Origin of the sequence: Micromonospora sp. SL1-18 (assembly GCF_047921505.1) — a bacterium.
Lineage (GTDB): Bacteria > Actinomycetota > Actinomycetes > Mycobacteriales > Micromonosporaceae > Micromonospora.
Genome location: NZ_JBLROA010000010.1, coordinates 1 through 57,671, shown reverse-complemented (window position 1 = coordinate 57,671; position 57,671 = coordinate 1). Strand labels below are relative to the sequence as shown.

The window sequence follows — 57,671 nt, the reverse complement described above, 5'->3', positions numbered from 1 at the left end:
GTGGTATCTGCTGCCGGACGCCGAGCGGCGCGAGATGCTCGCCGAGCACGGGAAGATGGCCCGCGGCTACCCGGACGTGCGAGCCAACACGGTGGCCTCCTTCGCCCTTGGCGACTACGAGTGGATGCTCGCCTTCGAGGCCGACGAGCTGCACCGGATCGTCGACCTGATGCGCGATCTGCGGGCCTCCCGGGCCCGCCGGCACGTCCGCGAGGAGGTCCCCTTCTACACCGGCCGCCGCCGCTCGATCGCCGACATCGTCACCTGCCTGGCGTGACGGTCGCCTGGCTGGTGTGACCGTCGCCTGCGTCGCCTGTCTGGTGTGACCGGCCGCGGACGGTAACGGGCCCTTGGGACGTCGTCCCGAGGGCCCGTCGCGTCGGTGGGTCAGCGCACGTAGACCAGGCCGTCGGTGATCACACGGGGCCGACCCGAGGTGCCGACCACCACGATCTTCACCGTGTGCCGGCCGCTGCCGGTCCAGCTCTTCGCCCAGACCCCCCGGCGGTACTGGGTGGTGCTGGACTTCAGGTCCAGCGTGGTGTTCTTGACGCCGTCGACCCAGATCTCCACCCGTCCGGACGCCGAGGTCTTCGTGGCCACGAAGGAGACCGAGCGGCCGGTGAAGGTCCAGCTGAGCGAGGCCTTTGCCGCTTTGGCGGTGAGTGCCGAGCCGCCCAGGTAGTTGCTGCTGGCGGTGGTCGACCAGGTGCCCTTGCGGGTGGCCTTGGTTTCCGGGAGGAAGACCGGGGTCCAGGACGCCGAGGAGGTCGCGGTGTTACCGGACCAGTCGGCCGCCCGCATCGACCAGGTGGTGGTGACACCCGGCCGGGTGGTGGTGGACCAGGCGCTGCTTCCGGCGAAGGTGCCGGTGGTCGGTGCGGTCAGCGCCACCGACCGCACCGCCACGTTGTCCGTCGCGCGCCAGCTCAGCGACACCGGCACGACCGTGCTGCTCACCCCACCGGTACGCAGGGAGAGGGTGGGCCGCAACGCGAAGGCCGGGGCGGTGGTGTCCGCCACCACGGTCTGCGCCGGGGTCGTCGCGGTCTGGCCCAGTTGGTGCACGCCGCGCACCTGTACGGTGTGCGTCCCGGGGGCGAGGGTGAGTCCGGCCGAGCGGGCGGTGCCGGCGGTGGTGGCGACGACCGCGCCGTCCACCAGCACCTGGAAGCGGTCGATAAGGTTGCTCGGGGTGCTCACGGACCAGGACACGGTGGTCAAGCTCTTCGTGTAGATGGTGGTGCCGTTGCGGGTGCCGGCCACCCCGGAAAGGGCCAGCCCGTAGACGTTGGCGGTCTTGCTGCGGATGATCCCGAGCTGGCCGTAGAGCGTAGCGCCGGGGCACTCGGTCGCCACCGCGTCGCGGTGCCCACCGATCCGGTTGAATACCACCTGCTGGCCGAGGTGGTACTTGCCCTCCACACCGGAGGTCAGGGTGACCTTGCCGAGGGGGTCGTTGCCGTACTGGCCGAGCTTGTACGCGGCGACGTGCGCGATGGCGTCGAGCGCCACAGTGGGCACGCTTGAGGTGCGGTAGTCCCCGAGCACCGCGATGGCGGCGGTGTCGGTGTTGAAACCGTAGGTGTGGGCGCCGGTCACCGGCTTGTCGATGCCGCCCTTGCGGCCCTCGAAGACCACGCCGCACTTGTCCACGAGGAAGTTGTAGCCGATGTCGCTCCAGCCGTTGCTCTTGATGTGGTAGACCTCGATGCTCCGGACAATGGCGGCCGAGTCGGCGCAGCTGTAGTTGTTGGCGCCGGCGGTGTGGTGCACCCAGAACGCCTTCACCGTTTTCCCGTACGTGGGTGCGTCGCGGACGATCGACTCGTCGGCGTTCCACCCGGCGCGGGTCACGACCTTCGGCACGGGCACCGGGTTGGCCGGAGTGCTGCTGGGCGCCGGGGAACCGGTCGTGGGTGCCGACGCGGTGCTGCTGGGCGCCGGGGAACTGGTCGTGGGTGCCGGCGCGCTGGTGGTCGGCACGGGTGCGGTGGTCTCGGTGGGTGGGGTGGCCTCGGTGGGCGCCGGGTCGGTGGTCGTGGCGTCGGTCGGCTCGGGCTCGGTGGTGGTGCCGCCGCTGGGGTCCGGCTCGGTGGTGGTGCCGTCGGTGGGGGTGGGCTCCAGCGCGCGTACCTCGGCGACCGGCTGGAGGCGCTGCGGCCGGACCCGTCCGTCGCCCGCGGCCCTGACCTTGCGGCGCTTCGGCTGGCCGGGATCAACCAGCTCCAGCCGCAGCCCCTCGGGAAGCCGCCCGACCGTGCGGCCGTCGGCCGCCGTCGCGCGTACCTCGACTCCATCGGACGGGCCGACCCAGAGCGGGTCGGTGGCACCGCGTGCCGGTCCGGTGGAACCCGGCTCCGGTTCGCCGTGGCCGTCCAGCTCGAGCTGCTGCCAGTCCGACCAGTCGCCGCCCACCGCGTGGGTCCGTACGGCGATGGTTCCCCGGAGGTCGGCCTTCGGGTTCGCCCAGGTCACGCCGAGCAGTGCGAAGCGGTCGGTGTCCCGCCGTGGGATGGTGATCTCCCGGCCGGTCGCGGCCGGGAAGTCCACTGTGTGCAGGGCGGTGGTGACCGGCGCGTCCGCCCACTCGGCACCCTCGTCGCCGAGGCTTAACGCGACCATGCCGACGGTGCCGGCCAGAGTGGTGGCGGCGATCGCGGCCACGATGCCGACGGTCCGGCGGTTCCAGTGGATCCCCGTTGGTCTCACGTTGTCGTTTCCCTCCCATGTCTCACCGGAGGGCAAAGCGTATCGATCTCCTCTGGCGTTACATCGCCCGGAGCATGGGGGTGTGCGGAATGCCGTCGTCGAGGTACCCGGGCCCGCTGACCGTGAAGCCGTGGCGGGCGTAGAAGTCGACCAGGTGGGTCTGCGCCTCCAGCGCGCACGGGCCCCCGCCGACCAGGGCCAGCGCGTCGGTCATCAGCCGGCCGGCCAGGCCCGCGCCGCGGGCCGCCGGCGCCACCACCACCCGGCCGATCCGCGCCACGCCATCCGGGTCGGCCAGGATCCGCAGGTACGCCACCAGCGCGCCGTCCCGGGTCAGCCAGAGGTGTCGGGTGCCGGGTTCGACGTCCCGGCCGTCCAGCTCCGGGTACGGGCAGGACTGCTCCACCACGAACACGTCGATACGCAGCCGGAGCAGGTCGTGGAAGGTGCGGGCGTCCAGCTCCGCGAAGCTCGCGACGTGCGACTCGATGGGCATCCCGCGATGTTAGGTCGCGTCCGGTCCGCCGCCCCGGGCGACCCGGGCGGCGACGGCCGCCGCACCGACCAGCACGGCGACGATCCCGGCGACGGCCCACGGGCCCAGCGCCGCCAGCCATCCGCTCACCGCGCTCTGCATCCGGCCGGCGGCGGTGATCACCGGGTCGTCGGCGTCGCCGCCGGCGAAGAGCCGGACCTCGTACCAGCCGTACCAGGCGACGTAGCCGCCGGTGAGCACCAGCAGCAGGCCGGCCAGCCGGCCGAGCAGCGGCGCGGCCCGCCGGGTGCGCCGGACCAGGGACTCCCGGGCCAGCGCCACCGCGAGTGCCGCCGCGCCGACCGCCAGCCCCATGCCGAGGGCGTACGCGACGAAGAGGCCGACCCCGGCGGCCGGGCTGCCGGCCCGGAAGCCTGCCACCACCACGGCGAGGAACGGCCCGACGGTGCAGCCGAGCGAGGCCACCGCGTACGCCACGCCGAAGAGCGCCATCGAGCCGAACCGGGCCCGGACCGCCGGGCCGGTCGCCGGTCGCGGGGTGACGGCCGGCAGTTGCCGGCCGGCGAGCAGCCACCCGCCGGCCGCCACCAGCGCCGCGCCGATGAGCACCGACACCCACGGCAGCCGGCGCGCGACGGCGTCCGCGACCGGCCCGGCGAGCAGGCCGAACGCGCCGAAGACCGCGACGAAGCCGGTGGTCATCGCGCCGGTCAGGGCCAGCGCCCGGCCCACCGGGGCGAGCGGTCCCCGGGCGGCTGCCGGGCCGTCGCCCAGCACCAGCACCGACAGGTACGCGGGCAGCAGTGCGAACCCGCACGGGTTCACCGCGGCGAGCAGGCCGGCGGCGATGGCCAGACCATAGGGGGCATCGGACATGTCAGGACAGCTCGGCGATGCGCCGGCGTAGTTCCGCCTGGGACAGCGCCCCGGAGTGCACCACGGTGCCGGTGGAGTCGAGCAGCACGTACCACTCCTGGCTGGTGACGCCGAACCTGCGCCACACCGCGCCCTCGTCGTCGGCCAGGTTGGGGAAGGCGGCGATGCCGGTGTCCCGGGCGAAGCGCCGCATGGCGTCGGCGCCGCTGCCCAGTCCGGCCACGCCGATCAGGTTCACCCGGTCGGCGTTGTCCCGCCGCACCGCGGCCACGTCGTCGGCGACGCCCCGGCAGCGGCTGCACCAGGCCGCCCAGAACCACAGCACGGCCGGCTTGCCGGCGAGGCTGCTGCCGGCGAACGACCCGCCGTCGATGGTGGGCGCGGTGAAGTCCAGCGTGGCGGGCACCGACGCGGCGGGGCCGCGCGCCGTGGCGGCGGACGCCGATGCTGAGGTCGTCGGTGTCGAGGCTGCCGGGGCCGCGCCGTCGGTCGGCTGGTCGGAGCCTGCGCAACCGGCGAGGGCAAGAACGGCAGTCAGCGTGAGCGGCAGCAGCGTCGATCTGGTGGCGGGCATGGCCGGATGCTATCCGTGACCGAGCGGTCCCGACCCTTACCGCCCGGTTACGGCCCCTGTCCGCTCATGGCGTCGGTGCTGTGACCCGCGAGGGTGCGTCAGACCGGCCGGGCGCCGACCGCGTCGCGGATCTCGGCGCCCTGGGCGCCCTCCACCGCGCGGGCGCAGTGGGCGCAGCAGAAGAAGCGGCCGGACACTTCCACGCCGTGGCCGACGATCTTGGTCTGGCAGTGCTCGCAGATCGGCGCCATGCGATGGATGGCGCACTCGAAGCAGTCGAAGGTGTGCGTGGCACCGCTGGCGGTGCGCACCTCGAACGCCCCCCAGTAGTCGTTGCCGCAGACCTCACAGGTAGCCATACGAAACCCCCCGAAAACGGACGTGTGGTCCTAGGTTAACGAGGTTCCAGGCGGATCGAGACCGAGTTCACGCAGTGCCGGGTGTCCTTAGGGGTGAAACGCTCACCCTCGAAGACGTGCCCCAGGTGGCTGTCGCACCGGGCGCAGCGGATCTCCGTACGCCGCATGCCGAGGGTGTTGTCGGGAATTTCCTTCACCGCGTCCGGGATCGCGTCGTCGAAGCTCGGCCAGCCGCAGTGCGAGTCGAACTTGTCCTCGCTGCGGAACAGTTCCGCCCCGCAGGCCCGGCAGTGGTAGACGCCGGAGGTCTTGGTGTCGACGTACTCGCCGGTCCACGGCCGCTCGGTGCCGGCCTCGCGGAGCACCCGGAACTCCTCGGGGCTCAGCCGGACCCGCCACTCTTCCTCGGTGGTGGGCAGTTCGCTCTCGGAAAGACTCACCGGTCAACGGTACGCCGAGCGTCGGTGGCATCGCATATTGTCGCCCAATGGCTGGCAGCAAGGCCGCGGCCGAGGAGATCGAGGTCGCCGGGCACACCGTTCGGCTCAGCAGCCCGGACCGGGTGATCTTCCCGCAGCGCGGTTTCACCAAGGCGGACGTCTTCCACTACTACCTGTCGGTGGGCGAGGGGATCATGCGCGCCCTGCGTGACCGGCCCACCACGTTGCAGCGCTTCCCCGAGGGCATCGAGGGGGAGATGTTCTTCCAGAAGCGGGTGCCGGCCCGGGGCGTACCCCCGTGGATCCAGACCGCGGAGATCAGCTTCCCCAGTGGCCGGAAGGCGGCGGAGCTCTGCCCGGCCGACCTGGCGCACGTGGCCTGGGCGGCGCAGATGGGCACGGTGGTGTTCCACCCGTGGCCGGTGCGCGCCGCCGACGTCGACCGCCCCGACGAGCTGCGGATCGACCTGGACCCGCAGCCCGGCACCGACTTCACCGACGCGGTCACCGCCGCCGGCGAGCTGCGGGCGCTGCTGGACGAGCTGGGCGCGACCGGTTGGCCGAAGACCTCCGGCGGTCGGGGCGTGCACGTCTACCTGCGCATCCAGCCGCGCTGGACGTTCGTCGAGGTACGCCGGGCCACCATCGCGCTGGCCCGGGAGCTGGAACGGCGTCGCCCCGAGCTGGTCACCACGGCTTGGTGGAAGGAAGAGCGGGGCAGCCGGGTCTTCGTCGACTTCAACCAGATGGCCCGGGACCGGACCATCGCCTGCGCGTACTCGCTGCGGGCCAACGCGCGGGCCACCGCCTCCACCCCGGTCGACTGGGACGAGCTGACCGAGGTGGACCCGGACGACTTCGACCTGCGTAGCGTGCCGGCCCGGTTCGCCGAGCGGGGCGACCCGCACGCCGGCATCGACGACACCCCGTGGGACATCAGCCCGCTGCTGGAGTGGGCCTTGCGGGACGCCGCCGCCGGGCAGGGTGACCTGCCGTACCCGCCGGAATACCCGAAGATGCCGGGCGAGCCGAAGAGGGTCCAACCGAGCCGGGCGAAGCGCGCTACCAGCTAAAACACCGATCCGTCGATCGCGGACAGGGGTAGCATGACGCTGACTCGCCCGATCATCACCCGCATGATGTCCTCGCCACTCTCCGACCTTGCGCGTCGTTCCGGCGGTCTCTATGCGCCGCAGGCGGCCGCCATGCTCCGCATCGACCACCCGCAGCCGCTGGGCCGGATCATTGAGATGATCCCGGGCACCCTGCCCGGCACGGCCGCGGTGCTGGCCCGGCACCTGGCCGACGAGGACGCCCTGCTGCGCCGCCCGGACTGGCTGAACCTGCCCCCCGGCCGGCAGCCGCTCGTTGGCATGCCGTGTCCGGCGTGCGCGGAGCGCGGCCTCTACGTGCAGACCGCCGGACCGGAGAGCGTGTGGACGGCGGTTGTGTGCGACTGCCCCTGCAAGGGAGTCAGCGACACCGGCGGCAACGGCTGCCCCTGCGGGATGCCCGGCGCAGTCGAGGGGGTGACGCCCATCTGGCCCCGGCACGTCGTGCTCGGTGCGGTCAACACCTCGCCCTGCTGCGCCCTCCACAACGGGCACTGCGATCCGCCGGCGGATCTGTGCTGCACCCAGTGCAGCGAGGCTGCCCACCCGGACCACCGGCCGGGCGAGCGATGCGTCCTCGGTGCGGTCGCGGGGGCCGCACCAACCACACCGGCCACCTAAACCGCCGTGGCCGCCACCGGCTGAGGTGCCGCCGCCTTGCCCTCGCCCGGCCACCCCGCCCCGTCGCCACCAGCCGAAGCACCGGCTCCAGAGGCCCGGCGACCACGGCCGGTGAGCAGCCGCATCATCGGCAGCTCCACGGCGTGGTGCAGCACCATCGCCGCAACCAGCGCAAAGCAGAACGTAGCCAGAACCAGCACCCCGGCAGCCGCCGTCGGCCGATGCGGGTGGTCGTCGCCGAACGTGTGCCGCACCGCGTACAAGCAGATCTCGTGGACCATGTAGAACGCGAAAGACACCTCACCCAGGTACACCAGAAGCGGCGCCCGCCAAATCGACCGTGACCGCCGCACGTCCGCCAGAGCGCACGCCGGCAGCAAAAGCGAGTAGCCCAGCACCGTACAGGCGGCGTCACGGGCTAGCCCGTACTCCTCAGACAGGAAGGCCGCCACCGCCATACCAGCCAGGACCACCGCGATGCTGACTGTCATGCCAGGCCCGCGCCACCAGCCGCCCCGTACCAGCAGCGCAAGGCACATGCCGAGCAGGAACTCGACCATCCGCACCGGCGGCAGGTGGTACACGATGAAGTGTTCGGACCAGCCGAACGGCTCGTGGAACACCTTGATGCCGATCGGAAGAACCGCAATAAAGACGACCGACGCCGCTGCGATCGCCCACCAGGCGGCCGGCCGGAGCCGCCGCAACCAGGCATACAGGAGGGGGAAGGACAGGTAGAAGAACGCTTCGCAGCTCAGCGACCACGACGGAGCGTTGAACGAGTACCACACGTCGCCCTGTTCGGGCGGCCAGGAGTGCAGCAGCGTTAGGTTGTAGAACATCCGCTCGAAGTCGATGACCTCCATGCCCCGCCAGGACAGCAGGAGACAGGCGATCAGGAACGTCACAAAGTGGTTCGGGTAGATCTTGGAGAAGCGGCGCCACCAGAAGCGGCTGGCGGTGTCGGTCGGCCGCACCGACCAGGCCAGCACGAAGCCTGAGAGGATGAAGAAGAACGACACGCCGGAGCGACCTGCGGCCAGGACCCCGTTCAACGTCTGCTGGGCGCGGCTGTCGGCGATGAAGTAGTTGCTTTCGCTCTGGATGTGCAAGAAGAAGATCATGAGTGCTGCGATCCATCGCAGCCCGGTCAGGGAGTCCAGGCGCGCGGCCGTGGACGGTGTGTTGCGGATCGTGGTGGGGGCGCTCGTCATCATCGTCCTCGCGGCGGCGGTCGACGGGGTCCGGCATTACGACGCCGGCGCGGCGATGCGCATCATAGCGGGGCGTGACGCCGTCACAGGCGCCGTCACCCGTGACGCGTGACGGCCGCATGGCGACACCAGCCGCGTTGGGCACTAGGGGCCGCCAACTGTGGCAGCAAATCACCGATGAGGGGGAGCTGAGGTCGGCGGATCGGGTGCTGCTGGAAGAGGCGTGCCGGGCGGCGGACCGTCTGGACGTGTTCGACCGGATCCTCTGCGGCGACGAGGACGCGTGGATGCGGCTACACTCGGTCAACGGGGCCTGCGTGGGCATGATGCTCTTGCAGCTTCCCGGCACCGGGAAGCTCGACGAGGCAGATCGATGCCACCACGGCCAGGCCGTCAACGGACAGCGGGAGCAGGTACTGCGACCCGCCCGTCTCCCCGTATCGGGACGCGACCGCGGCCAGGTGCCAGTACGACACCCACGCGGCGATGCCGGCGATGACCGCCGTGGCGATCCACCGACCGACCGCGAGCATCCGCCGGTGCACCGGCCGGGAGATGAGCTCGACCGCCAGCAGCAGCGCCAGCGGCGACCACGCCGAGATGATCTGCGAGATCAGCTCGTCCCGGGCGTGGAGCACGTTCCCCGCGATCGACGCGGCCACGCCGAGCGCGAGCACGGCGCGGACGGCCCACCGGACCCGCTTCAACTGGCTGAGCGTGCTCGGGTGATTGACCGGCTCTACCTGCGGGGGCGGCTTCCCGTTCCGCTTGCGGCGGAACCACTCCCGGATCCGGCCGCGACGGCGGGTGCGCTTGGCCGGTGCCGGGTCCGGGTCCGGGTCCGGCTCGACCTCGCCCGGCTCGGAGCCGATCGTGTCCACGACGCGTACGCAGCCGGGACTCCTGCTGGGCGGTCCACGGACCCGCCAGCTCGGCGATCAGCGTGGCCAGCCTGCGCCGAGAGATCCCGGTGAAGATACGATGCGACAAGGCCGTGCGGGCCCATCCTGACGACACGTCAAGATCGTCCCGCACGGCCGTTTCCACGATCGAGCCAGAGCCGCTCAGCTATCGCGCACCAAGTCGCAAGACCACGAAAGTCGAGGCTCCCGCGTGACTCGTATTACTTCACTGATACCGCCTGTCGGGCGTCGCGGACGGCTAATAGCGGCGGTCGCCGCCTTGGCGATCGTGATGGTGGCGACGATGATGCTGACGTCCGCCGCATCGACGAACTCCCCCTACACGTGCGCACCCACTACCCGAGACACGATCGAGGGTGCGAACGGGGACGCCTCGGTCATCGGCTGGGAGGCGAACCGCCAGGGGGTGGTGGCCTGTCTCGGTGGCAGCTTCTACGTGCAGAACGGCGTGAACACCACCTACGGGTACGGTATCTACAACAACTCCCCCACCAAGTGGTACAACGCCGAAGGCTACCTGCCGGCGCTCGTCACCAGCTTCAAGGCCGATGGCGCCGACGTGTCGATCACCAACTTCGGTGACAAGGTGGTGATCGACGGCAACGCCTACGTCGCCATCTACAGCCGGGTGAAGGTGCACAACCCGACCAAAAAGCCGGTGGACGTTTCGCCTGCCCCTTCCGCCGGTCTTCTTCCGCTCAACGACGCCCTCGAAACGGTGGCACCGGGAGCCACGGTCAACCATGACTACGTCGTCGTGGCCGACCGGTTCGGCGGGACTTACGCGTGGCCCTCGGACACGGCGCTCCAGGGGGCCGGCGGTTTCGACAAGCACTACGCGCACATGCGGTCGTACTGGAACGGCAGGCTCGCCCAGGTCGCCCAGATCGCTGATCTGCCTAACAGGGATCTCGTCGACGCCTACAAGAGCGGATTCATCTACACCCATATCATCCGTCGCGGGGATCAGCTCAACACCGGTGCGAACGGCGGCTACTCCAAGGAGTACAGCCACGATGCCATCGGCATCCTGGTCAACCTCTTCACGCAGGGTGACTTCAGTAACGCCCGCGCCCTGCTGGAGCGGGCGAACACCGTGGTCGGCACCCAGCCCAGGTTTCCCGACGCCAAGTGGACCTACGCTTGGCCATGGGCCATATACCTGCAGAAGACAGGCGACCTGGCCTTTGTGAAGGAGCACTTCGACAAGGCGGGCCCGCTCGGCGACAGCCAGGAGCCGAGCATCAAGACCACCGCCCACATGATCGCCGCGGACAGAACCGGGCCGGGCGGCATCATGAAGATGACGGCTGACATCGACTCCGACGGCTACTGGGCCATCGACAACTACACCGCGTTGACGGGGCTCGCCGCCTACCGGTATCTGGCGGAGCGGGTCGGCGACAGCGCGGAAGCCGTCTGGGCCCGCGACGAGTACGACAGCCTGCTCGCCGCGGTCAACAAGAGCCTCGAAACGACCATCAGTACCTACAACCTCGATTACCTGCCGTGCTCGATGGTGCAGCCGAATACTTACAACGACTGCAGAAGGGCAGAGGACGCCAACTGGGCCGCCCCGTTCCTGTTCGGACGGTGGGCATGGGACGGCTACCTTTTCGGCGCTCCCATCAGCGGCCCGGGGTCCACCATGATCGACGCCACGTACGACCATGGCTTCTTTCGGCTTCAGGGCAAGGTGCCCGCCGGCACCTTCGGGGGTTACGGGGGCAGGACCTACTCCAGCGCGTACAACGCCGGCTATGGCGAGTGGGGGCTGGCGAGCGGCAACCATCGCGACCAGGGGATCCTGTCCTACGAGTTCATGATCGACAACGCGCAGAGCGGGCCTTACTCCTGGTGGGAGAACCAGGAGGCTCCCGGCACCACGTCGCCGTGGGTCGGCGTGCACCCTGAGGGCGGATGGGGCTCGGCTCCTCATGCGTGGGGTATGGCCAACGCCAACAAGGTGCTGCTGGACTCCCTCGTCGCCCAGCGTGCCGACGGCAAGCTCATCGTCGGCCGGGGAATCCCCGGCAAGTGGCTGACGGGCGGCAAGCCGTTCGCGGTGACCAACTTCCCCACGACCGACGGCCGGCGTGTGGACGTCACGATCAAAACCCGGCACAAGGCCGTCACGTTGCTCCTCAGCGGAGATAAGCCCTCCTCGGACGTGCTGTTCCAGCTCCCGGCGTTCGTCAACAACATCGCCGGCGCCTCTGTCGGAACCATCGACCAGGCAACGGGTACCGTGACCCTCTCGCCCGATACAAAGATGGTCACCGTGGACCTACGACGCGCGCCGCTGGCGGCAACTCGGCTGACATTGAACCCCGCGACGAGCATCGTGGCCACTCCTGGGCAGAAGACGACGGTCAGCAGCACCCTGACCAACAGCGGCCCAGGCGCGGTCTCCGACGTCCGCCTCGCCCTCACCGTCCCGTCGGGCTGGCAAGTGACACCGGCCGGTCGCAATTCGACCGGCCGTCTCGCAGCCGGATCCTCTTTCACCGCGCGCTGGACGGTGACCGCCCCGAGCACCGCAAGCGGGACGCAGGTCGCGAACCTGGCGGCCACCGCGCGCTACACCGACACCTCGACCGGCGAACCCGTCGACGTCGCCAACAAGTCGGTACCCACCCCCGTGATCACTTCCGTGTCACCGGCCACAGCCTCCGAGGGAGACGTGGTGACAGTGAGAGGAGCGAACTTCGGGGCGAGCAAGGGCAGCAGCTACCTCGCCTTCGACAATGCGGGGACGACCTGGGGGCAGTTCAATTCCAATGCGACGTTCACGCTGAACAGCTGGAGCGACGACGCGATTACCTTCACGATTCCGTCGCCGTCGGGATCTGGCGGGGAGTGGCACGTAGTACCGGGCACCACCGCCACCGCCAGGTTGACGACCATCTACGGGGAGACGCCCACCAGCACGCTGACGATCGGGGATTAGCTCGGCAATTCGGCGTCCGCCTTCGATTCAACCAAGAAAAAGGCGCACCCGGGCGTCGCCCTATCGTTCCGGCGTGCCGAATGACCAGGACCTGGACAACGCGAGCGAGATAATCGTCGCTGATGCCTACGACGCCGACCACAATGAACCTCGCGCACGGGCATGGCTCCAAGACGAGGGCTGGGACGACGACCATCCACTGCGGGGAGGGTGGCCGGTTACATGAAATCCGCCTCGCCCTCTCGTGCCGGGCGGGTGGTCGGGATGCCGCAGCCGGCCAGCCGCCGTCCAAGTGCCGCTGGGAGCCAATGCCCGAGGGACGACAGATAACGATCATGTAACGGGCGCGAACCTTTCCCGGCCCCTGACGGGTCTCCCTTGTCATCGGCCCAACCGGGGCCAGGGGAGGGCATCGGATGAAGCTGGTGTGGAGGCGGGCCGTCGAGGCGCGCGGGCTGTTGCTCGCCGCCGCCGTCGCGGCCCTGGTCGCGGTCGCGCTGGTCACCGGGCTTTCCGACTACAACCGCCGAGCGGTCGACGCGGGTCAGCGGGCGGTGTTCGCCGCCGCCCCGGCCGAGGAGCGCAGCCTGCTGGTCAGCGGCTCCGGTGGCCGGGACGCCGCGGCGTACGCCGAGCGGGACCGGGCGGTCCGGGCCCAGTTCGCCGACGGGCTCGGCGGCGTGCCGGTGACCGTCGCTGGCGCCCGCAACGGCACCGGACGCGAGCTGACCGGGGACCTCGGCGCCGCCCGGATCGGCAACGACCCCATGTTCGCCAACCTCGCCACCCTGACCGACCTGTCCGCGCACGCCGAACTCACCGCCGGCTCCTGGCCGACGCCCGGGACGACGCCGCTGCAGGTGACGCTGCCCGAGAAGATCGCCGGCCAGCTCGGGCTGCGGATCGGGGACCGGGTGCCGCTCTACGACCGCAGCGCCGAGCGGGCCGGCGCGGTGGTCGTCGCCGGCACCTGGCGGCCCCGCGACCCGGGCGAGCCGTACTGGCGACTGGCCCCGGGCGTGGGCGACAGTAAGGGGATCGATGCGGTCACCTCGTACGGTCCGTTCGCGCTGGACCCGGCCGACTTCGCACGTACCTTCCCCGGCTCCACGTCCGCCGCCTGGCTGGTCGCGCCCGACCTCGCCAGCGTCGAACCGAGCCGGCTGGCCGGGGTCAAGGCCGCCGTCGCCGCCGTCGCCGAGGAGATCCCCGAGGCCACCGGTCTCGGCTCCTCCGCCCAGACCGTCAGCAACCTGGACCGGCTCGCCGACCGGCTCGGCCGGGCCGATCTGGTCGGCCGGTCCGCACTGCTCACCCCGCTGCTGCTGATCGTGGTCCTCGGTGGGTACGCGCTGGTGCTGGTCGCCGCGCTGCTCAATGAGGACCGGCGGGCGCAGACCGCGCTGCTGCGCGCCCGGGGCGCCGCCCGTGGCCAGCTCGCCGGTCTCGCCGTACGGGAGGCGGCCCTGGTGGTGGCTCCGGCCGTCCTGCTCGCCCCGCCGCTGACCGGAACGGCGGTGCGGTGGCTCGGCGCCGACCTACGGCTGGCCGGCGGGGCCTACGGCCAGGTCTGGGCGGTCGCGGTCGCCGCCGCGATCGGTTGCCTGCTGGCCATGGTGATGCCCGCGCTGCGGCGGGCCGGCACCTACGTCGCCGACATGGCGGCCCGGTCCCGCCCGACCCGGGGTGCGGCCGTGCAGCGGGCCAGCGTCGATCTGGCGCTCGTCGCGCTCGCCGTGCTCGCCTGGATCCAGCTGCGGCAGTACTCCTCGCCCCTCGCGGGGGCCGGTGGGCAGCTCGGCATCGACCCGCTGCTCGCCGCCGCGCCCACCATCGGCGTGCTGGCCGGGGCGGTGGTCGCACTGCGGCTGCTGCCGCCGGCGACCCGGTTCGCCGAGCGGTTCGTCGACCGGCGACCGTGGACCGCCGTCATCCTCGGGATGTGGCAGGCGGGCCGTCGGCCGCACGCCGGCCCGGTGTTGCTGCTCGCCCTCGCCGTCGGCAGCAGCACCCTGGCCTGGTCGATGCTGGCGTCCTGGGAACGGTCTCAGGAGGACCAGGCCCGGCACAGCGTCGGCACCGACCTGCGGCTGGTCGAGCGCAACGGCGTCGCGCCGGCCGACCGGGCCGCCGCGCTGGCCGCGGTGCCGGGCGTGGACCGGGTGCTGCCGGCCTGGCGCGACGACGTCCGGCTGGGCCGCAAGGATCTGCCGGTGACCGTGGTGAGCCTGGACGCGGCCGGCGCGAAGGGGCTGCTCCGGCTCGACGACGCCGTCGGCGACGCGTCCGCCTCGGAGCTGCTCGACCGGATGGCGCACCGCCTGGCGCCTCCCGGGGTCGCCATCCCGGACGGTGCCCGACAGCTCGCCGGCACCGTCCGTACCCCGGTCGTCTCGCCGTTCGGGGAACCGCGGGTCGCCGTCGTGGCGCTGCTCGCCACCGACGGCGGTACGACCTGGCGGCTGCCGCTGGCGGTGGGGCAGGGCGACCGGCCGGTGCCGTTCTCTGTCCCGCTGCCGGAAACCGGCGGTACGCCGCTGCGCCTGATCGGGTTCGAGGCCGACGCGGGCGCGGCGACCGGCACCAGCTACCGCCTGCGCCTCGACGGGCTCCGGCTCACCGACGCCGGCGGCGGCGCGCTGGATTTCTCCCTCGGCACCGGCTGGCGGCTGATCGATCCCCTGCAGGGCCCGGGCGGGCCGGCACCGGTCGGCGGCACCAGCGTGGACGTCACGCACGAGGTGGAGTTGCCGGAAGGGCTCTGGCGGCTCGTGGCCCAACCTCCGTCCCGGTTCGCCGTGGTGCCGGCCGGGGACGACCCGTCGGTGCCCGCGCTCATGACGCCCGGCGCCGCGGCGGCGTTGAACCTCCACGACGGGGACACGGTCACCCTCTCGCTCTCCGGGGTGTCCCTACCGGTCCGGCTGGTCGGGCAGGTCGCCGCCGTGCCCGCCACCGAGCGGGACGGAATCCTGCTGGACCTGCCCACGGCCGCCGACTGGCTGCTGCTCCAGCAGGGCACGATCCGGCCGCTGTCCGAGTGGTGGCTGGGGACCGGTGACGACCACTCCGCCGCCGCGGCGGCCCTCGCCGAGCTACCCGGCACCACCCTGCTCGACCGGCGCCAGGTCGCGGCGGAGGCGGCCCGGGACCCGTACTGGCTGGGCGCCCGCACCGGCTTACTCGCCGCCGCCCTCGGCGCGGTGCTGCTCGCGCTGGTCGGCCTCGCGGTCGACGTCTGGGCGACGGCCCGGCGCCGGATGACGGAGTTCGCCGTGCTGCACACACTCGGCGCGGCACCGCGCCTGCTCGCCCGGGCGCTGCTGGCCGAACAGTCCTTCCTCGCCGGCATCGGGGTCGGGGTAGGCCTGCTGGTCGGGGCAGGGGTGGCAGCCACCATGGTGCCTCGGGTGATCCTCACCCCGGCCGCCGGCCGGCCGGTGCCCGACGCGGCCCTGATCGTGCCCTGGACGCCGGTCGGGGCGACCGCGCTCGGGCTGCTGGCGATCGCCCTGATGTTCAGCGCCATCATCACCGCCGGCATCCGCCAGCGGGTGGCCGCGGCCCAGCTTCGGATCGGGGGAGAACGATGAGTCTGCTGGCGGTCGCCCGGCGGGTGCGGGCGTACGGGGGGCACTTCCTGCTGCTCGCCGTGCTGACCCTGGTCACCGCGCTGCTGATCACGGCGGTGCCCCGGGTCGCCGATCGGTTGACCGGGCAGGGGCTGCGCGAGCACGTCGCGAACCAACAGCCGGCGCGCCGCGACCTGACCTACACCTCCGAGCCGGAGCTGGTGTCGAAGAGCACTACCCGGGTCGCCGCCACCCGGGCCGCCGAGCTGGACACCCTCCACGGCCGGATGCCCCCTGCCGTCCGCGTGACGATCGGGGAGCGGTGGTACCAGGCGCAGACCGAGTTCGGCCGGCTGCGCGGCCCGCGGCTGACCGCCGACAAGGGGCTGATCGACCTCAGCCTGCGCGTGGTCACCGGCATCCAGGCGGCGGCCACCCTGGTCGAGGGACGCTGGCCCGACACGGACCCGGACGACGCGATCGAGGTGGCGCTGGCCGACACGGTGGCCGGGAAGCTCGGGCTGCACGCCGGCGACCGGTTCACCTACTCGCTGCTCGGCAGGGACGACAAACCGCTGCAGGTCAGCCGGGTTGTCCTGGTGGGCGTGTTCCGGCCGACCGACCCGACCGACGGGATCTGGGACGCCCTGCCGTCGATGCTGCGGCTCGCCGAGCCCGAGGGCGACGGCAAGCCGTTCCTGGGCGTCGGGGTGACCAGCGAGCGCGGCTTCGACGTCGCGGCGACCTCCGGCTGGCCGATCAGCTTCGGCTGGCGCTACCGCATCTCGCCGGACCGGATCACCGCGAATCAGCTCACCGCGCTGATCGACGGGCTGGCCGCCCTGGAGCGGACCCGCCCGGCCGGGCTCACCCTCACCCAGGGCATCGACATCCCGCTGCGGCGCTTCGCCGAGTCGCTCGCCGCCGCCCGTACGCTGCTCGCCGTCATCGCCTCCGGGCTGCTCGCCACCCTGGCCGGCCTGACCCTGCTCGCCGCCCGGCTGGCGGCGCGTCGACGCCGCACCGAGTACGCGCTGATCCGCGCCCGGGGCGGCTCGACCGGCGCGGTGCTGCGCCGCGGGCTGGCCGAGTCGGCGCTGGTCCTGCCGCTCGCCGCCGGCACCGGCTGGCTGCTCGGCGGGCTCCTCCCCGGCGACGGCACCGACCTGCGCTGGATGTTGCTCGCCGCGGTGGCGGCCACGCTGCTCCTGCCGGTCACCGCGCTCACCGTCACCCGGAGTGGTGGCGGGCGGGCCGACCTGGTCGGCGCCCGCTCCACCGCCGTGCGGCTGACCGTCGAGGTGACCGTGCTCGCCGTCGCCGCCCTCGGGGCGTTCCTGCTGCGCCGGCGCGGGCTCACCCTCGACGGGACGGTGGACCCGCTGCTGGTGTCCGTGCCGGTGCTGCTGGCGGTCGCCGCGGCGCTGGTCGCGCTGCGCGCGTACCCGTGGCCGCTGCGGCTGTTCAGCCGGGCCGCCGCACGGGCCCGAGGCAGCGTCGCGTTCCTCGGCACGGCCCGCGCCGGCCGGTCCGCCACCACCGGCCCGCTCGTCGTGGTGGTGCTGGCCATCGCCACCGCCGCGTTCTGCGGGGTGGTGGCGGCCGGCATCGAGCACGGCCGGGACCAGGCCGCCGTGCGCGCCGTCCCCGGGGACGTCCTGGTCAACGGGGAACGGTTCGCCCCGGACACCACCGAGGCGCTGGCCGCGCTGCCCGGGGTGCGCGCGGTCGCCCCGCTGCTGGTCGAGCCGGGCCAACGCCCGTACGCCGACGAGGCCGGCCGGCTCAGCGGCGTCCGCGAACTCCGCGCCCTGCTGGTCGACGGCGACCGCTTCGCCGAGGTGGCCCGCCGCGCCGGCGTCGCGGTGACCGTGCCCGACCCGCTGCGGGTCACCGGCGACCCGGCGGCGCCGCTGCCGGCGCTGGTCTCCCCGGCGCTCGCCAAGGAGTTCGCCACCGCCGGGCTCGCCGACCGGGAGGGGCGCCGGCCCGCCTGGCTGGACGTGCAGGGCAACCGGCTGCCGGTGCGGGTCGCCGGCACCGTCGAGGAGTTCGCGCTGGTCGACCGGAGCGTGGACCGGTTCCTGGTGCTGCCCTGGCCGGCGCTGCCGGCGAACGCCCCGCACCCGCTCGCCCCCACCGGCTTCGTACTCGCCGGCGCCGGGATCGACCCGGCCGCGGTGGCCCGGGTCGTCGACGAGGGGCAGCGGCGCTACCAGCGGACCGGATCCCTCGTCGCCGGCGAACGGCCCCGCCAGCCGGAGGTGCTCACCCGGTCGGCGGTCCGTGCCGAGCTGGGCGGCAGCGGGGTGAACGGCCTGCTGGTCTTCGGGTTCACCATCGGCGCGGTCGGCGGCGGCGTGCTCGGCCTGCTCGCGCTCGCGTTCGCGGTGCTCGCCGAGGCGCGCAGCCGGGGGCAGGTGCTGTCCCGGTTGCGCACCATGGGGCTGTCCCGCCGCCAGTGGCGGGGCCTGCTGCTGGTGGAGCTGACTCCGCTGGTGCTGGCGTCGGTGCTCACCGGCGCGCTGGTCGGCGCGCTGCTGCCGGTGCTGCTCACCCCCGTGCTCGGCCTGCCCGCCTTCACCGGTGGGGTGGCGGTGCGGGCCGCCTTCGAACCCGGCCTGGTGGCCGGCGTGCTGGGCCTCGCCGTGCTGGCCCTCGGCTTCGCGGTAACCGTCGAGGCCCTGAACAACCGCCGGATGCGCCTCGGCGAGGTGCTCCGGCTCGGAGAGGAGAGCTGAGTTGGCATCCTCCCGGCTCTGAAGAGGGCCGGGATTCTCACGGTCGCCCGTGAGGTTTCCTGTTTCATCGCCGACTGCCTTTCCGGGAGGACTTGTTCCCTTGAGGTCTTACATCAGCTCCGCAGGCGTTTTACCTCTCCGCCAGCCCGGCGGCGAGGATGTTTCTAGCGGCGTTGATGTCCCGGTCGTGCTCGACTGCGCAGCCGGGGCACGTCCAGGTGCGGTCGTTGAGGGCGAGGTTGGTGTTGATCCGCCCGCAGGCCGAGCAGGTCTTGGACGACGGGTACCACCTGTCGATGGGGATCACCTCACGCCCGTACCAGGTGGCCTTGTACTCCAGCATGCTGCGGAACTGACCCCAGGCGGCGTCGGAGATGACGCGGGCCAGGCGGCGGTTACGGAGCATGTCACGCACGCTGAGGTCTTCGATCACGACCGTTTGGTTCTCACGGACGAGCCGAGTGGTCAGCTTGTGCAGGTGGTCCCGCCGCCGGTCGGCGATCCGGGCATGAATCCGGGCCACCGTGAGCCGGGCCTTCGCCCGGTTGTTGGAGCCCTTCTGTTTGCGGGCCAGGTTCCGCTGGGCCTTGGCCAGCTTGCGCCGGTCGGTCTGCCCGTAGCGTGGGTTGGCCACCTTGCCGTGCTCGTCGCTCACCCCGGGTATCGGGTGGGACAGGGTGAGCAGAGTGGTGATACCCGCGTCCACACCGACCTCCGCCGTGACAGGCGGCAGCGTCTTCACGGCCGGGTCCTCGATCAGGATGGATACGAACCAGCGGCCGGCGGCGTCGCGGGACACGGTGACCGTGGAGGGTTCTACCCCGTCGGGCAGGGGCCGAGACCACACGATGTTCAGCGGGGTGTCCATCTTGGCCAACGTGAGCCGGCCGTCGCGCCAGCGGAAGGCGGAGCGGGTGTATTCGGCCGACGCCCGGGACTTGCGTTTGGATTTGAACCTCGGGTATCGGGTCCGCTTGTCCCAGAATGCCACGAACCCGGCCTGCAAGTGCCGCAGCGTCTGCTGCAACGGAACCGACGACACCTCGTTCAGAAACGCCAACTCCTGCGTGCGTTTCCACTCAGTCAGCCACGACGAGGACTGCACGTACGTGGTGCGCCGACGGTCAACCGCCCATGCCCGGGTCCGCGCCTCCAACGCCCGGTTGTACACCAGTCGCACGCACCCGAACGTCCGGTTCAACAGCTCAGCCTGTTCCGGGGACGGGTAGAAGCGGTACTTGTACGCCCGCTTCGCCACCTCACCCACACCTCACAATTTACCGTCCACGTACGACAAACATCCGAAGGGAGGGAGCGGCGTTTCCTCCCGGCCCTGAACGGCCGGGTTTCCACGCCGCAACTCCGATGACAGCGACCACCGAAGCGTCCGCCGTGCCGGACCTCGCCGCCCTCCAGCAGCGCGCCGCTCAGCGCGCCGCCGAACGGGCCGGCGGGCGGGACCGGCTGCGCGGGCACATCGTCTGTGACGGCCTGGTCCGCATCTTCAAGACCGAGGGGGTGGAGGTCGTCGCGCTCCAGGGCCTCGACCTGGTCATCGACCGGGGCGAGCTGGTGGCGATCGTCGGCGCCTCCGGTTCCGGCAAGTCGACCCTGCTGAACATCCTCTCCGGGCTGGACACCCCCACCGCCGGCATCGCCCGGGTCGCCGAGTACGACCTGCTCGCCCTGTCGAACCGGCGCCGGCTCAGCTACCGCCGGCAGGTGGTCGGCTTCGTCTGGCAGCAGACCGGCCGGAACCTGCTGCCGTACCTGACCGCGCTGGAGAACGTGGAGCTGCCGATGCGGCTGGCCGGCGGGCGGGGTCGGCGGGAGCGCCGGGAACGGGCCCGCGAGCTGCTCGACCTGGTCGGCGTCGGCTACTGCGCGGACCGGAAGCCCAGCCAGATGAGCGGCGGCGAGCAGCAGCGCTGCGCGGTCGCCGTGGCGGTGGCCAACGACCCGGAGGTGCTCTTCGCCGACGAGCCGACCGGCGAGCTGGACGAGGCGACCGGCGTCGAGGTGTTCACCGCGCTGCGGAACATCAACGCCGAGCTGGGCGTCACCATCGTGGTGGTCACCCACGACCACGCCGTGGCCGGCCAGGTCCGGCGGACCGTCGCCATCCGCGACGGCCGGACCTCCTCGGAGGTACGCCGTACCGCGCGGGTCGCCGCCGACGGCAGCACCGAGCTGGTCAGCGAGGAGTACGCGGTGCTCGACCGGACCGGCCGGATGCAGCTGCCGGCGCCCTTCGTGGACGCCCTGTCCCTGCGCGACCGGGTCCGGCTCAACCTGGAACCCGACCACGTCGAGGTGCGGCCCGGCGACCGGGCGCACGCCGAACGGAGTGAGGCATGACCGAGCCAACTTTGGCGCCGACAAGCGTCGCCACCACCGACGAGGTGGTCCGGGTGGAGGGGGTGAGCCGGACCTTCGGCAAGGGCGAGCACGCCGTGCACGCCGTACGGGACGTCTCGTTCTCCGCCGGACGCGGCGAGCTGGTGGCGGTCCGGGGCAGGTCCGGCGCGGGCAAGACCACCCTGCTCAACGTCGTCGGTGGCCTCGACCGGCCGGACGCCGGGCGGGTCCGGGTGGCCGGGCACGACGTGACGGCCGCGAGCGAGCGGGAACTGCTCGCGCTGCGCCGGGGCACCGTCGGCTTCGTCTTCCAGACCTTCGGGCTGGTGCCGATCCTGTCCGCGGCCGAGAACGTCGGGGTGCCGCTGCGGCTGGCCAAGGTGCCGGCCGCGGAGCGGGAACAGCGGGTGGCCGTGCTGCTGGAACTCGTCGGGCTGGGCGGGCACGCCGCGCAGCGCCCGTACGAGCTGTCCGGCGGTCAGCAGCAGCGGGTGGCGGTGGCCCGGGCCCTGGCGAACGAGCCGGACCTGCTCATCGCCGACGAGCCGACGGGCCAGCTCGACTCGGAGACCGGGCGGTCCATCATGGACCTGCTGCGCGCCGTGGTGCACGCCCGGGGCATGACCGCCCTGGTCGCCACCCACGACCCGGCCCTGATCGAGATGGCCGACCGTACCCTCATCCTCCGCGACGGCCGCCTGGTGGACGACTGACCGCCGACGGGTGGGTCAGGCGCGGCAGCGGCGGTGGTGATAGGCGATGGTCAGGGCGAGCAGGAGGGGGCCCCAGAGGAGCAGCGGGACGTAGCAGGCCACCAGCAGCGCGAAGCCGGCCGGCGAGAAGCCCAGGCCGTCGCCCTCGACGACGAGGTCTCGGGCGAGCATGCCCCAGGTGGCGTACGCCCAGACGACGGTGACGGCGACGGCGCCGGCGGTGGCGACGGTGACCGCGAACGACGGCGGCACCCGGCGCCCGCCCAGCAGCGGCAGCCAGCGGGGGAACACCTCACCCCACGGGCGGACCAGGCCGAGCGAGAGCAGCGCCAGCGCCTCCGAGATCACGCTCAGCGAGAGGATGCTGATGCTCTCCCAGCCGTGCGTGCGGGCGGGCGCGCCGTGCTCGTACGCGCCGAGCGGCACCCCGGCGACCAGGGCGACCCGCCACAACCCGGACGGCAGGACGGCCAGCGGGATGAGGTGGGCGACCCGGACCGCCCAGGCGGGTGCGGGGCGGCCGTCGCGCGGATGGACGGCAGGGCCGGCTGGCCTGACGGCTGTGGGCATCATGGTCCTCCTCGGCTGTCCGTCCAGCCTGCCCCGGGCACCGGCCCCGGTCGTCCCGCCCGGCGGGGAAGCGGCTCCCCTGCGCGGGGGAAGGATGTCAGAGTGCCAGCTTCATGCCCTCATGGCTGGCCGCGAAGCCGAGGTTGCGGTAAAAGCGATGCGCGTCGGTGCGGGTCTTGTCGGTGGTGAGCTGCACCAGCGCGCAGCCCCGCTCCCGGGCCCGGTCGATCGCCCAGGTCATCATCTCCCGGCCCAGCCCTCGGCCCCGCCGGTCGGAGCGGACCCGGACCGCTTCGATCAGCGACCGTTCGGCGCCGTGCCGGCCCAGCCCCGGGAGGTACGTGATCTGCATGCAGCCGACCAGTTCACCGCCGGCGTCGGCGACGACCAGGTGGTTGCGCGGGTCGGCGTCGATGTCGGCGAACGCCTTCTCGTACGCCTCGTCCACCTCGATGAAGTCGCGGGCCTTGCCCAGCACGTCGTCGGCGAGCAGGGCGATGATGGCGGGCAGGTCCGCGCGGACCGCCTCCCGGAAGATCACGTCGGTCACCCTGGCAGCGTGCCACAGCGACACCCGGCGATACGCCTGCGTCGGGGGCCCGGTTGCCCGGCAGTTCGCCGCCCGTCAGTCGGTGGCCGGGCGGGGCTGCAGCGGGAGGACGAGTGTGTCTTCGGCCAATGGATCCTTCGAGGGCACAGGGATCTGGGTGGTTGGAGAGGTGGGTGCGGTGGTTGCGGGTCGAGTGGATTCGTCCCGGCCCGGGCGGCCGGCGCGGGCGTTCGCGGCGGCCAGCCCGTTGCGCAGCATCCTCGCTAGCGGCCGCTCGATCAGGCGGTGCACCAGCCATGCCGCACCGAGCATGAGGAGCACGACAGCCACGAGGACGACCGGGCGCGGAGCGACGTCGCGCACCGCGTGGATGATGGCCCAGCCGATGTACTCGTGCAGCAGGTACAGGGGGTACGTGAGCAGACCGGCCGTGGTCAGCCACCGCCCTTGGATCGACGCCGTCCAACCAAGCGCGATCACGGTCATCACCAGGAAGAACGCGGTGATCAGCAGGACACCCACGACCGGCGACAGGTGAACGGTCAGCCCCTTACCGGTGACGTGGTTCACACGCCGCACGGTCCAGAACTGGGCGAGCAGGTACGAAGCACCGACCAGTCCCCAGAGCATGAGGTCAGGCCCGAACCGGTGGATGAGGTAGAGGGCGATGCCGGCCACGAAGAACGGCGCGTACTCCGGTTGCAGGATCGTCCGCAGCAGTTGCTGGTCGGAGTTGGCTACCAGGACCGATGCGATGAGCCAGGCGTAGCAGAACTTCGTGGTCCGGCTCAGCGTCAGGCCCCGCCACACCACTACCAAGAAGAGCAGGTAGAACAGGGCCTCGTTCCAGAGCGTCCAGTACACGGCATCGACCGCGGGGCGGTCGAGCGCACCCTGCAGCATCGTGAGGTTGAGCAGGACGTCGCTCCAACTCTGCCTCGTGCGCACGGTGGGCCACAGCGCCACCACGGCTGTGGTGATGAGCACGGCCGCCCAGTACGCCGGGTAGAGCCGGGTCACCCGGGAGCGGAAGAACGCCCCGGGCGTGCGGCCCCAGCAGCTCATGCAGATGACGAAGCCGCTGATGATGAAGAACAGCTGAACGCCGAGGAACCCGTACGCGGTTACCTGATGCAGATGCGGGAACGCGACATCGGGCTTCGCGCCCCAGGCGCCTTCCACTCCATTGATGTACGCGGTGTAGTGGTACATCACCACCATGAGCGCGGCGACCAGGCGCAGGCCGTCGATGACCGCGAGTCGCCCGGCCCGCGAACGGCCCTCGCGGGTGGGCGCAGCGGGGGGTGAACCGGATTCGCGCCGGCCGAACACGATCGCCATGGCGACGTACCTTACCGGTGCCACAGCATCGGCAACTCGGCCGTCTCGGTCGTCTCTCCGACGGTCGCCCGATCAGCGGGCCGGGCAGCGCAGCCCCGCCCTGGGCACGGTCAGCGAGATCAGGTACTTGTCGACGGCTTCGGTGATGCAGGCGGTCTGCGGATAGGCCGTGTGCCCCTCGCCCTCCCAGGTGAGCACCCGCCCGGCCCCGAGCATCGAGGCGAGCGCGCCGGTCTGCTCGTACGGTGTGGCCGGGTCGCCAGTGGTGCCGACCACCACGATCGGCGGCGCGCCGGCCGCCTTCCCGGTCGGGTACGGATCCCGCGCCCCGGGCCACTCGACGCAGCCGAGCATGCCCACGGCCAGGGCCGGGCCGAAGAGCGGATATTTTTGCCGCCACTGCGACTGGAGTTGGCGGATCTGCTCCCGGCTCGGCTTCTCGGTCTCGTCCGCGCAGTTCACCGCCAGGTTGGCGTCGAACAGGTTCGAGTAGTGCCCGTCGTCGCCGCGGTCCGCGTACGCGTCGGCGAGGTCGAACACGCCGGTCGGGTCGCCGCCCTGCAACGAGTCGATCGCCCGGGCCAGCTCCTGCCAGCCCGCCTCGGTGTAGAGGGAGGAGATGACCGCGTAGAACACCCAGCCCGCGGTGGCCTTCCGGCCCTTCTGGCCGCGTACCGGGGAGACCCTGGCCTTGTCGACGGCGGCGGTGACCGCCGCCCGGGCGTCCGGGGCGATCGGGCAGCGGCCGGCGTTGGCCGCGCACCAGCGGGCGAAGTTGTCGAAGGCCCGCTCGAAGCCCTTGGCCTGGCTCTCCGACCCGGCGATCAGCTTCTGCTGCGGGTCGACCGCGCCGTCGAGCACCAGCGCCCGCACCCGCTGCGGGTAGAGCTGGGCGTACACCGCGCCCAGCAGGGTGCCGTAGGAGTAGCCGAGGTAGGTGAGCTTGTCGTCGCCGACCGCCGCGCGTACCGCGTCCATGTCCCGGGCGGCCTGCTCGGTGCCGTAGAGCGGGAGCTGGTCACCGTACTTGTCGCCGCAGCCCGCGCCGATCCGCCGGTTCAGCGCGACGAACCCGTCGAAGGCCGCCTGGCTCTCCGGATCGGGGTCAAAGCCGAAGCTGGCGTCCAGGTCGGCGTCGGGGATGCACTTGACCGGGCTGGACCGGTCGACCCCGCGGGGGTCGAACCCGACGATGTCGAAACGGTCGGTCACCGTGGTCGGCAGTCCGCCGAACGCCGAGCCGAACGAGAGGTAGACGGCGGTGTCCACGCCGGAGGCCCCGGGCCCGCCCGGGTTGACCACCAGCGAACCGATCCGGTCGTGCTGCTTGGCGGAGCGGATCCGGATCAGCGCGATCTCGAAGGTCTCCCCGGTGCCGGGCCCGGTGGTCGCGCCAGTGGTTGCGCCGTTGCCCCAGTTGCGGGGTACGAGGATCCGGGCGCACTCGTAGCGCATGCCGGCCGCGCCCCGGCCGACCAACTGGTCGGGGATCTCGGGGCAGGCGCGCCAGGTCGGGGCGGTGCCGGGTGGCGCCGCCGCACCCTGGCTCTCGGCCCGCGGAGCGAACGCCGGCAGTGTGCAGCCGGCGGTGAGCACCACCGCGGCGGCGAAGCCGGCCAGCCCTGGGGTGAGCCGGACTCGGCGGATCCGGTCGGAGAAGCGGGGCACCTGGCAGCCTTCCGTGATCATGTCCGACGGCCAGGCTAACCTATTTGATTACAAATTCGCAGCGACCATAGAATCGCCGTGTGGGGATTCTTCGACTGTCGATGGTCGCCGCGAAGCTTCTGGGTGTGCACCCGGTGACGCTTTGTCTGTGCGCTGAATCGGGGAAGATTCCGGCTTGTCTGTCGGTCGAGTCCGGGCAGCGTCAGGCTGGTGGCCGGTGAGTCGGAAGCTGCCGCTGGTCGAAGGCGAGACCGTGCGGACGGCGTGTGCCCGCTCGTTGCTGCGTTCCGGGGTGGACGAGGAGACTGGTGAGGTCCTGTCGCCGGTTGTGCTTGCGCAGCGGGTGGGTTGGTGTGCTGATCTGGTGGCGGGCATGGTGGGCGTGCTGCTGGCCGGGCACTGGAACGCGGGTGATGTTGATTTGCTTGGCTGCGGGGTGGATGCCGGTGGTCGGAGGCTGCCCTCGAACGCGTGGATGGCGTTGCGGCGGCTGGGCTGGACGACTGCCGCGCCTGCGAATGTGCGGGTGAATGACCGGATCGTGCGGATGGCGCAAGAGCAGGCGGGGCGTGTTCTGCGTTCGGTGAAGTGGCGTGCCGATGTGACCGCTGGGATCCTGTCGACGTGGCCGGTCGACCCGCGTAAACGCACCTCCAACGAGTGGGAGCGGGTGCGGGCGGCGGTTCCGGGCGGGGAAGGTCTGCCGTCGAGTGTCATCAAGGGCCGGACGCGGCAGGCCGCCACGTTCCTCAACGCCAACGGTCGTTTGCCGGTGGATGTGTTCGAGCTTGAAGATGTCCCGACGGTTGCGCGGATGCTGCTGTTGGCGGCGTGTGACCGGCAGCAGGCCACCATCGAACGCAGCGACATCGACCCCACGAGAGCACTGCTCCGGTTGCAGTTGCCGACCTGTGCGGATCCGCGAGCGTACGGGGACTGGACGTGGGTGGCCTGTCCGATCAGCCTGCCGCCCACGGTGCCCGCTTCGGCGGTGCTGCACCTGCCTACCCTGCGCGTCACCGGCGGCAAGGTGCACGTTGACATGGCGTACTCGCACCCGGTGCCGGCAGCCCGGCGTACCGGTCACCCGGTGGCGCTGGGCGTGGACTGGGGCCTGAACACCCTGTTGTCCGCAGGGGCCCTGCGACTCGGGCAGGACGGTCGGATCACCGCGTTGGGGGCCGGTGGCCAGTTCCGGGCCGCGGGTATCCTGGCCAAGCAGCACCGCCTACGCCGCCTGTCAGAACGGCTGTACGCCAAGGTCGACCACTACCAGCGGCTGATCGGCGATGATCAGCAGCACGAACTCGTTGGTAAGCATGCGGTCCTGCGCGATGAGATCCAGTATGTGTCCGCCCGCCGCGCGAATTTGAACCACGCGCTCGCCTGGGCTGCCGCCCGGTGGGTGGTAGACCAGGCGGTCGCCGCCGCCGCGACCGTCATCTACCTAGAGGACCTGCGGTCGATGGAAGCCAAGGGCATGGGCCGTAGCTTGAACACGCGCCTGTCCCAGCAGCTCCGCGGGAAGATCGTCGACCGTATCCGGGACCTTGCCGCCGAGCAGGGTGTCGGGGTGGTCACCGTCCCCGCCCGCAACACCTCCAAACAATGCCCGCACTGCCTGACCCCGCTTCAGCACCGTAAAGCCCCCGACCAGCCGACTGTGGCGGGCTGGAAGTGGGCCGTCTGCCCCAACCAGTCGTGCCGCTGGCAGGGCGACCGCGACCACGGGGCATGGCGGCGCGTCGCCGCCCGGGGCCTGACTCATCAGGCCACGACCGTTATCGACAAGGCCAGCGGGCACATGGTGATCCGCACCGTGGTCGACAAACTTGAAGCATCGGCGGTCGTCACGCCGACCAGCCGGAAGGGCCGGTCCAAGACCGGGCCTACCCGGCAGAAGCCATCACGCCCCGCGCCCAGGCGACGCAGGGCACCCTCCCCCACCCGGCCTCATGGCCGGGCGGGCAAGCGTCCGGAGGGACACGCACCAACGGACCGGAACCGGCTGCCCCGCGCAGCCCACCGGCACCAGGGCGTGAACACGATCAGCACACCCACCACCGGCCACCGGCCACGAGGAGCAGCGCTGGGCGCGGGATTCCATTTCCACGCCCACGCAACACCACCACGGTGGGAAACGATCCCGGAAACACCATCCGACTCAGGATCGATAAGCTGATCAGAGACCCTACGCCCGGCCCGACGCGTCGCCGACGGTCGCCGCCGGATCCCCCCGCAGCACCTGGTCGACGTCGTAGCGGATCGGGCGCTCCAACTGGTCGTAGGTGCAGGAGCGGGGATCGCGGTCGGGGCGCCAGCGGACGAACTGGGCGGTGTGCCGCAGCCGGTCGCCCTCCATCGCGTCGTACCCGACCTCGACCACCAGTTCGGGGCGCAGCGGCTCCCACTCGAGGTTCTTGGTGCCGGTCCACCGGCTCACCCCGCCGGGGATGCGCTGGCCCCGCTCGTGGTCGCCGTGCACCCACGGGTGGTCGCCGCCGACGTCGCGGTAGGGCTCCAGCTCCGTCAGCAGCTCCTTGCGGCGGGCTGCGGTGAACGACGAGCTGACCCCGATGTGGTGCAGCACGCCGGCGTCGTCATAGAGGCCGAGCAGCAGCGAGCCGACCACCGGACCGGACTTGTGCCAGCGGAAGCCCGCCACCACCGCGTCGGCGGTGCGGGCGTGCTTGACCTTGAACATCAGCCGCTTGCCCGGCTCGTACGGCAGGTCGGCCGGCTTGACGATGAGGCCGTCCAGCCCGGCCCCCTCGAACACGTCGAACCAGCGCCGCGCGGTCTCCGGGTCGGTGGTCACCTGGGTGACGTGCACCGGCGGTCGGACCCGGGCGAGGGCCTGCTCCAGCCGGGCGCGCCGCTCCGGGTAGGGCCGGTCGGTGAGCAGCTCGTCGCCGAGGGCGAGCAGGTCGAAGGCGACGAAGTCGGCCGGGGTGGTCTCGGCGAGCAGCTTCACCCGGGAGGCGGCCGGGTGGATCCGCTGGGCGAGCAGCTCGAAGTCGAGCCGGGGCCGGCCGGAGGCGCCGTCCCGGCGGATCACGATCAGCTCGCCGTCGACCGCGCACCGGGGCGGAAGCTGCCGGCGCGCCTGTTCGACCACCTCGGGGAAGTAGCGGGTCATCGTCTTGCCGCCCCGGCTGGCCAGCTCGACCTCGTCGCCGTCGCGGAAGATGATGCAGCGGAAGCCGTCCCACTTCGGCTCGTACGTCATGCCGGGGGCGGTGGGCAGTTGGGGCACGCTCTTGGCCAGCATCGGCTCGACCGGCGGATTGATCGGCAGGTCCACGGCGAACAGTCAATCAGACCCCACCGACAGTGGTGAGGCAGGTCACCGCCGCCGTCGGGTGGCGTGTCCCCGGCCGACCCGTTCGTCCCCGGCGAGCGGATGGCGAAACCGCAGGTCAGCGCTAGCGTTCGCCGCGTGCCGGAGTGGAGTTGCGGGTGCTGCGGGCGCTGGCGGGTCAGCGTCGAGCTGATCCGGGGGCGCTACCGGTACCGGCTGGTGCACCGCTACCGCCCGGAGCTCGGCGGCGGCGCCAACGTCATCGGCGAGGTCGCCTCGGTGGCCGAACTGGAGGAGCTGCTCCGCCGGTACGCCCCGGTCGGCCTGGCCGACCTCCGCGAGGCCGCCTGACCGTGCGCCGCACTGTCAGCGCGGATCGGCCCCAAGAGTCTTCTCCAGCACGGCCAGCCGGACGCCGTTCGGGTCCGGCCGGTGCGCCACGATCCGGTAGCCGTGCCGGTCGTACAGCCGAAGGTTGTCGGTGCTGTCGGCACCCGTGAACAGGGCGAACCGGGCCACCCGGCCGGCGCAGGCCGCCTCGATCGCGGCGAGCAGCCGCCCGCCGACGCCCCGGCCCTGCTGGTCGGGGGCGACCGAGAGCCGGCCGACGTGTGCGGTGTCTCCGTCGATCCGGGCGCGTATCGACCCGACGAGGCGATGCTTCAGCCGGGCGGCCAGCACAGTGGCCGGGCCGGCCAGGTCAGCGCGGACCTCGTCGAGGGCCTCGGTCAGCGGCGGCAGGAACGGATCGGCGTAGCGCTGCGCCTCGACCAGGTACGCGGCGCGCTGCACGGTGAGAATCTCGCCGGCGTCCGCGACGCCGGCCGGGGCGATGGTCACCTGATCGGTCACCCGGCCAGCTCAGCACAGCCCGCCGGACCGACGCCGGGCGGCCCACTTGCCCCGCCCGTACCCTGGCGCGAGGAGGTGTTCGCCGTGCCCGAGCTGACGTATCCCGAAGTGGGGGCGACCCGCGACGGACGGCTGCCGGCCGGCTACCACCACCTGCGGCACCGGGTCCGGCTGCCGGACGGCTGCTTTCCGGGCGCGGCCGACGCCGTGCTCGGCTGGCGGCTGCACCGGGCGGCCCGGGTGGCGATGCGTACCGACGCGCCCCGCGCCGACGCGGGGGTGCGGGTCACCCCCGGCCTGGGCGTCGGGCCGCTGCGGATCTGGGGCCCGACCGAGGTGGTCTGGGCGGTGGACGAGCCGGACCGGGCCGGGTTCGGCTACGGCACCCTGAACGGGCACCCGGAGGCCGGCGAGGAGGCGTTCCTGGTCACCCGGGCGGCCGACGGGGTCTGGTTCGAGGTGACCGCCTTCAGCCGCCCAGCCCGCTGGTACATCCGGGTCGCCGGGCCCGCGGCCCGCGCCGTCCAGCACGCGTACGCCTGGTGGCTGGGGCGGACGCTGCGCCGGCTCTGCGCCGGTCAGTAGCTCGCGAACGAGCGGATGGTCGCCCGGGGACCGTACCGGGGGGCCTGGATGCCGGCCGCCTCCAGCAGCAGGCAGACCCGCCCCCGGTGGCCCCGGAACGGCTTCAGCAACGCCAGCATCCGGGTGTCGTCGCCGCGTGGCTCCCCGGCGAGCGCCCAGGCCACGGTGTTGGGGATGTGGTAGTCGCCGACGCTGACCGCGTCCGGATCGCCGTACGCGATCCGGACCACCTCGGCGGCGGTCCACGGGCCGATGCCGGGGATCGCGGTGAGCCGGCGGGTGGCCTCGGCGGCGTCGGCGCAGTGTTCCAGCCGCTCCGCGGCGGCGGCCGCGCGCCGCAGCGTGTCGGCCCGCCGTTGCTCCACTCCGAACGGATGGAACACCCAGTACGGGCTGGCCGCGACCGCCGCCGGCTCGGGCGGCAGCAGCAGCGGCAGCGGCCCGGGTGCCGGCTCGCGGAAGTGCCGGACCGTTGCCGCGTACGCCCGGTAGGCCTCCTTGCCGGTGACCTTCTGCTCCAGCACGGCCCGCAGCAGCCGGGGGAAGATCTGGCCGGTTGCCGGCATCCGCAGCCCGTGGTGCTCCCGGGCCAGCCGGGCCACCACCTGGTGGGCGGCGGCCAGGTCGGCGAAGCCGGTCAGGTCGTCGCGGAGCCCGGCCACCGCGTCGGCCCGTTCGACCACCCAGTCGGCCCCGGGCCCGTACCCCTCGGCGACCAGGTCGCCGGCCTCGGGGCGCAGCGCGAGGGTGGCCGGTCCGGCCGGGGTGCGGGTGGCCCACCAGAAGACGCCGGCGGCGATGCGGGCACACGGGTCGTGCGGGCTGAAGGTGAGGGACCGGACCGATGCGGCCAGCCGGTAGCCGGCCGGAGGGCGTAGCGTCCGGGTGGCGGCGGGTCCGGCAGGGGTCACCCCGACACTCTGCCAGGCCGGCGAAGGTGTGGCGGAGGCCCCTGGACCCGGGTGACCGGTGCCTCGGACGTACGGCTGGCGGCGGCCGGCCGAACCGATGGAACGCATTCCCCCGAATGGGTCCACTTGTCGGACGTGAAGCAGGGGTAGTCCGGCACAAGGGAACGAATTGGACAGTGTTCGCCGGTGAGTGGATTAACAGCCGATAGATCTACGACGAATCCACTGCTAACGTCTCGCCCGCGGTCGCTGTCCGTGTCCCGTTGCATGCTTGTCGTGCCGGCGTGACGGGCGGAATTCTGGGGGCGGCCGACGGGGAGAAAGTGAGAAGGGCTGTCAGCGATGCGCGCCTCCATGTGTGTCCACGTACCGTGTCCGGCGTCGCCGGCCTCGCTCTGCCGGCCCTGACCGATGACCGCGCAACCAGCGGCTGTCGGCACTGACGAGCCGCTCCCGTGATCGCGCTCAGGATCTACCGCATCCTGCCGCGCGCGGTGCGGCGCTGGCTGCTGGAGCTGCTGCCGAAGCATCGCCGGCTCGCCCTCGTCCGTACCCTCACCCGACGCGGTGGCGGTGACGTCGTGCATCCGGTGGGCGCCCGGGTGACGGTCAGCGACGGCGGGGCGCGCACCGAGGCCGAGGTGGTGGCCGCGGCGACGCCGTTGGAGATGTGGCACGGCAACCTCACGGCCGTGACCACCGCGCTGGAATCGGCGGGGATCGACTACCACTGTCTGCGCAACGACGACTATCTGCGCAGTTCGGTGGCGGTGCTCGCCGACCGGCGGGCGGAGGTACTCCGGCTGATTCGCACCGCGCCGGCCTTGTCCGGTGCGCACGTCCGCGCCGTCGAGGTGCGGCCCGGGCGGAATCAGCCGGACCTTGGCCCGGCTGAGGTGATCCAGGTGTGGTTCCCGGTGACCGACGTCCGGGCGGGTGTGGTTCTGGGCGCCGACTTCGCCTGCGAGATTGAGTTCTGGACCCGGGTGGACGACGTCGTCCGCGCCCCGCGGCACAATGCGGTGGTCGACGAGGCGCCGGCCTGGGCCGAACCAGTCCGGGTCGCGGCGGCCCTGCTCAGCCATTTCGTTCCCGAGCCGGACGACCACACCTACCGCACCCGACGGGATCTCGCCGTGCGGGCCCCGGACCGGGTGGGCTTCCCGATCGACGCTGTCTTCACGTGGGTGGACGGTTCCGACCCGGAGTGGCTGCGCCGGAAGGCGGCCGCGCTCGGCGCCCCCGATGGCGTGCTGCACGCGGTGGCGGCCAACACCTCGCGATACCACAATCGGGACGAACTGCGGTACGCGATGCGCTCCCTGCACAGCTTCGCGCCCTGGCTGCGCAAGATCTTCCTCGTCACCGACAGTCAGTTGCCGAGCTGGCTTGACCCGACCCATCCGATGATCACGATCGTCACGCACACCGAGCTCTTCGCGGACCTCGGCGGGCGGTCGTCGTTCAACTCGCACGCCATCGAGTCCCGGCTGCACCGCATCGACGGGCTCGCGGAGCACTTCCTCTACTTCAACGATGACGTGTTCCTGGGCCGGCCGGTGCTGCCGACCCACTTCTTCCACGCCAACGGGATCGCCAAGTTCTTCCTCTCGCCGGCGCAGTTCGGCCTCGGGGAGGCGAAGCCTAGCGACGCGCCGGTGAAGGCCGCCGGCAAGAACAACCGCCGGCACATCCAGCGGCAGTTCGGCGTGACCATCACACAAAAGATGAAGCACACCCCGTTCGCGCTGCGGCGCAGCATCATGTACCAGATCGAGCAGGTGCTGCAGGCGGACGTGACCGAGACGGCCAGCCACCCGTTCCGCTACTACCGCGACCTGTCCATCCCATCGTCGCTGCACCAGTACTGGGCGTACCTCACCGCCCAGGCGGTGCCGGGCGAGATCGAGTACGAGTACGCCGACCTGGGCCACCCGTCGACGCCCGCCCGACTCGCCGAGCTGCTGGCCCGTCGGCACCGGGACGTTTTCTGCCTGAACGACACGGACTCCGACCCGGAGGCGTTCCAGGAGCAGGAGAACATGCTGGCCGACTTCCTGCCGCGCTACCTTCCCTTTCCGACGCCGTTCGAGCTGCCCGACGACGTGGTCGCCGAGCGCCGGAAGGTGGGCGCCTCCGCCCTGTGGCGGCAGGCCCGCAGCACCGGCCGGCACGGCCGGCAGGTGGATGCACCGACCACTCCCTCGCTCGGAGTCGGCATGCCGGCGGACTCGACGACCGTGCCCCGGGTTCGGGTCAGCCCCCGGCTGGACGCGCCCACCTTGCCCTCGGCCCGCATCGCCGCTGCCCGAACCGATGGCCATGACCGCCTGCCGCCCGAGCCCGGACCGGCGACCCAGTTAGGAGAGGCGTGAGATGCCTGATTACCTGCAGTGGGCCGAGCCGCTGCTCGCGCTCGGTCGGCGCGCCGCCCGTCTGCCGCGTTCCGCGAAACAGTCCACGCCCGCAAATCAGCCGCGGTCGATGGCCGTAATGGCGCACCAGGACGACGACCTCTACTTCCTCAATCCGCTTTTGGTGAGTCAGCTGCGTAGCAGCGAGGAACACCTGACGGTCTGCCTGTCGGCGGGTGAGGCCGATGGTCGTAACGCGCCGGGCGGCACTCAGGAACACGCCGCTGCCCCCGAGGACTTCGAGGCCTTCGCGGCCGCCCGCTACAACGGGCTGCGCTGCGCGTACGCGGACATGGTGCTGGGGGACCGGGACGCCAAGTGGCGCCGCGAGGTGACCACCCTGGCCGGTGGCGCCGAGGCGGACGTGTCCGTTCTGGTCGATGCCCCGCACATCCGGCTGATGGCGCTCAACCTGTGGTGCATACCCCCGGCCGGCGCCGCCTCGGGTGCCGGATCGTTGCCTGAGCTCTGGTCCGGACGGGCGGAGTCGAACCCGACCATGATCCCGCTCGGCTCGCCGGTGTCGCACGAGCACAGCTACACCCGGGCAAGCCTGATTGAGTCGCTCGTGCTGCTGCTGGACCGCTTCGCTCCGACACTGCTCTGGACGATGGATCCGGATCCGGACCAGCAGGTCCACAACCGCGCGAACCCACGGCACGCGGACGCCGAGGGCTACTCTGACCACAGCTTCCACACTGCCACCGGCCTCTTCACCCACGAGGCAATCGCCCGCTGGTTCGCCTCCGGTGGCGGCCGTCGGACGTCGGTCGAGGCCTTCCGTGGCTACTACGTCCGGCGCTGGCCGTCCAACCTCAGCCCGGAGGCACGCGCTGTCAAGCAGCGCTACAAGGACGTGTACGGCTGGGCGGACCGCCGCCCGAGCGACGATCCCGCCGGCGCGGGCGACCTCAAGGTGAGCGGCGACCTGATCGCCGCGGGCAACGCTTCCGGCACCACGCTGCGCTATCCCGGCTCGCGGTCCTGGGCCACCCCCGGGGCCGACGGTCGGCTCTCGGCCTTCGCTGTGCGGGGCGGACAGGTCGTGCACTGGCGGGAAGATCGCCCCGGCCAGTTCGCCGGGAGCCGGCGGGTGCCGGGGCGCAAGCTGCTGCCGCACGTGGATGCCGTGCCGACCGCGGACGGGGGCTGGCGGCTCTTCGCCGTGCGGCAGGGCCTCACCGCCGACCCCGACCGACACGTGCGGGATCTCTGGACGATCGAGTTGCCAGCCTCCGGTGACTACCGTGAGGTGAAGTGGGAATCGTTGGGCAACCCCAACGAGCAGAGCGCACCGCCGAAGCAGCGGAACATCGGGATGCCGCAGGTCGTTCCGCTCCCCGGCGGCCGGCGGCTGGTGCTCGCCCGGAATGCCGGCAAGGGGCTGAGCGCGCGGCTGCACGACGGCTCGGCCTGGACCCCGTGGCAGGACCTTGGCGGCAGGGACACGCAGGAAGGCCTGGCCGCGGTGGCGCTCGATGACGGGTCCGTCGAGGTGCTCGCCGCGGGGCGCGAGGGGATCGCCCGCTGGCTGGTTTCCACGGCGGAACTCACCGCCGAGTTCTCCGTGGTGCCCACCGAGGCGCCCGCGGGCCCACCCACTGTGGTGCGGCTCCCCGACGGCAACCGGATGTTGTTCTGCCGGTGCCGCGACTCGGCGTCCATCGTGTCGTTCCGCACCCGCGACGACGGCCGGGCCTGGGACCCGTCCAGCCTGATGGACCTCGGCGGCCACGGCGGGCCGGGCCCAATCGCCGCCCGCTTTGTGCCGGACGCGGGCGCGGTGCTGGTCGCCCTCAGGGACGACGACTCGGCAACGAGCGCGATCTGGGTCGGGCTCGACGGCCGGGCCGGCAGCGCCTGGCTGCGGGAGCCCACTCCGATCGCCGGCAGTCACGCGGTGTCAATCGACTCCTCCGGCCGGCCGGTGGTGCTGGCGGTCTCTGCCGGCGGCGGGCTGCTCACCCTTCGACCGGGGCCCGCGGCGTCGTCGCTCACGTTGATGAAGGAAGTACGGTGAACCCCACGCCCCCCGCCCTTGAGCCGCGGACGGACGAGTCCGTCCCCCCACGCGAGCCCGCCGACCTCCGGGAGGTGCTGGTGGACGGGGGGCGCCGGCAGGCGCACGTCCATGCTGACCTCACCCCGCTGCTCGCCCGCCAGCTCAACGTGACCGCGGTGACGGCGGCACTGGAGGCGCACGGCGTGGACTACTTCCTGGTCCGCGGCATGGATGACCGGACTCCGGTGGTCGGGGTCAGCGAGGAGGACCGGGTCGCCGCCCTCGGCGCGCTCGAGAAGCTCGGTTCCGCGGCCGCCTGCTATGTGAGCCAGGTGCTGCCCAAGCCGCCGATCGTGGCGGCGCTGCGGGATGCCGCCGACCCGGCGGCCTGGGCGGGCCTGCACGTGGCCCGGGTACTCAAGATGACCTGGTTCCGGATCGACCCGACGGCGAAGCTGGTCCTCGGCGCCGCGTACGGCTGCGAGGTCGAGTTCTGGCGGCCGGACCGGAAGGCTGCCGTGCTGCGCGCGCCGCGGCGCAACCGGATGATGTTCGCGGTCTCGATGGCCGGTATGCCGGTGGAGGCCGGCGACCACCGGTTCACCCGACTGGCCGCGGCGACCAAGGAAGGTCCTCGCTTCCGCACCCGGCCCGAATTCGACCACCTCCTCCCGGACGACATCGACTTCCCGATTGACGTCGTCTACACCTGGGTCGACGGCGCGGACCCGGAGTGGCAGCGCCGCCGGGCCGAGGTGAAGGGCGAGGCCTTCCACGCCGAGGCCGCCAGCGAGTCGCGGTACATCAACCGGGACGAGCTGAAGTACTCGCTGCGCTCGCTGCACCTCAACGCGCCCTGGGTCCGCAACATCTATATCGTCACCGACCGGCAGCGCCCGGCCTGGCTCGATCTGAGCGCCGGGAACATCTTCCTGGTCAACCACGAGGAGATCTTCACCGACCGGAGTGCGCTGCCCACTTACAACTCGTGTTCCATCGAGAGCCAGCTGCACAACATCGACGGCCTCGCCGAGCACTTCCTCTACCTGAACGACGACATGTTCTTCGGTCGTCCGTTGGCGCCCCAGACCTTCTTCCTGGCCAACGGCAACACGAAGTTCTTCCTGTCCCAGAACCGGATCCCGATTGGCCCGATCACCAGTCTCGACAGCCCGGTCGACGCGATGATCAAAAACAACCGGCGGCTGATCGAGGAGCGGTTCGGGCGGACCCTGACCCAGGGCAGCCAGCACGTGCCGTACCCGCTGCGGCGGAACATCCTGGCGGAGATAGAGCGCGAGTTTCCGGCGGAGCACGCCGCGACGGTGCGCAGCCAGTTCCGCAGCCCCACCGATCTCACCATCACCTACTCGCTGCACCACTACTACGCCTTCCTGACCGGGCGAGCGCTGCCCGGCCACGTCAACTACGGCTACGTGCAGCTCGCGGTGCCGGATCTGGCCGCCCGACTCAAGCGGGCCGAGGCACGGCGGGACTGGGACACCTTCTGCATCAACGACGCGTTCTCGACGTACGCCCAACTCCAGCAGCAGATGGCCATCCTGGAGCCGTTCCTCGAGGCGTACTTTCCGGTGCGCAGCCCGTACGAGTCGGCGGACCAGCCGTGAAGTTCTCCTTCCTCATCCACAACTTCTACGGCGTGGGTGGCACCAACCGGGCGGTGCTGAACCTGGCCACCGCTCTGGTCGAGGCGGGCCACGAGGTCGAGGTGGCCTCCGTGTTCCGCCGCCTCGACCGGACCATGTTCGACGTCGACGAGCGGATCAGGGTGGTGCCGCTGGTCGATACCCGACCGCGACGTCCGGACCGGTCGCACCCGCGGCACCGGGAGCCCTCGACGCTCATCCCGGAGAGCGAGGAGTTCTACCTGCATTACACCCGGCTGACGGATGAGCGGATCACCGCCTATCTGAAGTCCACCGACGCCGATGTCGTCGTGGGTACTCGGCCCGGGCTCAACCTCGCCGTCGCCCAGTACGCGCCGGATCACGTGGTCCGGGTCGCGCAGGAGCACATGACGCAGGATCTGATCGACGACGCCCTGAAGGCCGAGATCAGCAGCCGTTACTCGCGGATCGACCTGGCGTACACGGTGACGAGCGCGGACGCGGCCGCCTTCCGCTCCGGCAACCCGGTGCCGAACACCCAGATCAGGGTGCTGCCCAACAGCTCGCCACCGCCCGGGGTGCCGCCCGCCGACGGCCGGAGCCGCATCGTGGTGGCGGCCGGCCGGCTCGACCCGATCAAGCGGTACGACCGGCTGATCACCGCGTTCGCCCGGGCGGCGGCGGCGGACTGCCCCGGTTGGCAGCTGCGGATCTATGGCGACGGCGAGCAGCGGCGGGCGCTCGGGGCCCTGATCCGGGAGCTGGGCGTCTACGACCAGGTCCGGCTGATGGGCCGCCGGGACGACATGTCGACGGAGTGGGTGAAGGGGGCTATCGCGGCCGTCTCCTCTGAGCGCGAGTCGTTCGGGATGACCATCGTCGAGGCGATGCGGCTCGGCCTGCCGGTGGTCAGCACCGACTGCCCGGTGGGCCCGCGCGAGATCATCGACGACGGCGAGGACGGCCTGCTGGTCCCCGCCGACGACCTCGACGCGTACGCCGTCGCGCTCCGGAAGTTGATGCGGGACGACGACCTGCGGGCCCGGATGGGCAGGATGGCGCTGGCCAACTCCGCCCGGTTCGATCCGGCCCAGCTCGCCGCCCAGTTCGCCCGCGACTGCGCGGAGGTGCTGGACGCCCGCCGTGGCGAGACACCCCGGCCCCGGCGGGCCGGACGCCGGGGCGGCCTGACCCGGTCGGTTCTCGCCCGGAGTGGCGAGCTGCTCCGGGAGCCGGACCTGGTCCGGGCGCTGGCCGATCCGGTGCTGCGCGGGATCGCGGGGAACGACCTCGCCCGCCGGGTCAGCATCGGTGCACTCGTGCGGCTGTCCCGGGTCCGGGGTGCCCGCGGCACCAGCAACCGGCTGCAGCAGGCGATCCGGCGGCGGTTCTCGGCCGCGACGGACGGCCCGGTCGCGGACTGCCAGGTGCTGCCCGATTTCGGGCTGCACTGGTCCGTCGACGCGGGGATCGGTTCTCCTGACACGTCGTTGGTGCTGCGCAACCGCGACACCCGGGAGGTGGTGAAGGTTGCCCTCGCACCGTCGCTCGACGGCCTCCGGCAGGTCGGCACGCTCGACCCGGCCGCCCTGCCTGAGGGCCGGTGGAACGTCTTTCTGACGGACGCGAAGGGCGTCCGGCGCCGCGCGCGTCCGCAGCGGCTCGACAACCGAGTCCTCGCCGGTGGGCCGGACGACGATCTTGGGGAGTGGCCCGGGGTGCGGGCGCACGTGCCCTACCGCACCAGGGACGGCTTCCTCGCCGTGCGGAGCTGGATACGGGCCGCCCACGCCGAGGTCCGCCGGATCGACCTCGACGGCGAGGGCGTCACCATCGGGTTCAGCTGGCACGGGCCGGGATGCCCAGATGTCGCTGTGCTCCGCCGTCGGGGCGACCGGCCGGAGTCGCTCGCCGTGCCAGTGTGCGCGGCGGCCGACGGGATGCTGGCTCTGGTGGTGCCCCTTGCCGTGCTCACCGACCTGCGCCTCGGCCGCTACGAGGACTGGGACATCTACCTTCAGCAGCCGGACGGCGCCGACGAGGTCCGCCTGGGGCGCGTCGTCGACGACGTCGTGGACAAGAAGGGGACCTACGCGTATCCCGAGATCAACCTGACCGAGGAGATCGGGCTGGACCTGGTCGAGGAGGATCCGGCTGCGACGTTGCGCGTTCGTCCCTACTACACCATCGACAGCGAGCTGTCGGTCGTGGTGATCGACCGGCCGTAACGGGGCGCCGAGGGAGAGGACGAGGGTGACCGAGCTGGGGCGAGAGCCGACGGAGACGCCGCGGGCGGTTGCTGATCCGTCGATGTTCGTCGACACCTACCGGCGGGTGCTCAGCCCGCAGGCCCGCCGAGCTATCGCGAAGCGGCTCAGCCCGCAGACCCGGCATCAGGTCAAGCAGTGGGTGGCTCAGGTGGCCGGCGGCCAGCAGCCGTCGGTGCGGCGGGGGGAGCGGTTGGCCCGCCGCCGGCCGGAACTCCTGGCCGGCGGCGACCGAGTCCTGGTCACGGTGGACCGGCGGGCCCGGATCGCCCTGGTCCGCCCAGATGTGTCGCCCTGGTCGGCTCGGGCCGCCAATCTCGCCGCAGTCACCGCGGCGCTCGTCGAGGCCGGTGTGGAGCACTTCTGCGTACGCGGCGGCTCCGACCGCAACGCGATGGTCGCCGTCGACGCCGCCGATCGCGAGCGGGTGTATGCGGCGCTCGCCGGGGCCTGCCGCCGACTGCCCGGGTACGTCGCCGAAGTGGTCGGCGGTCAGCCGCGGTCGTCCGTGCCGGGCTTCGAGCCGCAGGCGTGGCGCCGGCTGGGAGATGCCCATGTAGTGCGGTTGACCTGGTACTGGACCGACCCGCGGCACCGGCTGGTGCTCGGCGTGCCGTACGGCTGCGAGGTGGAGTTCTGGACCCGGCGGGAGGACCGGCTGGTCGCCCCGCGGCGGAACCTGGCCGCGACGGAGATGCCGGCGGCCGGGCATTCGGTCGACGCGCCCGCCGACCTGTTCACCGCGCTCGGGCCGGCCGACCCGGCGGTGACCGTCCGGACCCGGCCGGAGTTCGCGATCCGCCGCCCCGACGACGTGACATTCCCGATCGACGTCGTCTACACCTGGGTGGACGGCACCGACCCGGCGTGGCTCCGCCGGCGCGCCGAGGCGGCCGGTACGCCGTACCACGCCGAGTCGGCGAACGCGGCCCGGTTCCTCAGCCGGGACGAGCTGCGCTACTCGCTTCGCGCGCTGCACACCTACGCGCCCTGGGTGCGTACCGTCTATCTGGTCACTGACGATCAGGTCCCGCCCTGGCTGGATCCATCTGCCCCGGGGCTGCGGGTGGTCAGCCACCGGGAGATCTTCCGTGATCCGTCGGTGCTGCCGACCTTCAACTCGCACGCCATCGAGAGCCAGCTGCACCATATCGAGGGGCTGTCGGAGCAGTTTCTCTACTTCAACGACGACGTGTTCCTCGGCCGGGACGTCACCCCCCGAGACTTCTTCCTGGCCAACGGCATCTCGAAGTTCTTCCCCTCGCCGGCACTGGTGCCGCCAGGTCCGCCCTCGCCCGACGACATCCCGGCCTCCGCCGCCGGCAAGAACAACCGGGCGCTGATCGCCGAGCGGTTCGGCACGGTGCTGACGCAGAAGATGAAGCACATGCCCCACGCGCTGCGGCGCAGCGTGCTGTACGAGATCGAGGAGACCTTCACGGCTCAACACCAGGGCACCGCCGGCAACCAGTTCCGCAGCGTCACGGACATCTCGATCGCCTCGTCGCTGCACCACTACTACGCGTTCCACACCGGGCGGGCGGTGCCGGGCGAGTTGGAGTACGCCATCGCCGAGCTGTCCCACCCGGACACGCCCGCGCGCCTGGCGCACCTACTGGCCAAGCGGGACCGGCACGTGTTCTGCCTCAACGACGCGTTCTCTACCGAGGAGGACATGGCTGCCCAACTGTCGGTCCTCACGCCCTTCCTCGACACCTACTTCCCGGTGCCCAGCCCCTGGGAAAAGGGCTGACGCCCGTACGCAAAGCGGCGCCGGTTGCCTTCGGGCCGGACGTTGGGTGCCGGTACGCCCGGCGATACGGAGCGATCCGCCGCCGGCTCAACGACGAATGGATAAGAGTCCGGGCGGCGGCGGGGCGGAGTCGGTGGCGTCGGCGTCGTGCACCACCGCGGCGCCCCCGGCGAACCGGTCCAACTCCTCGCCGGCCAGCACCCGGCCCGGGAACCAGTCGCCGGCGGCCCGCCGGGCCAGCTCCGGCACCGGCGGCTCGACCCGGGACGCGACCAGCACCAGGTTGCCGTAGCGCCGCCCACGCAGCACCGCCGCGTCGCCGACCAGGCAGGCCCGGGGCAGCACCGCGCGGACCGTGGCGACCTGCGCGCGGGCGTGCCGCAGCGGCGGGCCGTCGGCGATGTTCGCCAGGTAGAACCCGCCCGGACGGAGCACCCGGGCCACCTCGGCGGCGTACTCCACCGAGGTCAGGTGGGCCGGGGTGCGGGCGCCGGCGAAGACGTCCGCCACCACGACGTCGTAGCTGCCGTCCCGACTCGACGCCAGGGTGGCCCGGGCGTCGGCCACCCGCACCCGCAGCCGGGGGTCGGCGGGCCACGGCAGCGCCCGGCGGACCAGCTCCACCAAGGCACCGTCCACCTCGGACACCCGCTGGGCGGATCCGGGCCGGGTGGCCGAGACGTATCGCGGCAGGGTCAGCGCGCCCCCGCCCAGGTGCAGCACCCGCAGCGGGGCCCCGGCCGGCGCGACCAGGTCGATCGCGGCGGCCAGCCGCCGCACGTACTCAAACTCCAGGTGGGTCGGGTCGGCCAGGTCGACGTGGGACTGCGGCGCGCCGTCCAGCAGCAGCGTCCACGAGCCCGGCCGGTCCGGGGCGGGCACCAGCTCGGCCTGCCCGGTGTCGACCTGCTCGACCACCCGGTCGGCGTCGCGTCGGCGGCCCATCAGCGCCGCCCTCGCTGGGCCGCCATGCTCAGACTTCTCTGCAGTAGGCGGGCGTCGCCGAGCCGCGCGCGTAGCGTGCGTTCCAGGCCGCCGATGGGGACCAGGTTTTGTGGGGCCCGCGGGTCCTTGTATGGGCTGGAGGCGAACCGGGGCAGCGTGACCAGCGAGAGGTCGGCAAGCTCGATCGCCTCGTCCTCGGGCAGCTCGGCGGAGCACTCCACCCGCACGATGCCCGCCCAGGGCGCCCCGCCGGCCCCTGGCAGCCGCAGATACCAGGAGTAGCCGCCCCAGGCGGTGCCCAGCCGAAATACCGGGCAGCGCTGGCCCGGGGCCAGCCCGATCACCACCGCCGTCAGGCGAGCGTCCAGATATTGGCTGTGCTGGGACTTGATGTAGCCGAGGGTGCGCGGCAGGTGCCGGCGGCTGCGCAACTGGCCGTCCACCACCAACAGGTCGCCGTCGGTGCGCGCGGCGTCGGAGACCGCCACCTCCAGCGCGGTCAGCGGCGCCTGCACCGCGGCCGGCAGCTTGCTCAGCTCACCGGTGCCGCTCACCCGGTGCACCGGGTAGCGGACCTGCCCCGCCACCACGTCCTGTGCGGACGGGCTGGCGGTGAAGAGCCCTCGGCCCACCCGGGCCGCGGCCAGCTGTGCCGCGCCGCGCTCCAGGTCGCAGCGGACCACCCCGGCCGCGTACGAGGCGGCGATGCCCGGGAAGGATCCGCCGTCCTCCTCGGCGGTCCAGATGCTGGCGTCGATCCGGCGTACCCCGTCGACCAGCAGCACCACGTCCGGGGCGGCCACGTCCCGCCGGACGTCGAGCGCCCGCCAGTCCGCCGCCGCCAGCTCGACGTCGGCATCGACCTGGGCCGTGCTCGGCGCCGCCGGCCCGCCTCCGCCGGCCGCCTCGAACGACGTCCCGTACGCCGGATCCCACGCGTCGACGTAGAACCGCGTCACGTCGCCCCCGCCCCGCCTCCGCGGCCCCGCCGCGCCGCCCGGCTCACCCGGGCTGGCCTTTCGTTCGCGGCTGCGGGGCTCCGCTGCGCTGCACTCCTCGCGCTCACCGGCCGGTCCGTTCGACGCGGGCCGTGCGGGCGTCCTTGCGGACCTCGAAGCGGACCGGGATCCGCTCGGCCAGGGCCGGCACGTGGGTGACCACGCCGACCATCCGGTCGCCCCGGGCGGCCAGGTTTTCCAGGGTGGCCGCCACGGTGTCCAGGGTGGCCGCGTCCAGCGTGCCGAAGCCCTCGTCGAGAACGATCGACTCCAGGCTCGCCGCGCTGGTCGACATCCCGGCGAGCTGCTCCGACAGCGCCAGGGCCAGCGACAGCGACGCCTGGAACGTCTCCCCGCCGGACAGCGTCCGCACCCCGCGCCGCAGCCCGGCGTCGTGGTGGTCGACCACGAAGAACTCGCCCTTGTCGTGCACCAGGTCGTACTGGCCGCCCGAGAGCTCCCGCAGGATCCGCGACGCACCGTCGACCAGCAGGTCCAGCGCCTCGGCCAGCAGCCAGCGCTCGAAGTTGTTGGCCCGCAGATGCCCGGCGAGGGCCCGGGCCACCCGGGCCTCCCGCTCATGGCCGGCCCGCTGCTCGCGTAGCTCGGCGGCCTGCTTTCGGCGCTCCGCCAGCCGGCGCAGCTCCGCCTCGGCCCGCTCGACCGCCACCGCGGCGTCCCGCAGCGGGTCGTCGGCCACGGCCAGCCCGGCGGCGGTGAAGAGCCCGCCGATCCGCTCCTCGGCCTCGCCCACGGTGGCCTCGGCGGCGCCGACCTCGGCGGCCAACGCGTCCCGGTCGGCGCGTCGCCGGTCGGCCTGCTCGCCGGCCCAGCCGGCCAGGGTCGCCCAGGCGGCGGCCACGTCGTCGCGGTCGGCGGCCGGCGGGCCGAACCGGGCCAGCCCGTCCCGGGCCGCGTCGAAGTCCCGCCAGGCGCGGCGCAGCCGCTCCTCCGCGCCGTCGAGCGCGCCCCGGGCCCGGCGGGCGGCGTCCCGTCCGGCACGTACCGCGCCGGCCGCCTCCTCCAGGGCGCGGCGCAGCCGGGCGTGCTCGGCCAGGCCCTCCCGCAGCGCCTCTGGCGCGGCGGCCTCGGCGAGCTGTTCGTCCAACTCGGTCAGCCGGGTGCGCAGCTGGTCATGCTCGGTGCGGGCGCGCAGCAGCACCCGGTCCAGCTCCCGGGCGGCGGCGTCGCGCTCCTGCACCAGCCGGTTGGCCGTCTCGCTGGCCCCCCGGGCCGCCTTGCCGGCCGCGACCGCCCGGGCAACCGCCGACCCGGCGGGCACCGCCGGCACCCGGGGCACCTCCTGCTCGCAGACCGGGCACGGGGCGCCCGCGACCAGGTGCGCCCGCAGCGCCACCGCCTGGTCGGTGGCCTTCGCCTCCTCGTGCGCCCGGAACGCCGCCTCGAGCTCCGCCTCGGCCCGCTCGGCGGCCGTCCGGGCCTCGGCCAGCGCCGCGGCCGCCGCGTCGTGCTCGGTCTGCGCCGTGGTCACCGCCGCGCGGACCGTCGCCACCTCGCCGGTCAGCTTCTCCCGGTCGGCGTGCGCCTTGAGCAGCAGCCGCAGCGCGCTCTCGTCACCGGCCGCGGCCAGCTCCCCGCGCAGCTTCTCCTCCCGCTCCTCGGCCAGACCGACGGCCGTAGCGGCCTTGTCGGCCGCCTCCCGCGCCGCGGCCACCGCCCGGGCCAGCTCGGCGATCCCGTCCGGCGGCCGTACCCCGGCCAGCACGGTCAGCTCCGCGTCGAGCGCGGCCAGCGCCGCGGTCTGCTCGCGCGCTGTCGCCCTGGCCCGGTCCAGCTCCGGTACGGCCACCGCGACCGCCTCGGCCAGCTCGCGCATCCGGTCGACCCGCTGCCGGACGTCGGTCAGCGTGTCGTCGTCGACGTCGGTGAGGCCGCCGAGCGTCTGGTCGATCGTCTCCAGCCTCGCCTCGGCCCGCCCGGCCCGCTCGGTGGCCTTCTTCTGCACCTCCTCGTAGATGCCCAGCCCGAGCAGGTTGACCAGGATCTGCTGCCGGGTGGCCGGCTTGGCGTGCAGGAAGTCGGCGAACTGCCCCTGCGGCAGCACCACGCAGCTGGTGAACTGCTCGTACGGCAGCCCGACCGCGTCCAGCACCGCCCGCTCCATCTCGGCGGGGGTGCCCGCGACCACCTCGCCGAGGTCCTCGGGGCTGAGCCCCGTGTCGAGCTTGGTGACGTCGAACCCGGGCGGCATGAGCTGGAGCCCGGCGTTGGCGGTCTTCACCGTGCCCCGGCCGTCCCGGCGGACCACCCGGGTGGCGACGTACCGGTCTCCGGCCGACTCGAAGACCAGCCGTACCCGGGCCTCGGTCGCCGACGGGGCGAGGGCGTTGGCCAGGCCACGGGTGCCGCCCCAGCGGGGCACCGTGCCATAGAGGGCGAAGCAGATCGCGTCGAGCACCGTCGACTTGCCGGAGCCGGTCGGCCCGACCAGCGCGAAGAAGTCCGCGTCGGTGAAGTCGACGGTGGTCTCCTCGCGGAAGACGGTGAAGCCGGCCATGTCCAGTCGCATCGGTCGCATCAGCGGTCGACCTCCTCGAGCAGTTCGTCGAAGAGTTCCTGGACGCCGTCGTCGGCGTGGCCCCGGCTGCCGAGGTAGTCGGCGAACAGCTCCCGGGGCGAGCGGCCGGCCCGCTGGGCGGTGCGGGTGGCGCTGCCGGGCGCGGGCACCAGCTCCGGGTCGATCCGGATCTCCAGCGCCCGGGGCAGCAGCTCCTGCACCTCCTCGCGCAGCCCGGCCCGGGGCTGCTCGCGGACGTAGACCCGCAGCCAGCCGTCGGGCGGGTCGATCTCGGCGAGCTGGGCCAGGGTGCCCCGGACCGTGCGCAGCGGGGTGGCGCCGAGCACCGGCACCTCCCGGAACCGGGCGGCCGTCGTCGCGGTCACCTCGACCAGGGTCACCGAGCCGACGTTCTCCTGCTCGCCGAAGTCGACGGCGAGGGGGCTGCCGCTGTAGCGGATCGGGCAGGGGCCGATGACCCGCTGCGAGCGGTGCAGGTGGCCCAGCGCCACGTAGTGCGCGTTGCCGGGGAACACCGTGGCCGGGACCGCGTAGCCGAGGACGGTGTGCGCGTCGCGCTCGCCGCCGCCGGTGCTGGCCCCGACGACGGTCAGGTGCGCGGTGACCAGGTGCACCCGGTCGGGCTCGGTGAAGCCCTCAGCCAGCCGGGCCAGCACCCGCCCGAGATGGTCGGCGTACGTCTGGTTGGCCTCGGCGGCGGTCAGCTCGTACATCTCCACGGCGCGGACGGCGTACCGCTGGGACAGGAAGGGCAGCGCGGCGAGCTGCCAGCGTTCGCCGTCGGCGGTCACCCCGTCGATGACGTGCTCGGCCGGGTTGTCGCGCACGCTGCCGCGCAGCGTGATGCCGGCGGCCTCGGCCCACGGGCGCAGCGCGTCCAGGGCCGGGCCGTTGTCGTGGTTGCCGCCGATCGCGACCACGTCCGCCCCGGTGCGTCGCAGCGCGGTCAGCGCCCGGGTGACCAGCCGGGTCGCCTCCGGGGTGGGTGCGGCGGTGTCGTACAGGTCACCGGCCACGATGACCAGGTCGGGCCGCTCGGCGACGGCGATCTCGATCACCTGGGCGAGCACCTGCTTGTGCTCGTCGGAGCGCGACTGCCCCTTGAGGACCTTGCCGACGTGCCAGTCCGAGGTGTGCAGGATCTTCATCGGTCGCCACCACCCTCAGAACGGGATGTCGTCGTCGGTGCCGCCGGAGCCGACCACCGCGAACGGGTCGGCCGCCTGGGTGATCGAGCGCAGCGTCTCCGACGGCGCCCGGCCGGCCTCGGAGACCCGGGTCGCCCAGGCTGGGAAGGGGAACTCCAGGCAGAGCGGCACCGGGATGTCCGGCTGGTTGACGAACATGGTCCCCGGCTTGGCCAGCAGCGCCCGCTGCCGCTGAGCGGGCGGGAGGAAGCCGTACTCCGGGCGGGACGCCTCGGCCGGGTCGAGGCGGCCGACCACCCGGATCGCCGAGTTGGTGACGATCCGTCGCTCCACCTCGCTGGCGGTCTGCTGCGCGCCGACCAGGATCACCCCGAGCGAGCGGCCCCGCTCGGCGATGTCCAGCAGCACCTCCTTGATCGGGGAGGAGCCCTCGCGCGGGGCGTACTTGTTGAGCTCGTCGAGGACGACGAAGAGCAGCGGCTTGGCCGTGCCGGCCTTCTCCTTGCGCTCGAACTCGCTCTTGAGCGTCACACCGACCACGAAGCGCTGCGCCCGGTCGGGCAGGTTGTGCAGGTCGACCACGGTGACCTGGGCGCTCTCGGCGGTGTTGATGCTGTGCGGCCGGCGGGTGGCCAGGTCGCCGCGGATCAGCCGGCCCAGGTCCTTCTTGCTGCCGATCAATCGGCGGGCGAACGCGTTGACCGTGCCCAGGCCGACCGCGCTACCCGCCCAGTCGCCGCGGGTCTCGTCGTCGTTGAGCTGCTCGACGATGTGGTCGACCAGGTCGGCGTAGGACCCGAGCCGCACGCCGTCGACGCTCACCCCGCCGTCGGCCGGCTGGGCGTACCGGGCCAGGTGGGCGGCGACCGAGTGGACCACCATCGTGTACTGCTGCCGCTCGTCGTCGGCGTCGGCGAAGACGTACGGCAGCAGGCGGTCGGCGCAGAACTCGCTCAGCGTCCAGTAGAAGCTGTCGACGCCGGTGAGCCGGCTGCTCACGTCCGGCGTGCCGGAGGAGTCGCCGACCCGGGGCGGTGCGTAGACCCGCACGTCGGGGAAGGCGCCGGCGGCCAGCCCGAGCTTCGCGTACCCCGCCCGGGTGTCGTCGTCGAGCCGGGCGTTGGGGTGGTCGAGGAAGAGCAGATCCTCGCCCTTGACGTTGAAGATCAGCGCCTTGGCGTTGACCGCGTCGCCGCCGAGCACCCCGGAGCGGAAGACCGAGTAGAGCAGGAACGTGGCGAAGCTGGTCTTGGTGGCCACCCCGGAGATGCCGGAGATGGAGACGTGCGCGCCCCGGGTGCCGTCGAGGAAGTCGGCGTTGAGGTAGACCGGGACGCCGTCGCGGCCCATGCCCATCGGGATACGCCGCTCCATCCGGTCGAAGTGCAGCGCCCGGGCCCGGGCGTCGCCCTCGGCTCGGTGCACCACCGCGCCCGGGGTGGGCGGCACGTAGAGTTCCGGATCCACCCGGGTGGTGGTGACCTCGGCGGCCTCCTGCACCTGGGCCGGCAGGGTGCCGTCGGCGATGGCGAAGACGTCGGAGTCGAACTGCGCGCCCTCGTGCCGGGCGCGCACCTGGGTGACCACGCCGGCGATCGTCACCGGCTCGCGGTCGGGCAACTCGCGGCGGGTGACCACCACGTCGTCGAGCTGCAGGTAGCTGCCGGGGGAGACGGCCGTCCAGAAGGTGAGCGGGGTGGCGTCGGCGGTGCCGAGCACCCGGCCCACCCCGTCGCCCGGGCCGTCGAGCAGGTCGTCGGTCATGTCCGGTCTCCGGTCGGCTGGTCGTCTCGGTCGCGGCGCACGAGAAGCATCCTGCCCGAGGGATGCGACAGGTTGCCACGCGACGCGTCGGACATTACGCGTGGGCCGGACTCCCGTTTCGGTAGGTGGTGAACCGAACGCGAGAAGTAGCGAAAGAAATCTTGACTCCGGGAGGCGGCGGACAATGTACGCGTGCTCACCGGCTACATGACCTCACGGGTCAGGCGGCGGGGGCGGAGCCGGCGGGCGGGGCGTCGTCCGGGTCGCGGGCGTAGCGGAGCAGGAGCACCCCGTCCTCGGCGGCCAGCACGTGGCGCAGCGGCAGCCGGCGCGGCGCGCTGGCGTCCCCGGCGGTGATCCGGCCCGGGCCGGCCCCGGCGAGCAGCGGCGCCACGGTCAGGCACAGCTCGTCCACCAGGTCGGCCGCGGTGAGCGCACCGAACAACTGCGGGCCACCCTCGCAGAGCAGCTGGCCCAGCCCTCGGCGGCGCAGTTCGGCCAGGCCGGCGGCGAGGTCCACCCGCTCCTCGCCGCACCGGATCAGCTCGGTCACCCCGGTCAGCCCGGGTGGCGGCTCGGCGGCGGCCCGGGTGAGCACCAGCGGCCGGACCGGCGCGTCGGCGAAGGCGGCCTGGGCCGGGTCCAGGTCGAGCGAGTCGGAGACCACCACCAGGGTCGGGTACTCGGCCAGGCCGTGCTCCCGGCGCCAGGCCCGGCGTACCGCGTCCAGCTGGACCGCCCGGTAGCCCTCGTGGCGCAGCGTGCCGGCGGCCACCACGAGCCCGTCGCAGAGCATCCGCAGCAGGCCGAAGACCCGCTTGTCCGGCTCTCCGGAGAGCCCGGCGGAGTAGCCGTCCAGGGCGACCGCGCCGTCGGCGCTGGCCACGAAGTTCATCCGCAGGTGGGGCCGGGCCGCGCGGCCGTAGAGCGCGGCCAACTCCGGGTCGGCCAGCGGACCGGCCGCGGGCGTCGGCCAGACCCGCGTGATCGGCGTTTCGGCGCTCATTCGCCGGCCGGACCGGTGACCGGAGGGGTCGGTTCGGGGGTACGGTGCTGGCAGTCGCACCACTTCCGGCCTGGACAGTCGTCGTGCCGTCGTTCCCGGCACGCTCGGCAGATCATGTTGGCCAGCCTATGCCGAGGAAGGATGGGACAGCATGTCGCGTCAGATCTTCCAGCTGAAGGTCTCCCTCGCCGGGGTCCGGCCGTCGGTGTGGCGGCGGGTGCTGGTCCCCGGCGGCTACACCCTGGACCGGCTGCACCGGGTGGTGCAGCACGCGATGGGCTGGCGGGACTGCCACCTGCACTCGTTCGAGATCGACGGTCTTCAGTACGGCGAACCCGACCCGGACGGCGAGTTGGCGCTCCGCGACGAGCTGGACGTCCGACTGGACGCGGTGGTGGGCAAGGGCAGCCGCTTCCGCTACACCTACGACTTCGGCGACTGGTGGGAGCACGACGTGGTGGTGGAGGACGTCTGCACCGCCGACCCGGACGAGCGCTACCCGTCCTGCGCGCACGGGGAGCGGGCCTGTCCGCCGGAGGACGTCGGCGGCCCGTCCGGGTACGCCGTCCTGCTCACCGCGCTCGCCGATCCGGCGCACCGGGAGTACCGGGCGATGCGCGAGTGGGCCGGCCCCGGCTTCGATCCGGACGACTTCGACGCCGTCCGGGTCACCACGCTGCTGCGTCGCTTCTGCTGACCGCGCCCCCGGGGTCCTCCCGGGCGACGGGGTAACGATCTGGGAACGCTCCCAAAGGTCTATTGACACCCCTGAGGCGTGCCGGCAGGCTCGTGGGAGCGCTCCCGGGATTCGTCTGGATCTCATCCCTGCCCGCTCCCGGGTCGCCGCCGATGGCCTCTCCGCGCGGTCGGTGGTGGCGAGACGCGCGACAGGTACCCCCCCCACCACACGACACAGCCTCACCACCGAAAGAGGGGTCTCGGATGAGCGTCCCATTCCGTCGCCGTCGGCTCGCGGCCGTCGCGCTCGCGTCCGTGGCGGCGCTTCTCACCGCCACCGCCTGCGGCAACGACAAGTCGGGCGGCAGCAGTGACGGCCCGATCACCCTGGTCGTCGACGTCTTCGGCGACCAGGGCTTCGGCTACGAAGAGCTCTACAAGCAGTACGAGGCGGAGCACTCGAACATCAAGATCCAGGAGCGGGGCAAGGGCCTCGGCCTCGGGGACTACAACACCCGGCTGACCCAGCAGATCACCGCCGGATCCGGCGCCGGCGACGTGGTGGCCCTGGAAGAGGGCACCATCGTGCAGTACTACGCGCAGACCGACAAGTTCCAGAACCTCGCGGACTACGGCGCGAACGACCTCAAGGGCAACTTCCTGCCGTGGAAGTGGGAGGCGGGCACCACCCCCGACGGCAAGGTGCTCGGCCTCGGCACCGACGTCGGCTCGATGGCGCTCTGCTACCGCAGCGACCTGTTCAAGGCCGCCGGCCTGCCTACCGACCGCGAGCAGGTCGCCGCCCTCTGGTCCACCTGGGACGACTTCATCGCCACCGGGCAGAAGTTCGCCGCCGCCGACAAGAAGCACAAGTTCGTCGACTCGGCGACCAACTTCTACAACGTGGTGCTGATGCAGAAGGCCGGCGACGGCTCCGGTTACACCTACTACGACAAGAGCAACAAGCTGGTCATCGGCGAGAACCCGGACGTCAAGGCGGCGTACGACCTCACCACCAAGATGATCGCGGCGGGCCTGTCGAACAACCTCCAGTCGTTCTCGAACGAGTGGAACGCCGGGTTCAAGAACGGCACCTTCGCCACCATCGCGTGCCCGGCCTGGATGACCGGTGTGATAAAGGGCCAGGCCGGTGACGGGGCGGCCGGCAAGTGGGACATCGCCAAGGCGCCGGGGAACGGCGGCAACTGGGGCGGCTCCTGGCTGGCCGTGCCGAAGTCCAGCAAGCACCCCAAGGAGGCCGCCGAGCTGGCCAAGTTCCTGACCAGCGCCAAGGGCCAGACCGAGGCGTTCAAGGCGGTCGGCAACCTGCCGTCCTCGCCGCAGGCGCTGGCCGACCCAGCCGTCGCCGCCGCGACCAACGACTACTTCAGCGACGCCCCGACCGGCAAGGTCTTCGCCGCCGGCGCCACCGAGCTGAAGCCGGTCTACCTCGGCCCGAAGAACAACGCGGTCCGCACCGAGGTGGAGAACACCCTGCGCGCCGTCGAGCAGGGCAAGTCCGCCGAGGAGCAGTGGCAGGCGGCGCTGAAGAACGGTGAGGCCGCCGGCAAGTGATCCGGCCGCCCCGGCCGCGGGTGGCGTCGGCAGCCAGGGCTGTCGGCGCCACCCGCGGTGCCCGGAGAGCCCGGTGCCGCCCGTGTGGGCGGGTGGCACCGGCCGAGGAGAAGGACCGTCAATGAGCCTCGACCTGCACGCCGCGGCACCCCTTGATCGCGGCCCCACCCGATCCGCCCGCTCCGCCCACCGCCGCCGCACCTCGTTCACCCGGCTGGACCTGAAGTACTCGCCCTACGTCTATGTCCTCCCGTTCTTCGTGATCTTCGCGGTGTTCAGCCTGTATCCGATCGTGTACACGGTCTGGATCGCGCTGACCGACCGGTCGCCGCTGAACCCGACGATCTCCTTCGTCGGCCTGGACAACTTCGTCGAGCTGCTCACCGACGACCCGAAGTTCTGGAACGCAGTCGTCAACACCTTCGGCATGTTCGTGCTCTCCACCGTGCCGCAGCTCATGCTGGCGCTGGTGCTGGCCAACGCGCTGAACCGGAAGCTGCGCGGGCAGACCTTCTTCCGGATGGCCATCGCGATGCCGATCATCACCTCGACCGCGGTGGTCGCGCTGATCTTCTCGATGATCTACGCGAAGGAATTCGGCCTGGTCAACTGGCTGCTCGACGCCGTCGGCCTGGACAAGATCGACTGGCGGGCCAACCGGTTCGCCTCCTGGTTCGCCATCTCGACCATGGTCGACTGGCGGTGGGTCGGCTACAACGCCCTGATCTACCTGGCCGCCATGCAGTCCATCAGCAAGGACATGTACGAGGCGGCCGCGCTCGACGGCGCCTCCCGCCGCCGCCAGTTCTGGTCGATCACCGTCCCGCAGCTCCGCCCGACGATCATCTTCACGCTGATCATCTCGACGATCGGCGGGTTGCAGCTCTTCACCGAGCCATTGCTGTTCACCAGCGGTGCCGGTGGCATCTCCGGCGGCTCGGAGGGGCAGTTCCAGACCATCACCATGTACCTGCTCGACGTGATGAACCAGCGCTTCCGGTGGGGCTACGCCGGCGCGGTCGCGCTCGTGCTCTTCGTGCTCATCGCACTGATGTCGACGGTGAACTACCTGCTGGCCCGCCGCATCAGCTCCGACAAGTGAGGTGACGAGATGACGACCACCACACTCCGCCCACCCGCCCGACCGGCCGCCCCGGTGCGCGCCAGCCACCAGGCCGAGCGGCTCTGGAAGGCCAGCCCGCTGACCATGGTCGGGCTGGTCCTCGGGGTGATCCTCTCGCTCTTCCCGTTCTACTGGATGATCGTGATCGCCTCGCGTACCAACGACGCGGCCAACTCCTGGCCGCCACCGTTCCTGCCCGGCGGCAAGCTCGGCGACAACATCCAGCGGGTGCTCGACAACGGCGACGCCAACATCGTCAAGGGTCTGCTGAACTCGTTCCTGGTCTCCGGCACGATCACGGTGGCCACGGTCTTCTTCGGCTCCCTCGCGGGCTTCGCCTTCGCCAAGCTCCGCTTCCGCGGCAAGAACGCGCTGCTGCTGATCATCCTGGCCTCGATGATGGTGCCGATCCAGCTCGGCGTCCTGCCGCTCTACATCCTGATGGCGAAGCTCGACTGGCTGAACAGCATGCCCTCGGTGACCGTGCCGTTCCTGATCGGCGGCTTCGGGATCTTCATGATGCGCCAGTACGCCGAGCAGGCCGTCCCGAACGAGCTGATCGAGGCCGCCCGGGTGGATGGCTGCTCGACCTGGCGGGTGTACTGGCACGTGGTCGCGCCGGCGCTGCGCCCCGCCGCCGCGGTGCTCGGCCTGCTCACCTTCATGGAGCAGTGGAACCAGTTCTTCTGGCCCTTTGTGGTGCTGGCCGACCCGGCCAACCCGACCGTGCAGATCTCCCTGCGCAGCCTGAACACCGCCTACTTCGCCGACAACTCACAGATCTTCGCCGGTACGTTGATCGCGACCCTGCCCCTGTTCATCGTGTTCATCCTGTTCGGCCGCCAGATCATCGGCGGAATCATGGAAGGCGCCGTCAAGTCGTGAGCAACCCAGCCAGCCCGCCCGCCGTCGGGGTCCTCGACCAGGGTCCGGCACTCACCTTCCCGCCCGGCTTCCTCTGGGGCGCGGCGACCGCCGCGTACCAGATCGAGGGCGCGGCGACCGAGGGCGGCCGTACCCCGTCGATCTGGGACACCTTCAGCCACACCGAGGGCCGGACGGTGGCCGGGCACACCGGCGACGTGGCCTGCGACCACTACCACCGGATGCCGGACGACGTGCGGCTGATAGCCGACCTGGGGCTGAAGTCCTACCGCTTCTCGGTCTCCTGGCCCCGGGTCCAGCCGGGCGGCGCCGGGGGTGTCAACCAGGAGGGGATGGACTTCTACCGGCGGCTGGTCGACGAACTGCTGGCCCACGGCATCGAGCCGTGGCTGACCCTCTACCACTGGGACCTGCCCCAGCCCCTGGAGGACGCCGGCGGCTGGCCGGCCCGGGACACTGCCGGCCGGTTCGCCGACTACGCGCAGCTCGTCGCCGACGCCCTCGGCGACCGGGTGCGATACTTCACCACCTTCAACGAGCCGTGGTGTTCGGCCTTCCTCGGCTACGGCTCCGGGGTGCACGCGCCGGGCCGTTCCGACGGGGCCGACGCGGTGCGGGCCGGGCACCACCTCATGCTCGGGCACGGGCTGGCCGTCCAGGCGTTGCGGGACTCCCGGCCGCAGGCGCAGCTCGGGATCACGGTCAACCTCTACCCGGTCACCCCGGCTACCGACTCGCGGGAGGACGCGGAGGCCGCCCGCCGGATCGACGGGCTGGCCAACCGGTTCTTCCTCGACCCGGTGCTGCGCGGGGCGTACCCGGCGGACCTGCAGGCCGACCTGCGTCAGGTCACCGATTTCGGGCACGTCCGCGACGGCGACCTGGCGGTCATCTCGACCCCGCTGGACCTGGTGGGCGTCAACTACTACAGCCGGTACGTCGTCGCCGCCCCGGTGGAGAGCGCCGAGGCGGAAGCCTACTGGCGGGCGCCGTCGTGCTGGCCGGGTAGCGAGGAGATCCGATTCGTCACCCGGGGGGTGCCGGTGACCGACATGGACTGGGAGATCGATGCCCCCGGCCTGGTGGAGACCCTGGAACGCGTCCACCGGGACTACACCGACCTGCCGCTGTACGTCACCGAGAACGGCTCGGCGTTCGTCGACGCGGTGGTCGACGGCCGGGTCGACGACCCGGACCGGCTGGCGTACTTCGACTCACACCTGCGCGCCGCGCACGCCGCGATCAGCGCCGGGGTGCCGTTGAAGGGCTATTTCGGCTGGTCGTTGCTGGACAACTTCGAATGGGCCTGGGGCTACACCAAGCGCTTCGGGATGGTGTACGTCGACTACGACAGCCAGGCACGGACCCCCAAGTCCAGCGCCAGGTGGTACGCCGAGGTGATCCGACATAACGGTCTGCCCGCACAATAGGCTAACCAATTTGATTAATGATCCGGCAGTGATCATAGAATGTCCGTCGCCGGGCGGCTGTACGGAATGCGGTCGGCGGATAACCGGGCTCGTCTGCTGGCCGAGTCCGGGCAATGCCAGGGCGGTGGCGAGTGAGCCGAAAGTTGGCTGAAGGCGAGGCGTTGCGGACCGCGTGTGCCCGCGCCTTGCTGCGAACGGGGGTGGACGAGAAGTCCGGGGAGGTCCTGTCCCAGGCGGTGCTGGCCGAACGTGTCGGTTGGTGTGCCGATCTGGTGGCGGGCATGGTGGGCGCCATGATCGGCGAGCGCTGGAACCGTGTAGATGTGGAGGTGTTGGCCTCCGGGCAGGACGCGGGTGGGCGGAGGCTGCCGTCGAACGCGTGGATGGCGTTGCGGCGGTTGGCTTGGACGGCCGCCGCGCCGGGGGGTGTGAGGGTCAATGACCGGGTCGTGCGAACGGCTCAGGAGCAGGCGGGGCGTGTACTGCGCTCGGTGAAGTGGCGTGCTGATCTGACCGCCGGGGTCCTGGCGACCTGGCCGGCCGATCCGCGCAAGCGCACCCCACAGGAGTGGGAGCAGGTGCGCACGGCGATCCCGGGCGGAGAGGGCCTGCCGTCGAGCGTCATCAAGGGCCGCACCCGGCAGGCCGCCGCGTTCCTTGCCGCGCATGGTCGTCTGCCGGTGGACGTGTTCGAACTCGAAGGCATCCCGAGGGTCCCGCGGATGCTGCTGCTGGCCGCGTGTGACCGGCAGCAGGCCACGACCGAACGCAGTGACACCGATCTGGGCAGGGTGCTGCTCCGTTTGCAGCTTCCCTTACGACCGGATCCGCGAGGGTACCGGGACTGGGCATGGGTGGCCTGTCCGATCACCCTGCCGCCCACCGTCCCTGCGGACGCGGTGCTGCACCTGCCCACCCTCCGCGTAACTGGCCGACAGGTACGCGCCGATGTCGCGTACACGCACACGGTGCCGAAGGCCCGGCGCACCGGCCACACGATCGGGGTCGGCGTGGACTGGGGGCTGAACACCCTCCTCACCGCAGGAGCCCTACGACTCCACAACAACGGCCAGATCACCGCATTAGGGGCTGGAGGCCAGTTCCGGGCCGCCGGCGTCCTGGCCAAACAGCACCGGCTGCGCCGCCACAGTGAACGGCTGCACGGCAAGGCCGACCACTACCAGCGGCTCGTCGGCGGTGACCAGCAACACGACCTTGCCGGCAAGCATGCGGTCCTGTGCGACGAGATCCAGTATGTGTCCGCGCGCCGCGCGAACTTGAACGACGCGCTCGCGTGGGCTGCCGCCCGTTGGGCGATGGATCAGGCGATCGCCGCCGGGGCGACCGTGATCTATCTGGAAGACTTGCGGTCGATGGAAGCACGGGGCATGGGCCGCACGCTGAACACGCGCCTGTCCCAGCAGGTACGCGGAAAGATCGTCGACCGCATGCGGCACCTCGCCGCCGAGGCGGGTGTTGCCGTGGTCGCCGTCCCCGCCCGCAACACCTCGAAACACTGCCCGCAGTGCCTGAGTCCGCTACAGCACCGTAAAGCCCCCGACAAGCCGTCCGTGGCGGGCTGGAAGTGGGCCCTCTGCCCTAACAGAGACGGTTGCGGCTGGCAGGGCGACCGCGACCATGGTGCCTGGCGGCGCATCGCCGCCCGTGGCCTGACCCACCAGGACAAGACCGTCACCGACGAGACCAGCGGTGCCATGGTGATCCGCACCGTGGTCGACAAGCTCGAAGCATCAGCGGTCATCACGCCGACCAGCCGGAAGGACCGGTCGAAGACCAGCCCTACCCGGCCTCATTCCTCACGCCCCGCGCCCAGGCGACGCAGGGCACCCTCCCCCACCCGGCCTCACCACGGCCAGGCGGGCAAGCGTCCGGAGGGGCACGCACCAACGGACCGGAACCGGCTGCCCCGCGCAGCCCACCGGCACCCGGGCGTGAACACGATCAGCACATCCACCACCGGCCATCGGCCACGAGGAGCAGCCTTGGGCGCGGGCTTCCACTTCCACGCCCATGCATCCCCACCACGGTGGGAAACGATCCGGGAAACTCAATCCGA

At 72.0% G+C, this 57,671-nt stretch carries 45 protein-coding genes (1 of these 45 running past the window's edge); 23 read left to right on the top strand and 22 right to left on the bottom strand.

Annotation, left to right across the window (positions count from 1 at the left end; all coding sequences use genetic code 11):
• Positions 1 to 277 carry the final stretch of a hydrogen peroxide-dependent heme synthase gene (hemQ, locus tag ACNAW0_RS06705; RefSeq protein WP_416286844.1) on the top strand. The gene continues 425 nt to the left of window position 1, outside the view, so the window shows 277 of its 702 coding nt (coding positions 426–702); its start codon lies beyond the left edge, outside the window; it ends in the stop codon at positions 275 to 277.
• 110 nt (positions 278 to 387) lie between these two features.
• Here hemQ and ACNAW0_RS06700 read toward each other — a convergent pair whose 3' ends face one another.
• The 6 genes from ACNAW0_RS06700 to msrB form a co-directional block, all read right to left on the bottom strand.
• Positions 388 to 2,712: a peptidoglycan recognition protein gene (locus ACNAW0_RS06700; protein ID WP_416286843.1), complete on the bottom strand. Its 2,325-nt coding sequence runs from the start codon at positions 2,710 to 2,712 to the stop codon at positions 388 to 390.
• 58 nt (positions 2,713 to 2,770) lie between these two features.
• Entirely contained in the window at positions 2,771 to 3,208 is a 438-nt protein-coding gene (locus ACNAW0_RS06695; protein WP_416286842.1) for a GNAT family N-acetyltransferase, read from the bottom strand.
• A 9-nt stretch (positions 3,209 to 3,217) separates the two neighbouring features.
• Positions 3,218 to 4,084, bottom strand: coding sequence for a cytochrome c biogenesis CcdA family protein (locus ACNAW0_RS06690; protein WP_416286841.1), 867 nt, complete (start codon positions 4,082 to 4,084; stop codon positions 3,218 to 3,220).
• 1 nt (position 4,085) lies between these two features.
• Positions 4,086 to 4,658 carry a redoxin domain-containing protein gene (locus ACNAW0_RS06685; protein WP_416286840.1) on the bottom strand — a complete coding sequence of 191 codons (573 nt, stop codon included), beginning with the start codon at positions 4,656 to 4,658 and terminating at the stop codon, positions 4,086 to 4,088.
• A gap of 98 nt (positions 4,659 to 4,756) precedes the next feature.
• Positions 4,757 to 5,017 (bottom strand): Prokaryotic metallothionein, encoded by a 261-nt coding sequence (locus tag ACNAW0_RS06680; protein ID WP_416286839.1) that lies wholly within the window; start codon positions 5,015 to 5,017, stop codon positions 4,757 to 4,759.
• Between the two features lie 35 nt (positions 5,018 to 5,052).
• Positions 5,053 to 5,457 carry a peptide-methionine (R)-S-oxide reductase MsrB gene (gene msrB, locus ACNAW0_RS06675; protein WP_416286838.1) on the bottom strand — a complete coding sequence of 135 codons (405 nt, stop codon included), beginning with the start codon at positions 5,455 to 5,457 and terminating at the stop codon, positions 5,053 to 5,055.
• Between the two features lie 47 nt (positions 5,458 to 5,504).
• On the opposite strand from msrB, the gene ligD reads away from it, so the two are divergent.
• Together ligD and ACNAW0_RS06665 are read left to right on the top strand one after the other, a co-directional pair.
• Positions 5,505 to 6,530 carry a non-homologous end-joining DNA ligase gene (gene ligD, locus ACNAW0_RS06670; protein ID WP_416286837.1) on the top strand — a complete coding sequence of 342 codons (1,026 nt, stop codon included), beginning with the start codon at positions 5,505 to 5,507 and terminating at the stop codon, positions 6,528 to 6,530.
• 33 nt (positions 6,531 to 6,563) lie between these two features.
• Positions 6,564 to 7,190, top strand: coding sequence for a hypothetical protein (locus ACNAW0_RS06665; protein ID WP_416286836.1), 627 nt, complete (start codon positions 6,564 to 6,566; stop codon positions 7,188 to 7,190).
• Here the strand turns inward: ACNAW0_RS06665 and ACNAW0_RS06660 are convergent.
• Positions 7,187 to 8,314: an acyltransferase family protein gene (locus tag ACNAW0_RS06660; RefSeq protein WP_416286835.1), complete on the bottom strand. Its 1,128-nt coding sequence runs from the start codon at positions 8,312 to 8,314 to the stop codon at positions 7,187 to 7,189. The genes ACNAW0_RS06665 and ACNAW0_RS06660 overlap by 4 nt on opposite strands.
• Here ACNAW0_RS06660 and ACNAW0_RS06655 point away from each other — a divergent pair.
• Positions 8,313 to 8,516, top strand: a complete 204-nt coding sequence (locus tag ACNAW0_RS06655; protein ID WP_416286834.1) for a hypothetical protein — start codon at positions 8,313 to 8,315, stop codon at positions 8,514 to 8,516. The two genes, ACNAW0_RS06660 and ACNAW0_RS06655, sit on opposite strands and share 2 nt — an antisense overlap.
• 181 nt (positions 8,517 to 8,697) lie before the next feature.
• Here the strand turns inward: ACNAW0_RS06655 and ACNAW0_RS06650 are convergent, their stop codons facing one another.
• The gene (locus ACNAW0_RS06650; RefSeq protein ID WP_416286833.1) at positions 8,698 to 9,285 is read right to left on the bottom strand and encodes a DUF2637 domain-containing protein; all 588 of its coding nucleotides are present in this window, start codon (positions 9,283 to 9,285) and stop codon (positions 8,698 to 8,700) included.
• Between the two features lie 310 nt (positions 9,286 to 9,595).
• Between ACNAW0_RS06650 and ACNAW0_RS06645 the strand changes: the two genes are divergently transcribed.
• The 3 genes from ACNAW0_RS06645 (at position 9,596) to ACNAW0_RS06635 (ending at position 18,590) form a co-directional block, all read left to right on the top strand.
• The gene (locus ACNAW0_RS06645; protein ID WP_416286913.1) at positions 9,596 to 12,277 is read left to right on the top strand and encodes an NEW3 domain-containing protein; all 2,682 of its coding nucleotides are present in this window, start codon (positions 9,596 to 9,598) and stop codon (positions 12,275 to 12,277) included.
• Between the two features lie 416 nt (positions 12,278 to 12,693).
• Positions 12,694 to 15,870 (top strand): FtsX-like permease family protein, encoded by a 3,177-nt coding sequence (locus ACNAW0_RS06640; RefSeq protein WP_416286832.1) that lies wholly within the window; start codon positions 12,694 to 12,696, stop codon positions 15,868 to 15,870.
• On the top strand, positions 15,867 to 18,590 hold the full coding sequence (locus ACNAW0_RS06635) for a hypothetical protein (RefSeq protein WP_416286831.1): 2,724 nt from the start codon (positions 15,867 to 15,869) through the stop codon (positions 18,588 to 18,590). Before ACNAW0_RS06640 ends, ACNAW0_RS06635 begins: the two co-directional genes overlap by 4 nt.
• Positions 18,591 to 18,720: 130 nt before the next feature.
• Here the strand turns inward: ACNAW0_RS06635 and ACNAW0_RS06630 are convergent, their stop codons facing one another.
• Positions 18,721 to 19,857: an RNA-guided endonuclease InsQ/TnpB family protein gene (locus tag ACNAW0_RS06630; protein WP_416286830.1), complete on the bottom strand. Its 1,137-nt coding sequence runs from the start codon at positions 19,855 to 19,857 to the stop codon at positions 18,721 to 18,723.
• A gap of 98 nt (positions 19,858 to 19,955) precedes the next feature.
• Here ACNAW0_RS06630 and ACNAW0_RS06625 point away from each other — a divergent pair, with 98 nt between their 5' ends.
• Together ACNAW0_RS06625 and ACNAW0_RS06620 are read left to right on the top strand one after the other, a co-directional pair.
• On the top strand, positions 19,956 to 20,948 hold the full coding sequence (locus tag ACNAW0_RS06625; protein ID WP_416286829.1) for an ABC transporter ATP-binding protein: 993 nt from the start codon (positions 19,956 to 19,958) through the stop codon (positions 20,946 to 20,948).
• Entirely contained in the window at positions 20,945 to 21,661 is a 717-nt protein-coding gene (locus ACNAW0_RS06620) for an ABC transporter ATP-binding protein (RefSeq protein ID WP_416286828.1), read from the top strand. Before ACNAW0_RS06625 ends, ACNAW0_RS06620 begins: the two co-directional genes overlap by 4 nt.
• 15 nt (positions 21,662 to 21,676) lie before the next feature.
• Here ACNAW0_RS06620 and ACNAW0_RS06615 read toward each other — a convergent pair whose 3' ends face one another.
• From ACNAW0_RS06615 to ACNAW0_RS06600, 4 genes are all read right to left on the bottom strand, one after another.
• The gene (locus tag ACNAW0_RS06615; protein ID WP_416286827.1) at positions 21,677 to 22,231 is read right to left on the bottom strand and encodes a hypothetical protein; all 555 of its coding nucleotides are present in this window, start codon (positions 22,229 to 22,231) and stop codon (positions 21,677 to 21,679) included.
• A 97-nt stretch (positions 22,232 to 22,328) separates the two neighbouring features.
• Positions 22,329 to 22,781 carry a GNAT family N-acetyltransferase gene (locus tag ACNAW0_RS06610; protein ID WP_416286826.1) on the bottom strand — a complete coding sequence of 151 codons (453 nt, stop codon included), beginning with the start codon at positions 22,779 to 22,781 and terminating at the stop codon, positions 22,329 to 22,331.
• Positions 22,782 to 22,856: 75 nt separating this feature from the next.
• A complete protein-coding gene (locus ACNAW0_RS06605) occupies positions 22,857 to 24,122 on the bottom strand; it encodes an acyltransferase family protein (protein ID WP_416286825.1) in 1,266 nt (421 codons plus the stop codon).
• A 72-nt stretch (positions 24,123 to 24,194) separates the two neighbouring features.
• Entirely contained in the window at positions 24,195 to 25,811 is a 1,617-nt protein-coding gene (locus ACNAW0_RS06600) for an alpha/beta hydrolase (RefSeq protein ID WP_416286824.1), read from the bottom strand.
• Between the two features lie 196 nt (positions 25,812 to 26,007).
• On the opposite strand from ACNAW0_RS06600, the gene ACNAW0_RS06595 reads away from it, so the two are divergent.
• Positions 26,008 to 27,972 carry a zinc ribbon domain-containing protein gene (locus ACNAW0_RS06595; protein ID WP_416286823.1) on the top strand — a complete coding sequence of 655 codons (1,965 nt, stop codon included), beginning with the start codon at positions 26,008 to 26,010 and terminating at the stop codon, positions 27,970 to 27,972.
• Positions 27,973 to 27,981: 9 nt separating this feature from the next.
• On the opposite strand, the gene ACNAW0_RS06590 is transcribed toward ACNAW0_RS06595, so the two are convergent.
• Entirely contained in the window at positions 27,982 to 29,094 is a 1,113-nt protein-coding gene (locus ACNAW0_RS06590) for an ATP-dependent DNA ligase (protein ID WP_416286822.1), read from the bottom strand.
• A gap of 135 nt (positions 29,095 to 29,229) precedes the next feature.
• Here ACNAW0_RS06590 and ACNAW0_RS06585 point away from each other — a divergent pair, with 135 nt between their 5' ends.
• Positions 29,230 to 29,442: a hypothetical protein gene (locus ACNAW0_RS06585; protein ID WP_416286821.1), complete on the top strand. Its 213-nt coding sequence runs from the start codon at positions 29,230 to 29,232 to the stop codon at positions 29,440 to 29,442.
• Positions 29,443 to 29,457: 15 nt separating this feature from the next.
• Here ACNAW0_RS06585 and ACNAW0_RS06580 read toward each other — a convergent pair whose 3' ends face one another.
• The gene (locus tag ACNAW0_RS06580) at positions 29,458 to 29,943 is read right to left on the bottom strand and encodes a GNAT family N-acetyltransferase (protein ID WP_416286820.1); all 486 of its coding nucleotides are present in this window, start codon (positions 29,941 to 29,943) and stop codon (positions 29,458 to 29,460) included.
• A gap of 84 nt (positions 29,944 to 30,027) precedes the next feature.
• Between ACNAW0_RS06580 and ACNAW0_RS06575 the strand changes: the two genes are divergently transcribed.
• Positions 30,028 to 30,528 (top strand): DUF1990 family protein, encoded by a 501-nt coding sequence (locus ACNAW0_RS06575; protein WP_416286819.1) that lies wholly within the window; start codon positions 30,028 to 30,030, stop codon positions 30,526 to 30,528.
• Here the strand turns inward: ACNAW0_RS06575 and ACNAW0_RS06570 are convergent.
• Entirely contained in the window at positions 30,522 to 31,439 is a 918-nt protein-coding gene (locus ACNAW0_RS06570; RefSeq protein WP_416286818.1) for a DNA-3-methyladenine glycosylase family protein, read from the bottom strand. The genes ACNAW0_RS06575 and ACNAW0_RS06570 overlap by 7 nt on opposite strands.
• A 455-nt stretch (positions 31,440 to 31,894) precedes the next feature.
• Between ACNAW0_RS06570 and ACNAW0_RS06565 the strand changes: the two genes are divergently transcribed.
• From ACNAW0_RS06565 to ACNAW0_RS06545, 5 genes are read left to right on the top strand one after another with little or no spacing between them, the layout of a single operon-like run.
• Complete coding sequence (locus ACNAW0_RS06565) at positions 31,895 to 33,814, top strand: stealth family protein (RefSeq protein WP_416286817.1); 1,920 nt, start codon at positions 31,895 to 31,897, stop codon at positions 33,812 to 33,814.
• 1 nt (position 33,815) lies between these two features.
• Positions 33,816 to 35,873: a PIG-L family deacetylase gene (locus ACNAW0_RS06560; RefSeq protein WP_416286816.1), complete on the top strand. Its 2,058-nt coding sequence runs from the start codon at positions 33,816 to 33,818 to the stop codon at positions 35,871 to 35,873.
• Entirely contained in the window at positions 35,870 to 37,483 is a 1,614-nt protein-coding gene (locus tag ACNAW0_RS06555) for a stealth family protein (RefSeq protein WP_416286815.1), read from the top strand. Before ACNAW0_RS06560 ends, ACNAW0_RS06555 begins: the two co-directional genes overlap by 4 nt.
• The gene (locus ACNAW0_RS06550) at positions 37,480 to 39,711 is read left to right on the top strand and encodes a glycosyltransferase family 4 protein (RefSeq protein WP_416286814.1); all 2,232 of its coding nucleotides are present in this window, start codon (positions 37,480 to 37,482) and stop codon (positions 39,709 to 39,711) included. Before ACNAW0_RS06555 ends, ACNAW0_RS06550 begins: the two co-directional genes overlap by 4 nt.
• Before the next feature lie 25 nt (positions 39,712 to 39,736).
• Positions 39,737 to 41,503, top strand: coding sequence for a stealth family protein (locus ACNAW0_RS06545; protein ID WP_416286813.1), 1,767 nt, complete (start codon positions 39,737 to 39,739; stop codon positions 41,501 to 41,503).
• An 87-nt stretch (positions 41,504 to 41,590) separates the two neighbouring features.
• On the opposite strand, the gene ACNAW0_RS06540 is transcribed toward ACNAW0_RS06545, so the two are convergent.
• From ACNAW0_RS06540 to ACNAW0_RS06515, 6 genes are all read right to left on the bottom strand, one after another.
• Positions 41,591 to 42,448, bottom strand: a complete 858-nt coding sequence (locus tag ACNAW0_RS06540; protein ID WP_416286812.1) for a spermidine synthase — start codon at positions 42,446 to 42,448, stop codon at positions 41,591 to 41,593.
• Complete coding sequence (locus ACNAW0_RS06535; protein ID WP_416286811.1) at positions 42,448 to 43,407, bottom strand: hypothetical protein; 960 nt, start codon at positions 43,405 to 43,407, stop codon at positions 42,448 to 42,450. Before ACNAW0_RS06535 ends, ACNAW0_RS06540 begins: the two co-directional genes overlap by 1 nt.
• 103 nt (positions 43,408 to 43,510) lie before the next feature.
• Positions 43,511 to 45,985: an AAA family ATPase gene (locus tag ACNAW0_RS06530; protein WP_416286810.1), complete on the bottom strand. Its 2,475-nt coding sequence runs from the start codon at positions 45,983 to 45,985 to the stop codon at positions 43,511 to 43,513.
• Positions 45,985 to 47,133, bottom strand: a complete 1,149-nt coding sequence (locus tag ACNAW0_RS06525) for an exonuclease SbcCD subunit D (protein ID WP_416286809.1) — start codon at positions 47,131 to 47,133, stop codon at positions 45,985 to 45,987. The genes ACNAW0_RS06530 and ACNAW0_RS06525 overlap by 1 nt, the downstream gene beginning before the upstream one ends.
• A 15-nt stretch (positions 47,134 to 47,148) precedes the next feature.
• Positions 47,149 to 48,897, bottom strand: coding sequence for an ATP-binding protein (locus ACNAW0_RS06520; RefSeq protein WP_416286808.1), 1,749 nt, complete (start codon positions 48,895 to 48,897; stop codon positions 47,149 to 47,151).
• Between the two features lie 220 nt (positions 48,898 to 49,117).
• A complete protein-coding gene (locus ACNAW0_RS06515) occupies positions 49,118 to 49,903 on the bottom strand; it encodes a pyrimidine reductase family protein (protein WP_416286807.1) in 786 nt (261 codons plus the stop codon).
• A gap of 151 nt (positions 49,904 to 50,054) precedes the next feature.
• Here ACNAW0_RS06515 and ACNAW0_RS06510 point away from each other — a divergent pair, with 151 nt between their 5' ends.
• From ACNAW0_RS06510 to ACNAW0_RS06485, 6 genes are all read left to right on the top strand, one after another.
• Positions 50,055 to 50,600, top strand: coding sequence for a plasmid pRiA4b ORF-3 family protein (locus tag ACNAW0_RS06510; RefSeq protein WP_416286806.1), 546 nt, complete (start codon positions 50,055 to 50,057; stop codon positions 50,598 to 50,600).
• 245 nt (positions 50,601 to 50,845) lie between these two features.
• Positions 50,846 to 52,156 (top strand): ABC transporter substrate-binding protein, encoded by a 1,311-nt coding sequence (locus tag ACNAW0_RS06505; protein ID WP_416286805.1) that lies wholly within the window; start codon positions 50,846 to 50,848, stop codon positions 52,154 to 52,156.
• 121 nt (positions 52,157 to 52,277) lie between these two features.
• A complete protein-coding gene (locus ACNAW0_RS06500; RefSeq protein WP_416286804.1) occupies positions 52,278 to 53,258 on the top strand; it encodes a carbohydrate ABC transporter permease in 981 nt (326 codons plus the stop codon).
• A 105-nt stretch (positions 53,259 to 53,363) separates the two neighbouring features.
• The gene (locus ACNAW0_RS06495) at positions 53,364 to 54,164 is read left to right on the top strand and encodes a carbohydrate ABC transporter permease (RefSeq protein ID WP_416286912.1); all 801 of its coding nucleotides are present in this window, start codon (positions 53,364 to 53,366) and stop codon (positions 54,162 to 54,164) included.
• The gene (locus ACNAW0_RS06490; protein WP_416286803.1) at positions 54,161 to 55,594 is read left to right on the top strand and encodes a GH1 family beta-glucosidase; all 1,434 of its coding nucleotides are present in this window, start codon (positions 54,161 to 54,163) and stop codon (positions 55,592 to 55,594) included. The genes ACNAW0_RS06495 and ACNAW0_RS06490 overlap by 4 nt, the downstream gene beginning before the upstream one ends.
• 200 nt (positions 55,595 to 55,794) lie before the next feature.
• Positions 55,795 to 57,671, top strand: a 1,877-nt coding sequence (locus ACNAW0_RS06485; protein ID WP_416286802.1) for a zinc ribbon domain-containing protein, incomplete at its 3' end; no start/stop codon positions are given.

What these genes read in the sequence shown, in the direction of transcription:
- ACNAW0_RS06560 (WP_416286816.1), top strand. Translation starts at nt 33,816, where the DNA reads ATGCCTGATTACCTGCAGTGGGCCGAGCCGCTGCTCGCGCTCGGTCGG.
- ACNAW0_RS06540 (WP_416286812.1), bottom strand. Translation starts at nt 42,448, where the DNA reads ATGGGCCGCCGACGCGACGCCGACCGGGTGGTCGAGCAGGTCGACACC.
- ACNAW0_RS06665 (WP_416286836.1), top strand. Translation starts at nt 6,564, where the DNA reads ATGACGCTGACTCGCCCGATCATCACCCGCATGATGTCCTCGCCACTC.
- ACNAW0_RS06515 (WP_416286807.1), bottom strand. Translation starts at nt 49,903, where the DNA reads ATGAGCGCCGAAACGCCGATCACGCGGGTCTGGCCGACGCCCGCGGCC.
- ACNAW0_RS06600 (WP_416286824.1), bottom strand. Translation starts at nt 25,811, where the DNA reads ATGATCACGGAAGGCTGCCAGGTGCCCCGCTTCTCCGACCGGATCCGC.
- ACNAW0_RS06680 (WP_416286839.1), bottom strand. Translation starts at nt 5,017, where the DNA reads ATGGCTACCTGTGAGGTCTGCGGCAACGACTACTGGGGGGCGTTCGAG.
- ACNAW0_RS06695 (WP_416286842.1), bottom strand. Translation starts at nt 3,208, where the DNA reads ATGCCCATCGAGTCGCACGTCGCGAGCTTCGCGGAGCTGGACGCCCGC.
- ACNAW0_RS06510 (WP_416286806.1), top strand. Translation starts at nt 50,055, where the DNA reads ATGTCGCGTCAGATCTTCCAGCTGAAGGTCTCCCTCGCCGGGGTCCGG.
- ACNAW0_RS06690 (WP_416286841.1), bottom strand. Translation starts at nt 4,084, where the DNA reads ATGTCCGATGCCCCCTATGGTCTGGCCATCGCCGCCGGCCTGCTCGCC.
- ACNAW0_RS06605 (WP_416286825.1), bottom strand. Translation starts at nt 24,122, where the DNA reads ATGGCGATCGTGTTCGGCCGGCGCGAATCCGGTTCACCCCCCGCTGCG.
- ACNAW0_RS06615 (WP_416286827.1), bottom strand. Translation starts at nt 22,231, where the DNA reads ATGCCCACAGCCGTCAGGCCAGCCGGCCCTGCCGTCCATCCGCGCGAC.
- ACNAW0_RS06635 (WP_416286831.1), top strand. Translation starts at nt 15,867, where the DNA reads ATGAGTCTGCTGGCGGTCGCCCGGCGGGTGCGGGCGTACGGGGGGCAC.
- ACNAW0_RS06500 (WP_416286804.1), top strand. Translation starts at nt 52,278, where the DNA reads ATGAGCCTCGACCTGCACGCCGCGGCACCCCTTGATCGCGGCCCCACC.
- ACNAW0_RS06505 (WP_416286805.1), top strand. Translation starts at nt 50,846, where the DNA reads ATGAGCGTCCCATTCCGTCGCCGTCGGCTCGCGGCCGTCGCGCTCGCG.
- ligD (WP_416286837.1), top strand. Translation starts at nt 5,505, where the DNA reads ATGGCTGGCAGCAAGGCCGCGGCCGAGGAGATCGAGGTCGCCGGGCAC.
- ACNAW0_RS06685 (WP_416286840.1), bottom strand. Translation starts at nt 4,658, where the DNA reads ATGCCCGCCACCAGATCGACGCTGCTGCCGCTCACGCTGACTGCCGTT.
- ACNAW0_RS06520 (WP_416286808.1), bottom strand. Translation starts at nt 48,897, where the DNA reads ATGACCGACGACCTGCTCGACGGCCCGGGCGACGGGGTGGGCCGGGTG.
- ACNAW0_RS06530 (WP_416286810.1), bottom strand. Translation starts at nt 45,985, where the DNA reads ATGCGACCGATGCGACTGGACATGGCCGGCTTCACCGTCTTCCGCGAG.
- ACNAW0_RS06620 (WP_416286828.1), top strand. Translation starts at nt 20,945, where the DNA reads ATGACCGAGCCAACTTTGGCGCCGACAAGCGTCGCCACCACCGACGAG.
- ACNAW0_RS06640 (WP_416286832.1), top strand. Translation starts at nt 12,694, where the DNA reads ATGAAGCTGGTGTGGAGGCGGGCCGTCGAGGCGCGCGGGCTGTTGCTC.
- ACNAW0_RS06625 (WP_416286829.1), top strand. Translation starts at nt 19,956, where the DNA reads ATGACAGCGACCACCGAAGCGTCCGCCGTGCCGGACCTCGCCGCCCTC.
- ACNAW0_RS06495 (WP_416286912.1), top strand. Translation starts at nt 53,364, where the DNA reads ATGGTCGGGCTGGTCCTCGGGGTGATCCTCTCGCTCTTCCCGTTCTAC.
- ACNAW0_RS06660 (WP_416286835.1), bottom strand. Translation starts at nt 8,314, where the DNA reads ATGATCTTCTTCTTGCACATCCAGAGCGAAAGCAACTACTTCATCGCC.
- ACNAW0_RS06655 (WP_416286834.1), top strand. Translation starts at nt 8,313, where the DNA reads ATGAGTGCTGCGATCCATCGCAGCCCGGTCAGGGAGTCCAGGCGCGCG.
- ACNAW0_RS06525 (WP_416286809.1), bottom strand. Translation starts at nt 47,133, where the DNA reads ATGAAGATCCTGCACACCTCGGACTGGCACGTCGGCAAGGTCCTCAAG.